The 55937-nt window shown below is 70.2% G+C and carries 57 protein-coding genes and 2 pseudogenes (1 of these 59 running past the window's edge); 41 read left to right on the top strand and 18 right to left on the bottom strand.

The features are described from left to right. Together ACIRL2_RS43395 and ACIRL2_RS43390 are read left to right on the top strand one after the other, a co-directional pair. On the top strand, positions 1–1292 hold the 3' portion of the coding sequence (locus tag ACIRL2_RS43395; protein WP_402240070.1) for an NACHT domain-containing protein. It extends 1201 nt beyond the left edge of the window; 1292 of the gene's 2493 nt are visible here — the last part of the coding sequence; its start codon lies off the left edge, out of view; it ends in the stop codon at positions 1290–1292. Continuing rightward, positions 1286–1753, top strand: a complete 468-nt coding sequence (locus ACIRL2_RS43390) for a hypothetical protein (protein ID WP_402240067.1) — start codon at positions 1286–1288, stop codon at positions 1751–1753. The genes ACIRL2_RS43395 and ACIRL2_RS43390 overlap by 7 nt, the downstream gene beginning before the upstream one ends. 13 nt (positions 1754–1766) lie before the next feature. Here ACIRL2_RS43390 and ACIRL2_RS43385 read toward each other — a convergent pair whose 3' ends face one another. Next, a complete protein-coding gene (locus tag ACIRL2_RS43385; RefSeq protein WP_395871194.1) occupies positions 1767–2570 on the bottom strand; it encodes a tetratricopeptide repeat protein in 804 nt (267 codons plus the stop codon). Between the two features lie 82 nt (positions 2571–2652). After that, positions 2653–3018: a hypothetical protein gene (locus ACIRL2_RS43380; protein ID WP_402240064.1), complete on the bottom strand. Its 366-nt coding sequence runs from the start codon at positions 3016–3018 to the stop codon at positions 2653–2655. A gap of 395 nt (positions 3019–3413) precedes the next feature. On the opposite strand from ACIRL2_RS43380, the gene ACIRL2_RS43375 reads away from it, so the two are divergent. From ACIRL2_RS43375 to ACIRL2_RS43365, 3 genes are all read left to right on the top strand, one after another. Then, on the top strand, positions 3414–3713 hold the full coding sequence (locus tag ACIRL2_RS43375; protein ID WP_402240061.1) for a hypothetical protein: 300 nt from the start codon (positions 3414–3416) through the stop codon (positions 3711–3713). Beyond that, complete coding sequence (locus ACIRL2_RS43370; protein ID WP_402240059.1) at positions 3710–4831, top strand: methyltransferase domain-containing protein; 1122 nt, start codon at positions 3710–3712, stop codon at positions 4829–4831. The genes ACIRL2_RS43375 and ACIRL2_RS43370 overlap by 4 nt, the downstream gene beginning before the upstream one ends. A gap of 409 nt (positions 4832–5240) precedes the next feature. Beyond that, positions 5241–5702 (top strand): DUF4238 domain-containing protein, encoded by a 462-nt coding sequence (locus ACIRL2_RS43365; protein ID WP_395871288.1) that lies wholly within the window; start codon positions 5241–5243, stop codon positions 5700–5702. On the opposite strand, the gene ACIRL2_RS43360 is transcribed toward ACIRL2_RS43365, so the two are convergent. The 3 genes from ACIRL2_RS43360 to ACIRL2_RS43350 form a co-directional block, all read right to left on the bottom strand. Continuing rightward, positions 5677–6555, bottom strand: coding sequence for a DUF6461 domain-containing protein (locus tag ACIRL2_RS43360; protein WP_395871202.1), 879 nt, complete (start codon positions 6553–6555; stop codon positions 5677–5679). The genes ACIRL2_RS43365 and ACIRL2_RS43360 overlap by 26 nt on opposite strands. A gap of 508 nt (positions 6556–7063) precedes the next feature. Next, on the bottom strand, positions 7064–7927 hold the full coding sequence (locus ACIRL2_RS43355; protein ID WP_402240056.1) for a helix-turn-helix domain-containing protein: 864 nt from the start codon (positions 7925–7927) through the stop codon (positions 7064–7066). Then, entirely contained in the window at positions 7924–8826 is a 903-nt protein-coding gene (locus ACIRL2_RS43350) for a peptidoglycan-binding protein (RefSeq protein WP_402240054.1), read from the bottom strand. Before ACIRL2_RS43350 ends, ACIRL2_RS43355 begins: the two co-directional genes overlap by 4 nt. Before the next feature lie 1375 nt (positions 8827–10201). On the opposite strand from ACIRL2_RS43350, the gene ACIRL2_RS43345 reads away from it, so the two are divergent. The 14 genes and pseudogenes from ACIRL2_RS43345 (at position 10202) to ACIRL2_RS43280 (ending at position 25360) form a co-directional block, all read left to right on the top strand. Next, on the top strand, positions 10202–10972 hold the full coding sequence (locus ACIRL2_RS43345; protein WP_402240051.1) for a helix-turn-helix domain-containing protein: 771 nt from the start codon (positions 10202–10204) through the stop codon (positions 10970–10972). Positions 10973–11072: 100 nt separating this feature from the next. Further along, complete coding sequence (locus ACIRL2_RS43340; protein ID WP_380028313.1) at positions 11073–11261, top strand: hypothetical protein; 189 nt, start codon at positions 11073–11075, stop codon at positions 11259–11261. Positions 11262–11403: 142 nt separating this feature from the next. Next, on the top strand, positions 11404–11964 hold the full coding sequence (locus ACIRL2_RS43335; RefSeq protein ID WP_402240049.1) for a MauE/DoxX family redox-associated membrane protein: 561 nt from the start codon (positions 11404–11406) through the stop codon (positions 11962–11964). Positions 11965–11982: 18 nt separating this feature from the next. Next, positions 11983–12528, top strand: a complete 546-nt coding sequence (locus ACIRL2_RS43330; protein WP_395871211.1) for a TlpA disulfide reductase family protein — start codon at positions 11983–11985, stop codon at positions 12526–12528. Beyond that, positions 12525–14432: an ABC transporter ATP-binding protein gene (locus ACIRL2_RS43325; protein WP_395871213.1), complete on the top strand. Its 1908-nt coding sequence runs from the start codon at positions 12525–12527 to the stop codon at positions 14430–14432. The genes ACIRL2_RS43330 and ACIRL2_RS43325 overlap by 4 nt, the downstream gene beginning before the upstream one ends. Beyond that, a complete protein-coding gene (locus ACIRL2_RS43320; RefSeq protein ID WP_355546266.1) occupies positions 14429–14968 on the top strand; it encodes a S26 family signal peptidase in 540 nt (179 codons plus the stop codon). The genes ACIRL2_RS43325 and ACIRL2_RS43320 overlap by 4 nt, the downstream gene beginning before the upstream one ends. A 159-nt stretch (positions 14969–15127) precedes the next feature. Further along, a pseudogene (locus ACIRL2_RS43315) lies at positions 15128–15388 on the top strand (hypothetical protein); the annotation flags it as partial. A 392-nt stretch (positions 15389–15780) separates the two neighbouring features. After that, positions 15781–16512: an ATP-binding protein gene (locus ACIRL2_RS43310; protein WP_402240045.1), complete on the top strand. Its 732-nt coding sequence runs from the start codon at positions 15781–15783 to the stop codon at positions 16510–16512. 151 nt (positions 16513–16663) lie between these two features. Beyond that, positions 16664–18235: a Mu transposase C-terminal domain-containing protein gene (locus tag ACIRL2_RS43305; protein ID WP_402240042.1), complete on the top strand. Its 1572-nt coding sequence runs from the start codon at positions 16664–16666 to the stop codon at positions 18233–18235. Continuing rightward, the gene (locus ACIRL2_RS43300; RefSeq protein ID WP_402240040.1) at positions 18232–19683 is read left to right on the top strand and encodes an AAA family ATPase; all 1452 of its coding nucleotides are present in this window, start codon (positions 18232–18234) and stop codon (positions 19681–19683) included. The genes ACIRL2_RS43305 and ACIRL2_RS43300 overlap by 4 nt, the downstream gene beginning before the upstream one ends. A 1202-nt stretch (positions 19684–20885) precedes the next feature. Next, positions 20886–22004 carry a DUF4037 domain-containing protein gene (locus ACIRL2_RS43295; RefSeq protein WP_395871217.1) on the top strand — a complete coding sequence of 373 codons (1119 nt, stop codon included), beginning with the start codon at positions 20886–20888 and terminating at the stop codon, positions 22002–22004. A gap of 1075 nt (positions 22005–23079) precedes the next feature. After that, the gene (locus ACIRL2_RS43290; RefSeq protein WP_402240037.1) at positions 23080–24054 is read left to right on the top strand and encodes a replication-relaxation family protein; all 975 of its coding nucleotides are present in this window, start codon (positions 23080–23082) and stop codon (positions 24052–24054) included. Positions 24055–24568: 514 nt separating this feature from the next. Continuing rightward, the gene (locus tag ACIRL2_RS43285) at positions 24569–24952 is read left to right on the top strand and encodes a replication-relaxation family protein (protein ID WP_402240146.1); all 384 of its coding nucleotides are present in this window, start codon (positions 24569–24571) and stop codon (positions 24950–24952) included. Positions 24953–25036: 84 nt separating this feature from the next. Next, positions 25037–25360, top strand: a complete 324-nt coding sequence (locus tag ACIRL2_RS43280; RefSeq protein WP_402240034.1) for a hypothetical protein — start codon at positions 25037–25039, stop codon at positions 25358–25360. Positions 25361–25601: 241 nt separating this feature from the next. On the opposite strand, the gene ACIRL2_RS43275 is transcribed toward ACIRL2_RS43280, so the two are convergent. Beyond that, complete coding sequence (locus tag ACIRL2_RS43275; RefSeq protein WP_402240031.1) at positions 25602–25748, bottom strand: hypothetical protein; 147 nt, start codon at positions 25746–25748, stop codon at positions 25602–25604. Between the two features lie 355 nt (positions 25749–26103). On the opposite strand from ACIRL2_RS43275, the gene ACIRL2_RS43270 reads away from it, so the two are divergent. Both ACIRL2_RS43270 and ACIRL2_RS43265 read left to right on the top strand, forming a co-directional pair. After that, complete coding sequence (locus tag ACIRL2_RS43270) at positions 26104–26859, top strand: MerR family transcriptional regulator (RefSeq protein ID WP_402240028.1); 756 nt, start codon at positions 26104–26106, stop codon at positions 26857–26859. Between the two features lie 724 nt (positions 26860–27583). Continuing rightward, positions 27584–27967 (top strand): annotated as a pseudogene (locus ACIRL2_RS43265) (hypothetical protein); the annotation flags it as partial. 95 nt (positions 27968–28062) lie between these two features. Here the strand turns inward: ACIRL2_RS43265 and ACIRL2_RS43260 are convergent. Further along, on the bottom strand, positions 28063–28686 hold the full coding sequence (locus ACIRL2_RS43260; RefSeq protein ID WP_395871231.1) for a class I SAM-dependent methyltransferase: 624 nt from the start codon (positions 28684–28686) through the stop codon (positions 28063–28065). Between the two features lie 63 nt (positions 28687–28749). Between ACIRL2_RS43260 and ACIRL2_RS43255 the strand changes: the two genes are divergently transcribed. Both ACIRL2_RS43255 and ACIRL2_RS43250 read left to right on the top strand, forming a co-directional pair. Further along, on the top strand, positions 28750–29412 hold the full coding sequence (locus ACIRL2_RS43255; RefSeq protein ID WP_395871233.1) for a TetR/AcrR family transcriptional regulator: 663 nt from the start codon (positions 28750–28752) through the stop codon (positions 29410–29412). Between the two features lie 466 nt (positions 29413–29878). Next, positions 29879–30247, top strand: coding sequence for a hypothetical protein (locus ACIRL2_RS43250; protein ID WP_402240026.1), 369 nt, complete (start codon positions 29879–29881; stop codon positions 30245–30247). Between the two features lie 379 nt (positions 30248–30626). Here ACIRL2_RS43250 and ACIRL2_RS43245 read toward each other — a convergent pair whose 3' ends face one another. The 3 genes from ACIRL2_RS43245 to ACIRL2_RS43235 form a co-directional block, all read right to left on the bottom strand. Beyond that, a complete protein-coding gene (locus tag ACIRL2_RS43245) occupies positions 30627–33407 on the bottom strand; it encodes a Helicase associated domain protein (RefSeq protein ID WP_402240023.1) in 2781 nt (926 codons plus the stop codon). A gap of 117 nt (positions 33408–33524) precedes the next feature. Then, positions 33525–33845: a type II toxin-antitoxin system PemK/MazF family toxin gene (locus ACIRL2_RS43240; protein ID WP_395871239.1), complete on the bottom strand. Its 321-nt coding sequence runs from the start codon at positions 33843–33845 to the stop codon at positions 33525–33527. After that, positions 33842–34054 (bottom strand): type II toxin-antitoxin system CcdA family antitoxin, encoded by a 213-nt coding sequence (locus ACIRL2_RS43235; protein ID WP_395871241.1) that lies wholly within the window; start codon positions 34052–34054, stop codon positions 33842–33844. The genes ACIRL2_RS43240 and ACIRL2_RS43235 overlap by 4 nt, the downstream gene beginning before the upstream one ends. Positions 34055–34174: 120 nt before the next feature. Here ACIRL2_RS43235 and ACIRL2_RS43230 point away from each other — a divergent pair, with 120 nt between their 5' ends. Continuing rightward, on the top strand, positions 34175–34603 hold the full coding sequence (locus ACIRL2_RS43230; protein ID WP_402240020.1) for a hypothetical protein: 429 nt from the start codon (positions 34175–34177) through the stop codon (positions 34601–34603). Positions 34604–34737: 134 nt separating this feature from the next. Here ACIRL2_RS43230 and ACIRL2_RS43225 read toward each other — a convergent pair whose 3' ends face one another. The 3 genes from ACIRL2_RS43225 to ACIRL2_RS43215 are packed head-to-tail and all read right to left on the bottom strand — an operon-like array spanning position 34738 to position 36018. Then, the gene (locus tag ACIRL2_RS43225) at positions 34738–34959 is read right to left on the bottom strand and encodes a hypothetical protein (protein ID WP_395871245.1); all 222 of its coding nucleotides are present in this window, start codon (positions 34957–34959) and stop codon (positions 34738–34740) included. 46 nt (positions 34960–35005) lie between these two features. After that, positions 35006–35572: an IS630 family transposase gene (locus ACIRL2_RS43220; protein WP_402240017.1), complete on the bottom strand. Its 567-nt coding sequence runs from the start codon at positions 35570–35572 to the stop codon at positions 35006–35008. Continuing rightward, on the bottom strand, positions 35530–36018 hold the full coding sequence (locus tag ACIRL2_RS43215; protein ID WP_402240016.1) for a winged helix-turn-helix domain-containing protein: 489 nt from the start codon (positions 36016–36018) through the stop codon (positions 35530–35532). The genes ACIRL2_RS43220 and ACIRL2_RS43215 overlap by 43 nt, the downstream gene beginning before the upstream one ends. A gap of 269 nt (positions 36019–36287) precedes the next feature. Between ACIRL2_RS43215 and ACIRL2_RS43210 the strand changes: the two genes are divergently transcribed. The 3 genes from ACIRL2_RS43210 to ACIRL2_RS43200 all read left to right on the top strand — a co-directional run bounded on the left by ACIRL2_RS43210 (position 36288) and on the right by ACIRL2_RS43200 (position 38152). Next, positions 36288–37151: a phosphotransferase family protein gene (locus tag ACIRL2_RS43210; protein WP_402240014.1), complete on the top strand. Its 864-nt coding sequence runs from the start codon at positions 36288–36290 to the stop codon at positions 37149–37151. A 309-nt stretch (positions 37152–37460) separates the two neighbouring features. Beyond that, a complete protein-coding gene (locus tag ACIRL2_RS43205) occupies positions 37461–37754 on the top strand; it encodes a hypothetical protein (RefSeq protein ID WP_402240011.1) in 294 nt (97 codons plus the stop codon). Further along, on the top strand, positions 37751–38152 hold the full coding sequence (locus ACIRL2_RS43200; RefSeq protein WP_402240010.1) for a hypothetical protein: 402 nt from the start codon (positions 37751–37753) through the stop codon (positions 38150–38152). Before ACIRL2_RS43205 ends, ACIRL2_RS43200 begins: the two co-directional genes overlap by 4 nt. 341 nt (positions 38153–38493) lie before the next feature. On the opposite strand, the gene ACIRL2_RS43195 is transcribed toward ACIRL2_RS43200, so the two are convergent. After that, a complete protein-coding gene (locus ACIRL2_RS43195; RefSeq protein WP_402240007.1) occupies positions 38494–39090 on the bottom strand; it encodes a hypothetical protein in 597 nt (198 codons plus the stop codon). Between the two features lie 248 nt (positions 39091–39338). Here ACIRL2_RS43195 and ACIRL2_RS43190 point away from each other — a divergent pair, with 248 nt between their 5' ends. The 4 genes from ACIRL2_RS43190 (at position 39339) to ACIRL2_RS43175 (ending at position 43887) form a co-directional block, all read left to right on the top strand. Beyond that, positions 39339–39785: a dihydrofolate reductase family protein gene (locus tag ACIRL2_RS43190; RefSeq protein ID WP_402240005.1), complete on the top strand. Its 447-nt coding sequence runs from the start codon at positions 39339–39341 to the stop codon at positions 39783–39785. Between the two features lie 591 nt (positions 39786–40376). Beyond that, positions 40377–41018, top strand: coding sequence for an ABC transporter ATP-binding protein (locus ACIRL2_RS43185; RefSeq protein ID WP_402240002.1), 642 nt, complete (start codon positions 40377–40379; stop codon positions 41016–41018). After that, positions 41015–42679 carry a hypothetical protein gene (locus ACIRL2_RS43180; protein ID WP_402239999.1) on the top strand — a complete coding sequence of 555 codons (1665 nt, stop codon included), beginning with the start codon at positions 41015–41017 and terminating at the stop codon, positions 42677–42679. The genes ACIRL2_RS43185 and ACIRL2_RS43180 overlap by 4 nt, the downstream gene beginning before the upstream one ends. A gap of 200 nt (positions 42680–42879) precedes the next feature. Continuing rightward, positions 42880–43887 carry a TerC family protein gene (locus ACIRL2_RS43175; protein ID WP_402239998.1) on the top strand — a complete coding sequence of 336 codons (1008 nt, stop codon included), beginning with the start codon at positions 42880–42882 and terminating at the stop codon, positions 43885–43887. 229 nt (positions 43888–44116) lie between these two features. On the opposite strand, the gene ACIRL2_RS43170 is transcribed toward ACIRL2_RS43175, so the two are convergent. Then, on the bottom strand, positions 44117–44296 hold the full coding sequence (locus ACIRL2_RS43170) for a hypothetical protein (protein WP_395871262.1): 180 nt from the start codon (positions 44294–44296) through the stop codon (positions 44117–44119). Between the two features lie 427 nt (positions 44297–44723). Between ACIRL2_RS43170 and ACIRL2_RS43165 the strand changes: the two genes are divergently transcribed. The 3 genes from ACIRL2_RS43165 to ACIRL2_RS43155 all read left to right on the top strand — a co-directional run bounded on the left by ACIRL2_RS43165 (position 44724) and on the right by ACIRL2_RS43155 (position 46714). Next, entirely contained in the window at positions 44724–45215 is a 492-nt protein-coding gene (locus ACIRL2_RS43165; RefSeq protein ID WP_402240143.1) for a hypothetical protein, read from the top strand. Between the two features lie 242 nt (positions 45216–45457). Continuing rightward, positions 45458–46492, top strand: a complete 1035-nt coding sequence (locus ACIRL2_RS43160) for a hypothetical protein (protein WP_402239995.1) — start codon at positions 45458–45460, stop codon at positions 46490–46492. A gap of 72 nt (positions 46493–46564) precedes the next feature. After that, complete coding sequence (locus ACIRL2_RS43155) at positions 46565–46714, top strand: hypothetical protein (RefSeq protein WP_402239992.1); 150 nt, start codon at positions 46565–46567, stop codon at positions 46712–46714. Between the two features lie 169 nt (positions 46715–46883). Here the strand turns inward: ACIRL2_RS43155 and ACIRL2_RS43150 are convergent, their stop codons facing one another. The 3 genes from ACIRL2_RS43150 to ACIRL2_RS43140 form a co-directional block, all read right to left on the bottom strand. Continuing rightward, entirely contained in the window at positions 46884–47447 is a 564-nt protein-coding gene (locus tag ACIRL2_RS43150; RefSeq protein ID WP_402239991.1) for a hypothetical protein, read from the bottom strand. Positions 47448–47780: 333 nt separating this feature from the next. Then, the gene (locus ACIRL2_RS43145; protein ID WP_402239988.1) at positions 47781–48272 is read right to left on the bottom strand and encodes a hypothetical protein; all 492 of its coding nucleotides are present in this window, start codon (positions 48270–48272) and stop codon (positions 47781–47783) included. A gap of 183 nt (positions 48273–48455) precedes the next feature. Continuing rightward, on the bottom strand, positions 48456–48770 hold the full coding sequence (locus ACIRL2_RS43140) for a hypothetical protein (RefSeq protein WP_402239985.1): 315 nt from the start codon (positions 48768–48770) through the stop codon (positions 48456–48458). Between the two features lie 1257 nt (positions 48771–50027). Between ACIRL2_RS43140 and ACIRL2_RS43135 the strand changes: the two genes are divergently transcribed. The 7 genes from ACIRL2_RS43135 to ACIRL2_RS43105 all read left to right on the top strand — a co-directional run bounded on the left by ACIRL2_RS43135 (position 50028) and on the right by ACIRL2_RS43105 (position 54953). Further along, the gene (locus tag ACIRL2_RS43135; protein WP_395871269.1) at positions 50028–50174 is read left to right on the top strand and encodes a hypothetical protein; all 147 of its coding nucleotides are present in this window, start codon (positions 50028–50030) and stop codon (positions 50172–50174) included. Positions 50175–50477: 303 nt separating this feature from the next. Further along, positions 50478–51617, top strand: coding sequence for a Fic family protein (locus ACIRL2_RS43130; protein WP_402239983.1), 1140 nt, complete (start codon positions 50478–50480; stop codon positions 51615–51617). Positions 51618–52079: 462 nt separating this feature from the next. Continuing rightward, positions 52080–52253, top strand: coding sequence for a type II toxin-antitoxin system HicA family toxin (locus tag ACIRL2_RS43125; RefSeq protein ID WP_395871272.1), 174 nt, complete (start codon positions 52080–52082; stop codon positions 52251–52253). Further along, positions 52250–52672 (top strand): hypothetical protein, encoded by a 423-nt coding sequence (locus tag ACIRL2_RS43120; protein ID WP_395871274.1) that lies wholly within the window; start codon positions 52250–52252, stop codon positions 52670–52672. Before ACIRL2_RS43125 ends, ACIRL2_RS43120 begins: the two co-directional genes overlap by 4 nt. Positions 52673–53179: 507 nt before the next feature. Next, positions 53180–53329, top strand: a complete 150-nt coding sequence (locus tag ACIRL2_RS43115; RefSeq protein WP_402239979.1) for a hypothetical protein — start codon at positions 53180–53182, stop codon at positions 53327–53329. A 578-nt stretch (positions 53330–53907) separates the two neighbouring features. Then, the gene (locus tag ACIRL2_RS43110) at positions 53908–54378 is read left to right on the top strand and encodes a nuclear transport factor 2 family protein (RefSeq protein WP_402239976.1); all 471 of its coding nucleotides are present in this window, start codon (positions 53908–53910) and stop codon (positions 54376–54378) included. Positions 54379–54404: 26 nt separating this feature from the next. Continuing rightward, positions 54405–54953: a TetR/AcrR family transcriptional regulator gene (locus ACIRL2_RS43105; RefSeq protein WP_391590010.1), complete on the top strand. Its 549-nt coding sequence runs from the start codon at positions 54405–54407 to the stop codon at positions 54951–54953. Positions 54954–55937 lie beyond the last annotated feature (984 nt).

Below are 55937 nucleotides of genomic sequence, written 5' to 3'. Positions count from 1 at the left end.
GCTACTCCGACGAGGACACGATCAAGTGGCTGACCTGGCTCTCCCGCCAGCTCGGCAGCCGCGGTGAGGATGTGCTGTACCTCGATCGGCTCGACGACTCCTGGATCCCGATAGAGCACCGCAAACTCCCGCGCGTTCTGTCCAGGTACGCGGTACAGGTGCTGGCCTGCGGCCTTGCTATGGCCTGGCTGGCCCTTGGTGTGCAGTCCGGCTTTATCAGCGTCGATCTTCGAGGGCCGGCGGCCCTGATGGCGGCACTGCTGGTCCTTTCCGCGTTCCAGGCCCCGTCATCCTCGCCGACCTCCACAGGCCTCGTCGTCACGGTCTCAGCCACCTCGGGTGCGGCAATGGGCGCCTGGGTCGCCGGTGTCTGGTCCCCAACAGGCTCCGCAGCGCGGTTGTCCTTGGGGTTCCTCGTAATGGGGGCCTGCTGGGGGATGATCCTGCGCGCCGCCTCCCAATCATCGTCACCACTCTCCACCGCTGCCACGGCATCGATCTCTGCCCTGGCGGGAGAGCTGGTGGGACCCTGGACATTCAGCACCGAGTTCTCCGCACCGGCGGTGGCCGTCGTGACGCTCGCCTACCTGTGGGCCATGGTCACTACCTCCGAGGGCCTACTGCACACCTCCCACAGGCCGATCGAGGAACTCCGCTGGAAATGGCTACCATCCATGAACACGCCCCCGACATCCACAAAAGGGGCCATAGGCCTTGGTCTCGGCCTCGGCATGCTTGCCGGGCTCCTCCAAGTCGGTCTGTTCGGCATCGCCCTAGGCCTGGTCATCCCGGACACAGGGTGGCTGCTACCCGCGGCCGTATGCCTCCTCACGGTTGCCTACCTGCTCGGGAATCAATTCGAGGCGACACTCCTCGACAAGCGGCCCAGACCAAACGAAGGGATCCGCCGATCCGCACGCTACGCCGTGTTCCACGGTTCACTGAACGCCCTGATCGTCGGGCTGCTGCTCAGCGCCCTGATCACACTTGCCGATGCGGACGCCTCCCTCACACGGACTCTGTTCACCGCGGCCCTCGCAAGTGCGATGTACGGGATCTCACGCGGCTTCCGATTCGGCGGGGCGGCCTTCACGTATCACTGGACTCTCCGCGCCAGCCTCACCTGGAGCGGGAACACACCCCGTCGCTATCAGCACTTCCTGCATGATGCCGAACAACGGATCCTTCTGCGGCGAGCCGGTAGTGGGTTCGCCTTCCCGCACCAGACTCTCCAGGAACACCTTCGCGACACCCGCGCCCAGTTCGGTACGCAGCGGCCCTACGAGTGCTAGTTTCCGCTGCGGGCAAGCCGGTCCTGGTACCGAGGAAGGTCGACGCCTACCGCTTCCTCACCTTCTATCCGGGTGAGAACAGCGCCAACTTCGACGACTTCTACCACAAGGTTGTCGACCCGCTGTGGCTCGCCAACAGCGACGCCCCGGACGCCACCGCCCTGCGCCAGGCCCGGCAGAGCACCGCGAAGCCGCCGTGCTGGCGGATCCTGCACCGAGTCACCTTCCTCAGCCGGGTGCTCCCGGCCGTCCCGCCGCCGCTGGAGAAGACGATGCGCGCCGAGAACATCGACAACAACTACGAACTGATCAAGCGCCTCGAACCCTACGTCCGCACCGCCACCACCACCAGCGCCTCCGACCTCGCAGCCGCCACCCGCGGCGCACTCGCCGCGCACCTGCCGGAACTCGTGCCGCACCGGGGCGAGATCATCGAATACCTCGGGAGTATCAGGATTTAGCGGACACACCCGCTCACGGCGCGGGTGGTCGTCCGTGGGTGTCGACGGCCCGGGGCAGGGCGTGTAGCCGTTGCCGGAGTTCGTCGCCGGCGCGTACGTCCCTGGGCATGCCCAATGCGAGGCGGTCGAGGCGTTCGCGGGTGGTGGCGCGCAGGTGTTGCGCGGGGACACGGTCGAGGAGGTCGTGGGCGCGGGCGGCCGCGTCGCCGGGCGCGGCGCAGGCTTCGGCCAAGGCCAGGACGGCGGTGGCCGCCGCCCACCCCGGGGACGCGTGTGGGGCGGCGGACATCGATGCGCGCGCGTGCCCACTCGCCGTCTCGCCCTGCCCGAGGGCGATATGGGTCTCGGCCGTGTGCAGAAGATGCTCGGCATGGTCGAAGCCGAACCGGCCCGGAGCCTGTGCCGGAGCGGCGTCCAGGGCGTCGTCGGCGTCGGCGACCACGCGCCGGGCGTCCTCGCCGCGGCCCAACGCGGCAAGGGACGGCGCGAGCGCCCAAGACGACAGTTGCGCGCGCCGCAACGCGGTGCCCGCGAGGGCGAGGCCGCGCTCGGCATGGGCGAGCGCGGCCTCGTGACGTCGGTCGGCACGGGCGACCATGGACGCGGCACCGAACGTCCACGCCCGCAGGTCGTCCTCCCCGCAGCGTTCGCCCAGAAGCGCGGCGGCGGTCAGGTGTGCCCGGGCGCCGGTGTGGTCGCCCAGATGGAACGCGACGTTGCCCAACAGCGCCGAGAGTCGGGCCGCGACCAGCCGCAGACCCGTCACCGCGGTGCCTGTCCCACCGCCGGTGGGGTGTTCGAGAACGGGGACCAACATGCCGCGTACGCGGTGAAGTTCACCGAACGGCACCTGCGCGACGGTACCCGAGCCGATCCGAGGGATCCCTCGTTTCGTCCCTTCAGCATGCGCACCGTGTCGTCAACCCCAGCCGATGTTCGGTGGTGCCGTACGCCCTTGCGAGGACCTGCGCGTACTCGGGCCCGGGCCGATCCGGCCCGTGTTCGAAGCGGCACAACTGCTCCGCCGAGAGTCCCGGCACGCGCAGCCCGTCGTCGGCGTAGACACGGGCGACGGTGGCCAGGGTCTGCGCGCGCGTCCAGCCCAGCGCCAGGCGCCACCCCTCCAACGCGGACAGTTCGGGGATGCGTTCCCCGATGGTGTCCGCGATCTCCTCGACCGGCCGGCCTTCGCACTCGCAGCGGGCCCGGATGGTCGCGGCCTCGCGTCGTATCTGTTCACGTCGCGCCCGGGTCGGCCTCGACATCACGCCCCCCGACGGTGCGTCACCGAACGATGACCGCACCGTAACCCGAACCGGCCGCCATCCGGGAGGCATTCATCCCGACCCCACCCCCTATTGACACCCGACCTCAATGCCGCGCTTGTTCACCCGCAATGACCGCCGGCACCGGGCCGACGCACGCTGACACCACGACGCCGCGCCGCCAGGCACGGCTCGCCGACGAAGGGGATCGCCATGAGGATCGTGTTCGAACCCGAGCCCGCGACGTCCGAGACAACCGAAGCCGCCCTGATCCCGTTGCTGTTGGACCGGGACCGCCTCGCCGGGACCGCGATCGAACGTCCCGGCGCGCTGCCACCGCACACCTCGTCCAAGCCGAAGTTCGTGAACGGGCGTTCGAGTACCGCGTCGCCGTCGTGGGGGAGCGCCTGTTCGTCACGGAGATCCACGTCGACGTCCCCTACCTCGACATCCGCACCGCACCCGACGAACACACCACCTACCGGCCCGGAACACTGCGCGCCGCACTCGCGCGCCGCGTAGTGTCCGTCACCCGGAACTTCGGGCTCGTCTTCGCCGCCTGGGACCTCATCGCCACCCGAGACCACCGCGTCCTTGCTCTCGAACTCAACCCGGGAGGCCAGTGGGGCTTCGTCCCCGGCCACCACCACATCACCACCGCCATCGTCGACCACTTGGAGCACAGCATCCGATGACCACCCACCCACCCGCGGGCACGACCCCCGCGGCGTCGCCTGCCGACACCGACGAGACCCGCCGACTGCGCCACGCCATGGTCGACACGATGACCACCGAAGGCATCCGCCCCGACGTGCTGGACGCGTTCCGCGCCGAACCGCGGCACGTGTACGTACCCCGCTTCGTCCGCCGGGTCGAGACCGCCCCGCATACGTGGGAGACCCGCGTCTTCACCTGCGACCACCCCGACTGGACACGCGAGGTCTACACCGACCAGCTCCTGGTCACGGCGACGATGTTCGGCGACGACGGCCCACCGCTGTCGTCCTCCACCGTCCCCTCCCTGATGGCCGCCATGCTCGACGCCCTCGCCGTCGAACCCGGCATGCACGTGGTCGAGATCGGCGCCGGCACCGGCTACAACGCCGGCCTCCTCGCCCGCCTCGCCGGCGACGACAACGTCACCACCGTCGACATCGAACCCGACGTCGCCACCACTGCCCGCCGCGCCCTGACCGCGGCGGGACACCCGAACGTGACCGTCGTCCACACTGACGGCAGCCACCCACCCGCCGCGCCCCGCAGTCTCGACCGCCTCATCGCCACCTGCGGCGTGGACCGCGTCCTACCCGGCTGGCTCGCCGCCGTCAGGCCCGGCGGCCGCCTCGTGCTGCCGCTCGGTACCGGCATCGCCTGCCTGACGGTCGACGAACACGGCCACGCCGAAGGCCCGTTCCTGGCAACACCGGCCTATTTCATGGGCCTACGCACCACTGCGGGCACCAACAACATTCCCTACCCGGGCGACCCGACCGGATCCCGGGAGCCGTGCGCGATGCCGCTCGACGCGTGGCACGACGACGATCTCCGCTTCCCCCTCGGTCTCGCCCTGCTCGCGTCCGACCGAGGCCAACGCGACCTTCCCGACGTGCTGACCCTGTGGGCCGGTGACGGCTCCGTCGCCACCATCCACGCCGACGGCACCAGCCGCCAGTCCGGCCCGCGCCGCCTCGCCGACGAACTCGCGAACGTCCGGCGCGACTTCGAGAGCGCCGGCAGACCCGGGCGTGAGCACCACCGGCTCCGGATCGACTCACAAGGACGCCACACGACCTCGTTCACGCCCTCGGCGTAGCCCGCCGATGCGCCGGCCCCGCAGGACAATCACCTCGGTCGGGCCGGTACTCCGTTGTGGTCGAACCGCCCGGGCCGCGTCCGGGAGCGGGCCGAGCGGTCCCTTGGCTGCGGTGCCGTGCCGTGGCGTCGGCCGGTGGCGATTCGCGCACTCGCCCCGCCCGTCTGGCCACTTGAAGGCTGCACGCCATCCGTCGGGAGCAGCGCTGAAGGCGGTGATCCGGGGTTCCGAAGTCATGTCGATCAGGGTCCCAGGCACGCGCCTCGGTGGTACAGGGATTCGCTTCCCTATCGGCCGCCTCCGCCTGCAGCCACGCCAGGACCAGACGCAATGCCCGCGGGGCAAAAGGCGGCGACGCAGAAAAGCCGGCGACGTAGTCGGTGGTGCCTGCGACAGTGATTCGGTGGACATGCGGAAGATCGACGAATGGGATCCGACAGTTGGCGTCGGCGCCCGCCACCACACCGTGCCGCGGTTCCTGATCGAGCCGTTCGCCGATACGCGCGGGCGTGTGTGGGTCCGAGACCGCCGCACGGGCCGGCCTGGGCTGCGCATGCCGGCGGACTTGGCTGTGAAGGACTTCTACACTTTCATCCACGTCGACGGTTACCCCGACGGGCGTATGGAGCAGCTCCTGGCCTCGGTGGAGGCGAGCGGCGCGGCAGCCCTACGGTTCCTGGCCGCCCCCGGGAGGGCCTCTTCCCCCACGGCCCGCCGCGCCGCGGAGGCGGACCTGGGCACACTGGTCGGATTCCCGGTGGTCCGCGGCCAGTACGATCGCCTTCGGCGGGTGGCCCGTCCCCGGCCGGTCTCCAACGTGCGGGGCGGTACGTATCCCAGACGGGTCAGCTCGATGGGGACATGTTCGTAACGTCCCTCCAACCGATACCCCCACCCCGGCCGCTCCCCCTGGGCACGGTCCGGATCCAAGACGGCTTGGTGGCGGGTGCGGCGATCGGGCGCTTCGCGGGCGGTCCGCGTCGGTGTGTCGGCATCGTGGGAGGCGGGAAGGAGCGGAATTCCTTACTGTCGTCTACTCGCCGGGTGGTTCGGCGACGGCCGTGGCCGTCAGGGTGATGGGTCCTGTGTCGGGGATCGGTTGTGGTGGCGAGGTGTCGACGGGCAGTGGTGCGGAGAGTCCTTCCCGCAGTCCGGCCGCGAGGAGTGCCGTGGACGACCGTGTCGTGGGGGAGGTCGAGGCCGAACACGGACTCCGCCATGCGCAGTTCGCAACCCCGCGTCGGGGCGTCGTCGTCGGGTGTCGTGCCGTGCGGGGTGAGGAGTCCGGCGGCGATCATGTGGGGGAGGAGCCGGTCGGGGTCCGTGCCGATGCGGTCCTCGGGAGCGTCTTCCTCGAAGCCGCACACGATCGCGCCGTTCTGGGCGTGGAGCAGGTACGCGACGGGGTTGCAGTCGCTGTACACCAGGACCGCCTCGGTGCCGGTGGAGACCGCGGCCAGGACACCCTCCTCGAATCCGCGGTTTCCGGTGGTTTCCACGGCGTACGCCCACCCGCGCGAGGTGCCGGCCCGGATGGTCTCCACCCCGGTGTCGAAGTACGTCTCGGTGGCGTCGACGAGCCCCATCGGCGCGGCCGTGCCGGGGTCGCAGCCCATCCGGGTCAGCAACTCCAGGGGCTCCAGCCCCCGGGCGAACGTCACGCAGTAGTCCGATCCGAACTCGCGGGCCTCACGCAACCACGCGATACCGTCCCAGGCACTCATGCACACACCGTAGAGCCGGTATCCGACACCCGCCGCGCCCCACACGTGGGGAACATGCCCCGACCCACCCGCGATCCGTGAGGCAGTGTCGGTGCGTTCGAGGTCGTACACGAGCAACGCCCGCAGTCGGGCGACCTTTGCGTAAGACGAGCCAGGGGGCACACGGACGGTGCGGTGGCGGCGGCTTCGAGCATGTGCCCTGTCAGGGGAGGGTTGGGCACGTCGGGGGGCGTTTTGATCCTGCGGGAGCGCCCGGGCGCGGCGCGGCTTGTTCCAGGACCTTGGCCAAGGCCGAGTAGTTAGCGTTTTCGCAGGTCACGCGAGGGGTTCTTCGTCCTCCGCGAGCGGCCCGTCCCGCTCCGGATCGTGCCCCGCGACCCACTCCTCGCTCCACCGCTCCAGAAATGGCCGCCACGCCGTGCGCTCACCCATCGTCCCGGTCCCTCCTCACCGACGGTCCGCCATCACCCACCACAGGGATACGACAACCGCCTTCGCGGGTGTGTCCTCAGATGTCGAAGCACTCCCTGCTCGTACCCCCCGCCGGAATGAAGCACAGTCGTAGTCCGGTCCGGGCCGGGGCGCCGATCATCGGGGTGAAGCGGTAGGCGTCGGTGTCGGTGGTGTGGGTGACGACGAATCGCTGCGGACGGGTGCCGAGGGCAGAGATCTCGATCGTGTCCCCGACCTTCGAGTGCCAGATCCGGCCCCACGCGGCGGCACATACCGAGCTGTAGCGGACCTCCACGCGCGTACCGGTCGCGGTGTGGTGCTGTGCTCCGAGCGAGTCGTCCCGGCCGGGCAGCCCGCAGGACATCTCGTCGGGGTCCCTCCCGTCACACGTATCCGCGCGGCATCCGGGAGCGGGGTCCAGTACGGGGGAGCGCAGAATCGGCGGCGGTCCCGCGTCGTGGCTCCGCAGGGCCGTCAGCACCGGGATCGAGGCGATGGTCGCCGCGGCCACGCCGGTGACGACGAGGACGAACAACCACCCGTGCCGAGGCCGTCGTTGCACGCCCGTGTTGCCAGTGGGGACGGTGGGGGCCGATGCGGGCGTGGGCAGGGACGGTGACGGGGGCGACGGCGCGGGTGCGGGTGGGCCGGCGGGGCGGGCCTGGCGGGCGCGTCCACTCCATTCGGCGTCCGCCAGTTCCCACAGCGCGAGCAGTCGTCCGGTGGGCTCGCCCGCGATCGCGCACAATGCCTCGACGGCGTGGCGGGGTACCGGCGTCTTGCCATTGAGACAGCGTTCCCACGACGACTTGCTGTACGCGGTGCGTTCGGCCAGCGCGGCCAGGCTCAGGCCCGTACGCGCCCTCAGCTCGCGGAGCCCTTCGGCCAGTGCCGCGCACTCCGGCGCGGGAGCGCTCATCCGCGCAGCACCTGCCAGGTGTGGGGGCCCACGATGCCGTCCGCCGGCAATCCGGCCTCCTTCTGCATGCGCATCACGGCCGCGATGGTCTGTTGCCCGTACACCCCGTCGACGATGCCCGGATCCATCCGGTGATGGTCCAGCAGGCACTGGGCCTCCACCACGTCCCAGCCCGGTCCGGCGAGCTCGACGGTCCGGGTGGCGCTGTATCCGGCGGACAGCCCCCCGTCCACCGCGTCGGCCCTACGAACCTCGCAGGGGTAGGACTTGCCCGGCTGGAAGCGGTAGCGGCCGGGCCCTCCGGCGGTGGTCGGAGGACCGTCGGTCGGGCGCGGGCCCAGGGTCCCCACCCCCGTTGTGTCCCTGCGGCGTCCGTCGTCGTCGCCCCGGGGCTGGCCGATCAGCATGCCGACGCCCACCCCCACGAGCGCGGCGATCACGACGGCGGCGAGGACGACGGGCCGGCGTACGCCCGACGGTCGGGCCGTGCCGGGCGAGTCCTCCGAGGCGGCGGGCTCCTCCGAGGCGCCGGCTCGCTCCGCCGCCGGCGCGCGATCCGGCGCCGGCGCGGAGCCCTCGACCGCACCGGAGTGCCCTGCCGTACCGAAATCCTCGGCCGGACCGGGCCCTTCGGCCGCGGCCCCGCCACGTGCTCCCGGCGCGGCTTCGTCCCGCACGACGGTCGCCGCGGTCGGCGCCGTCGACTGCCGCCAGGCCTCCTCGGCCACCTCGTGCAGCACCAGCAGCCGGACCGGATCCGCGCCCACGATCCGCGCCAGCTCCTCCACCACGTGCCGCGGCGGCAGCGCCCTGCCGTTGAGGCAGCGCTCCCACGACGAGCGGCTGTATCCGGTCCTGGCCGCGAGCGAGACCAGGCTCAGCCCGCTGCGGTCCTTCAAACTCCGTAACTGCACCACGAGTTGCCGAACCCTCCGGTCCAGCGAATCCGGTAATGCCTGCCAACGCGACATGCTCCACCCCGTACGGCGTCAAGGATCCCCAAGGTCTTCACCCTCTTGTTCTCCGGTGGCACACCGTCTGCACACGCTACGGGCCCGGCCGAGACGCCGCGCCGATTCCAGCGCACGACCCCGCATCGGTACGGACGTCCCGGCGCTGCCGCGTTCCGCCGGACGTCCCCGCAGGTCAGCGCCCCGAGCGTCCCACGGTGTTCCAACGGGACGGACTTCGCCGATCCGGCTCCGGAATGGCCGGCAAGCTCGGTGGTGCGAGCCGGACGGCGCGATCCACCACACATCGTCCTCGCATCCCCCGACCGCGTACCCCACGGGGGTGGGCGCGCGGACGCGGCGAGCAGGCGCGGCCCGGTCAACGCCCACCCACACGAAAACGGAGAGACCGATGCGTGTCATCACAAAGACCGTTCTTGGCGCGGATGGCGCTGGCAGGCCTGACGGGCAACGCTCTGCCGGCCGGCTCGACCGCCACCGCCGAGGAGTCCGTCTCCTCGGCCGCGGCGTGCAAGAAGTCCGTCAAGTTCGGGACACGTCCCGAACATGTTTCGAACAGGCCCGGAACTGTTCCCGGCCGGCCCGCTTGCCAGTCTGAGCGACGCCAACGGGTCGGCCCGACCACGGGACCGGACCCATTCGCGCCGAACGGATGGAGAGAACATGGAAGCCTGTCGAAGGATTCTCGCCGGCACGCTCGCCGGAGTCGCGGCCACGGTCGCGCTTGCCTTCGTGGCTCCACCGGCGCAAGCCGAGTCGCAAAGCACTGCGGCGACGACTCGGGTGCAACAGACCGACGGTCGCGTCGGGACCCTTGGCTTTGGCGAATGCGCAGACGTCCTCAGCGCAGCCGGCTACACCGTGTACTACGCGAGGGCGGCTGCCTGTTCCGTGGGAACGGTGGGCACCGTAAGCGCGATCGCGGCACGTGGTGTCGCACTCACATCCACGTTCGTGATGCCGTTCGTCGCCGGAGCGGCCTGCGCCGCAGCAGCCCTTCCGTAGCCCCCGGCTGACCGCCTCGAGACATCTTCCTCGTGGCAACCCTGGAACTCCTGCTCTGCACCCACGACTCCGGATTGGCGCCGGCCGCCGGCGCCCGGCAGCGACACCCTCCTGGCGCGTTCGCGCCATCCATCTCCGGCCGAGAGGACCGATCGTGCGCAATTCGGCATGCACTGACGGGACATGGCAAGTGGCATCCGCCTCACCTCATCCCAGGCTGCGCCCAGGTGTGAGCTGCTATCGGGGGTTCCGGCTCGGCCCGGACCGACTGCACAGGGCCAAGGAAGTGCCCGTAGGTATGGCGGTGGCCCTGGTGATCCCCTTCGACGAGAAACTGCAACTCACCCCGTCGCAGTTACCTTCGGGGCCGGTGGACGCGAACGCCTCGACCTCCCCGATCGGCGGCCCGAAGACCAGCAGGACGGGCGAGGAGGACAATGGCTGCTGGTCCGAAGTGGAGGTGACCTTCGCCCCCTGGGCCGCTCTCACGATCTTCGGTACAACCCTGCAGCAGTTGGCGAACGTGGCCATCGAGCCTCGCGCATTGCTCGGCCCCCGCGCCGACGACCTCACTGAGGCGCTCGCGACCGCGGTGGGCTGGAAGGAACGCTTCGCTCTGCTCGACGTCGTGCTCACCGAATGGGCCCGGAGTGGCCCTGCGTCCTCGACGCGCGTGGCCTGGGCCTGGCAGGAACTCGCCCATAGGGCCGGCGCCGTTCCCATCCCGGCACTCGCCCGAAGGGTGGGATGGTCGCAGCGACAGCTGGAGAAACGATTTCGGGAACAGATCGGCCTCACTCCCAAAGCCATCGCTCGCGTCTTTCGGCTTCAACGCGCACTCCAACTTCTCGACAGCGGGCTTCCCTCGGCCGAAGTGGCGACGCTGGCGGGCTACCACGATCAGGCCCACTTCGGCCATGACTGCAAGGCGATGACCGGTCATGCTCCAGGTCGCTTTATTGCCTGCCGGGTATCCGGCAGTCCGGGCCCCTGGTCCGCGGACCGCGGCGAGGGGCAGGCCCCAGGCGTGCCGATGCCTGCCTCTGTCCGGACCGCAACCTCCGTCTGACGAGAGTGCGGTTAATTACAAGACGTCACCGGCCAGCTCGCGCGAGTCTCGTGCTGCGGGCGCTTCCGGCCCGGAACGAATCAAGCGAAGGAGTACGGACGTGTTCAAGAAGCTTGAATCGATGGGGGACAGCCTCCTCGAACGATTCGCCCCCAAGGTCGACGCGGCGGCAGCAGTACGCCGGTGCTGGAGCTGGCCGGCCTGCTACCAGTGCCAGAACCAGTGCGGCTACCACGCCTCCTGCACACGCTGCGACAGCGCTCCCAACCTCTACATCTGCGACTGCTGAGCATTCGCCCTCGACGGGGGCGGCGGCGCACGTCAACGCAGGCGTAGGACCAGGGGCACCGGGTTGGGTCTCGGAGCCCCTGGTCCCCCTCTCCCAAGCCGTGGGACGACGACGACACGGAAGACGACACGGAAGGTGTGCGGTGCACTATCTGGAGCTCGGGATCCGCTCCCTGATCGCAGTGGTGTTCCTTGCCTCGTCCGTCGGCAAGACGGCGGGGAGAGGCGCGTTCGGCGCGTTCGTAGCTACGCTGCGTGGTCTGGAACTGCTGCCGGCGAAGGCATGCCGACCGGTGGCACTGCTCGTGGTTGTCGCCGAATACGCCGTGTGGTTGCTGCTGTTGCTGGGTTCGACGACGGTCGCTGCGACCGGATTTCTGGTTGCGGCAGGGTTGCTGGTGATGTTCGCGACGGCGATCGCCCTCACGGCCCGTCGGGGCATCCGTCCACCGTGCCGGTGCTTCGGCGCCTCAACGACCCCACTCGGTGCCCGGCACATCGTGCGTAACGTCGTCCTCGCGGCCGTCGCGTGCCTCGGTGCGGTCACCGTACCGGCGACGAATACGTCTTCGGACCCCGGCGCACTTGTGGTGGCCATACTCGCCGGCCTGCTGTTGGGCGCGGTGGTTGCGCTGTTCGACGACATCCTCGAACTGTTCGAGCCCCTCGGCGACGGCCCGGGCGCTGCCCGGAGACGTCCATGACCCAGAAGGAGATTCACGATGCCCTTGTTGATCGCGGCCCTGACGCTCGTGGGTTCGCTGTGCCTGCTCAACCTGATCCTGACGGTAGGAGTGATCAAGCGGCTGCGTGAGCACACGGAGATGCTGGCCAACGTGGGCGGTGCGGGCAACGGCCGGGCCTCGATCACGGTGGGGGAGGAGGTCGGTGATTTCACGGCCTCCACGGTGGACGGTGAACAACTCGCCCGTGACCTCCTGGTCGGTGAGACACTGGTGGCCTTCTTCTCGCCCACCTGTAAGCCCTGCAAGGAGAAGCTGCCGAAGTTCCTGGACTTCGCGGCGACGCTGCCCGGTGGGCGCGACCGGGTGCTGGCAACGGTGGTCGGCGACACTGAAGCGTCCGCCGCGCTCGTCGCCGAGCTCACTCCGGTGGCGCGCGTGATCGTCGAGGAGTACGACGGGGCGCTGAGTGCCGCGTTCCAGGCCAAGGCGTACCCGACCTTGCTCATGGTCGCCCGGGACGGCGCCGGGCGGCTGGTCGTCACAGAGGACGAGGTCCGGCTGGGCCATCTCGCCATCGCATGACCGCCCTCGTGACCGAACAGCAGCCGCAGAAGCGGTCCGGCGCGGGGCGGCAGGCGGTCGCCGCGTTTTCGCTCGCCGTCCGGGCAGCTCCCGGCACACTCGCGCTGTACGCGGCGCTGGCACTGATCGTGGGTCTGCTTCCGGTGGTGGTCGCCTGGCTGACCAAGCTGGTGCTGGACCGCCTTGCCGCAGGTGCCGACGTCGGGGCCCTGACCGGGCTGGGAGTGGGACTCGCCCTGGCCGGACTGGTCACCGCGGTAGCTCCACAGGTGACCCGGTATCTGCGGGCGGGGATCGACCGGGAGGTGGGGATGGTCGCCCAGGACCGGTTGTTCACCGCTGTGGAGGGTTTCGTCGGACTGAGCCGGTTCGAGGACCCGCGTTTCCTCGACCGGCTGCGGTTGGCCCAGCAATCCGGCGGGACGGCCCCCACTCTGGTGGTGGACGGGGTCCTCGGCATGACCCGGGCGGCCCTCACCGTCACCGGTTTCCTCGGCTCGTTGATTCTGCTCAGCCCGATGATGACCGTGCTGGTGCTCGCCTCGGGAGTGCCGACTCTGCTTGCGGAAATTGCGCTGTCGCGGAGGCGGGCACGGATGTTCTGGGATGTCGGTCCCGTCGAGCGGCGGGAACTCTTCTACGGCCAGTTGCTGTCCAGTGTGGAAGCGGCCAAGGAGGTACGGCTGTTCGGCGCCGGTGCCTTTCTGCGGCACCGCATGCTGACCGAGCGCCGTACGGCCAACGCCGCGAAGCGGGCCATGGACAGGCGCGAGGTCGTCGTCCAGGCCGGGTTGGGAGTACTCGCCGCCCTGGTGTCCGGCGGTGGGCTGCTGTGGGCAGTTGGCGCGGCGCGGACCGGGGCGTTATCCGTGGGAGGCATCACCATGTTCGTGGCAGCGGTCGGCGGAGTGCAGGGCGCGCTCGCCGCACTCGCCGGCGAGGTGGCCCGCTCTCACCAGGCGGTGCTGATGTTCCGACACTACGCGACGGTCACCACGGCCGGTCCGGAGCTGCCGGTGCCCGCCGCACCTCGCGCGCTGCCTGAGCTGCGCGACGCGATCGAGCTGCGTGACGTGTGGTTCCGCTACTCGGAGGAGCATCCCTGGGTGTTGCGCGGCGTCAGCCTGCGCATACCCCACGACCAAGCGGTGGCACTGGTCGGGCTGAATGGCGCCGGTAAGTCCACACTGGTCAAGCTCCTGTGCCGGTTCTATGACCCCACCCGGGGGGCGATTCTGTGGGACGGCGTGGACTTGCGCGACACCGATCCGGTCGAACTGCGGCGGAGGATCGGCGCGGTGTTCCAGGACTACATGGAATACGACCTGACGGCGGCGGACAACATAGCCCTGGGCGGTCTGGGTTCCTCCGACAATCCGGACTCCCTCCCCGACGACCGTGTGCCGATTCAGGCCGCAGCGAAACGGGCGGGCATCCACCACAAGCTCGCAGGCCTGCCCCACGGCTACGACACGCTGCTGTCTCGCATGTTCTTCATGGAATCCGACAAGGACAATCCGGCCACCGGCGTGATGCTGTCGGGCGGCCAATGGCAACGGCTCGCCCTGGCTCGGGCTTTCCTGCGGGACGAGCAGGGCAAACGAGACCTGATGATCCTCGACGAACCCTCCGCCGGACTCGACGCCGAGGCCGAGCACGAGATCCACGCCGAGCTGCGGCGGCACCGCACGGGGCGGACCAGCCTGCTGATCTCGCACCGACTCGGCGCCGTGCGCGAGGCCGACCTTATCGTCGTGCTCTCCGAGGGATGTGTAGCCGAGCGGGGCGACCACGCCGCTCTCATGGCAACCGGTGGGGAGTATGCCCGATTGTTCACGCTTCAGGCAACCGGCTACCAGGACGACTCGGAAGCCGAATCAGTCTTCACTGGAGGAAACCGATGATCCCCGCGCGACCGCGCGACGGGACGCTGCGAGTCGCCGGAGTCACCAGGGTCGCGCTGCTTTGCGGAGCACCGGCAGCGCTTCTGGGGCTGGCGGGCCTGGTCGTCTCGGTACTGCAGGCGCGCAGGCTGGTCGTGGTAACCGTGCGTGGGGCGAGCATGGAACCGGCGTACCGCGATGGTGACCGGGTCCTCGTACGTCGTGACCTGGCCCCATCGCCGGGGCAGGTGATCGTGATGGAACACCCCGGTACCGGGATGGTTCCCGGCTCCGCCTGGTACGGCCCGCCCGTGGGGCGCACTGCACGGGCGCCCGCCATCACAGGGCGGCAGTGGTTGATCAAGCGTGTGGCGGCCGCACCGGGCGACCCCGTACCGCGCGACCGGTTCCCCGCCCTGGCTGGAGTGCTCGAAACCCGGGTCCCCGCCAGCAGTTTGGTCCTGCTGGGCGACAACGAGGAGATCAGCTTCGACTCCCGGCAAGCCGGCTACTTTCCGGCGGAGCGCGTGCTGGGGACGGTGCTTCGCCACCTGTGAGTGTGCGTTGTGGTGGCGGTGGTTGGTCGTCAGTCGAGTGGGGGTGTGGTGTGGGTGTTTGTGTGCTGGTCGGGGTGTGGATGACCGTGATCGTTTCGACTGTCACGGGGGTGACCATCGACTGACGTCGGGTGCTCAACACAAGCGGGTTGTTCTGTCATGGAGTTGCCCATTCCTGTGTCCGGGATCCGGGGGCACCGGTGTGCTTCTCTCATGGCGAGGGATCGGTCTTCGATATCGGTACATCCTGCTGCCGGTTTTTCGGATGCGGCCGTGGTGATGCGGCCGTTGGTGGTGCGGCGTCTGCTGGCCGTGAGCGAGGCCGGTGGTGTCACCCGCGCGCACGTGGCGGTAGCCGCCGAGGCGGTGGGGGTGTCGGAGCGCACGGTGTGGCGCTGGTTGGCGGCAGCGCGCGCCTCGGGCCACGCGGACCCGCCGGGACGTGACCGGTTCACGTTGGACGATGCCCTCTGGGCGTGTCTGGCGGACCTGGGCGGGAACGTGAAGGCCTTGCACCGCTGGATGTGCGCCCGAGCCGACAGGAACACCGAAGGCGAAACCCCCTCGCAGCCGCCCCGGGTCGTGTCGTTGACGACGCTTCATCACGCGGTACGTCGTGATCTCCGCTCGGGACGTGTGCTTCGGATCGCGCGTCCGATCCACGGGTCGGCCGCGGACGGCTACGACCGCGCGTTGACCTGGCCCTGCCGGGAACGGTGGACGAACGGGGCCGGGCCACGCCGCCGATTCCGGCTGTGGAAGCCGTTCGGGGGACCGATCCGAACGCGGGGCCGGCACCCATCGATGATGGTGTGCGGCTGTACGCGCCCGGCGCGCACCTGGTGTCGACACGCCAACTCGGCCAGGTCGCCGAAGCACTCACCCATACCGTCGCCGCCCGCGGGATCGCCTGCGTCTACGGCGACCCCGGCCACGGCAAGATGGTCGTCGTTCACCAAGCGTTGCGTCTGCTGCCCAGGCGGGTCCCGGTTCATCGCGCGCAGGTGGGGGTCAAACCCGCGCTGCCCCAGTTGCGCGCCGCGTTGCTCACGGCGTTCGGCTTGCCGGCCGCCCACTTGACGAACCGCACCGACGCGGCCGACCGCGTGCTCATCGAGGCGCTGAAGGAGCCGGGCGTCCTGGTCGTCGACGACGTCCAGCGTATCGCCGCTCCCGAGCTGGACTATCTGCGCCTGCTGGTCGACGCGTCCACCACCCGGACGTCGTTGGTGTTGTGTGGAGCCGGCGCCGAGCGCACCCTCGCCCGGGCTCCCGCGCTGGCTTCCCGCGTCTTGACCCGGCAACAGGTGCCGCGTCTGGACGCGTCTCAAGTCCCGGGCGTGCTGCGCCTGTTCCACCCGCTGTGGGATGCCGTGGCCGACGAGGATGTGGCCCATGCGGACCAGACGTGCGCGCGGGGGAACTTCCGTGCCTGGGCGAAGATCACGTCCCACCTGTATCCCGTTCGTCACCGCGACTCGGGCAAGAACGTGGACCGCGCCCTCCTGGCCTGGGCCTGCTCCCGCCCGGGCCCGCCCTTGTGACGACATACCGCCCCCCGTACGGCCAACCGCGATCGAAGGACGAACCGTGGGCCCGGACGACACGCACCGGCAGGCCGACGAGACCCGTCTCGTCCCTGTCGCCTCACCGGAACTCGACGCCATTTCGCGGACGGCATTGCGGGCGCCGGCCGTGAGAAGCCTCCTGGACTTGCGTTCCCGGCGTGAACTCACCACCGGTCACGTCCGTACGACGGCGCAATGTCTGGGAGTGTCGGAGCGCACGGTGTGGCGATGGCTGGCCGATGCCACCACCACGCCCGCGCACCCGGGTGCCCGCGGCGACGACCGGTTCGAGATCACCCCGGACATCCGGGTGTTGCTGGCGTACTGGCGCGGCAACGCCTCCGCGGTCCACCGTGAGCTCGTCACCCGCGCCCGTACGGGCGCCAGGCCGGGCGGCGCGCCGCAGGCCGCCGCGCCGTTGCTGGATCCGGTGCCGTCGTTGTCGACGTTCCTGCGCGCACTGCGCCGGGATCTGACGGCGGGGGAGCGGGTCGGCTACCGCAAGGGTCCCGAAGCCGCCCGCGCGTTGGACGTGTTCGCCAAGCGTCCCCGGACCTGGCGCAACCACACCTGGGAAGCCGACCACGTCCAGGCCCCGCTGCGTGTGGACGCCGACGGCGACCTCGTCCACCCGTATGTCACGTGGTTCATCGATTGCGCGACCAAGGCGATCACCGGCGTCACCGTCACCCCCGGCTACCCGACGCGGGCCTCGGTCCTGGCCGCGTTGCGCTCCGCGATCGTGCGCACCGACCCCTACGGCCCGTTCGGCGGGCTGCCCGAGCACGTGCGGTTCGACCGCGGCAGGGACTTCCTCTCCCGCACCGTGACCACCGCGCTCACCGCCCTGGACGCCGACATCACCGTCCTGCCGCCCTACAGCCCCCACCTGAAGGGCGGCATCGAGAACCTCACCCACTGCGTGGAGACGATGCTGTTCGCCGCACTGCCCGGCCACACCCCCAAACAACCCCGCCGACGACCCGACCGCACACCCACAGGCCCCGCGCAGTCCTTCCGCGACTTCACCGCCGAACTCCCGGCCTGGGCGACGTGGTGGAACACCGAGCACCGCCCCGCCGCCCTGAACGGCGCCACCCCACTACAGGCATGGCAGGCCGACCCGACCCCGCTCAACGACATCCCCGCGGCGGACGTATGGTCCTTCACCCTCGAAGACGACGGCCGCACTCGAACGATCACCAGCCACGGTGTGTGCTTCCGCAACCGCGACTACATCGCCGACTGGATGACCGGGCAGGCCGGCCGCGAGGTCAGGGTGCGGTTCACGCCCCACCACACCCACGAGATCGAGGTCTGCACCCTCCACGGCCGCCGCCTGGGCACCGCACACCTCGCCGACCAGGCCACCGACGAACAACGCACCGCACTGCGCCGCGCCCGCGCGGCCCGCGCCCGTCGCCTGCGCGCCGAGGCCAAAGCCGCCGAGCAACTGCGCCGGGACCGATTCGCCCCGGTCACCCAGCCCACCCCGGCACACCGCCTGGACGCCATCACCGTGCCCGAGGCCGCCCGGGAACTCGCCCACCACCACGAAGACGACCTCGCCCGACTGGCGCTGCCCGACCTGATCCCGCCCGCCCCGCCCCCGGCCGACTGGGCCACCCCCGACACGCTCAAAGCCCGCACCCGGCCCACCGACTCGGCACCCACCCCCGCCCAAGAGGACCCCAGATGACCCCTCGCCTGCCGCCCGCGCCCACCGACCAATACGTCCGCCTGCCCGATGCGCGTCTGGTGACCACCCGCGCGCTGCTCACCGTGCGGGAAAACCTGGCCGACACGATCGCCGCCCGCGCGATGACGTGCATCCACGGCGGCGCCGGCTTCGGCAAGACCGTGGCGGTCACCAGCTGTCTGCGCGAACTCGAACCCGACCAGGACATCCACCGCATCACCTTCCACGCCCGTCCCACCACCCGCGCGGTGCGCCACGAGCTGTTCACCAGCCTCGGGCTGCCGGGCCGGCCCCCGCGCTACGCCGGCGAGTTCGACCACCTCCTCAAGACCGAACTCGCCGCCCGCCCCCGCACCCTCGTCCTCGACGAGGCACAGTGGCTCTCCAGCGACCAACTGGAATACGTCCGCTACATCTGGGATGACCCGTACACCCAGGTCGCGATCGTCTTCGTGGGAAGAGAAGGCTGCCACCAGACCCTGCGCAAGGAGCCGATGCTGTCCTCCCGGATCTTCATCTGGCAGCGCATCAGCCGTCTCACCCCCGAGGAGGTCCTGGACGTCATCCCGCTCTACCACCCCATCTGGGCCGACGCCGACCGGAACGACATCGCCTACGCCGACCAGCACGCCGCCCACGGCAACTTCCGCAACTGGGCCCGCCTGACCGCCCACGCCCACACAGCCCTCGAACCCACCGGCCGTACCCGCGTCGACCGGGAGGTGCTCCGCTGGGCCTTCAGCCGTCTCGGCTCCACCGGCTCGAAGGCTTCGACTTTCCATGCTCTCGTCGTCATGTACATGTCGTCGGCCTGGCACAGCATGGGGTCGCTGCGTACCCCGGTCGACGTGGTCGAGGCCCTGCACCGCGCGGGCCGAACCGAGGACACGGTCAAGGTGTTGCGCCATCCCGGCATCTCGATGCGGCAGGAACGCCGCAGTCTGCGCAGACAACTGCGCAACCAGGGCCTGGCGCACCTTGCCCACCACCTCTACCGCCGTCCGAAGCGCCGCCCCGTGCTCCCCGCGGTGTGGTGCCCACCGCCCGGATACCGCAGGCACATGGAAAGCCCCATGACCGTGGATCAATACGTCGACGAGGGCGGCGGGTTCGCCATGGTCGCCTCCCTCGGCCTCGCCGCGCCCTGGCTCGCCGTCATGGTGTTCGGCCTGCCCCGCTGTGGGCTCTCGCCGCGACCGCGGCGATCGCCGCGCCGCCGCTCCTCCTGTGGGCGTGGTCCAGGCCGACACCGGGAACCGATCGCACCTGGTGGTACGGCTTCCCCAGCCGGGCCCGCGCGCGCCACCACCACGGGGACTACGACTTGTTCACTCTCCCCGGTCCGCCGGCGGGTTCCTCCGGCAGGGAGATCGTGCCGTGGACACCCCCACCGGGCAACGTCGGCCCCCACCCCACAGGCCGACACGAGGACTCCGTGGCGTACCTGATCCGAACCACCGGCAGATTCCGCCTCGTCCCCACCCCCACCGCCCGCCCACGACACACCGATCCCGCACCGCAACGCCCTCCACATCCACGTCGCAGTAAGCCCCACAACCCGGCCCCGAGCTTCCCCGTCGGAAGGTCGCCAAAGGGCATTGGCGGCCCCGCAACACCCCGATTGCCACGGCCGGCTCCGGAACTCGAAGCCCCCCATCGAGCACGCGAGCCACCACCGTGCGGTCCTCGCGAGCACCGGACGGGCCGGCGATGACCCGAACGCCGCAACGTACGTCCGCATCCCACACCGCCTCGATCACGTCGGGACGTTCGCCGGCGCCGGGTCAGGACAGGTGGCGCGTAAGGGGCACGGCGTCGGGTCGTCCTTTCCCGGGGTTCCGCCGCTGCGCCCGCCGTGTTCCCGCCCGAGTTCCGGCGCCGGACGGTGTGTCGCCCCTGGACGAGTGGGTCGATCGATCGGCCGCCTGGTCTCGCCCGGGCTATGCCGGGCCTGTCGTGAGCATGTCCAGGAATCGGCGCAGGGTGCGCAGGGCGGGGTCGCCGTCGTGGACGTATGCGGGGAGTCGGGGCAGGGGGTTGGACGACGTGGAGCAGGCGGCCGGCGCTCACGTGGGGTCCGGCGTCGCGCAGGGCGTGTTCGACGGCGCTTTGCGTCCGGGTGGTCGCGTGCAGGTGTTGTGCGCAGTGGAGTTCGTCGCGGTGGGGCAGCCATCGGCCGGCTCTGTGGTCCCTGCCCGAGGTGGTGATCTCGCGTTCGAGGAAGGCCCGGGTCCAGTCGTGGGCGACGAGTTCGCCGCTCGCGCGGCCGGGCCGGATGTTCCGGCAACGCGCGCACAGTCGTACCGGCCGGGGTGAACCGTGCACGGGTCGCAGGGTCACGGCCGGTTCGTCGTCGCCGGGGCCTGGTCCTCGCACAGGTGGCAGACCGCAACGACGACGGTCAGGCGCGAGCGGGGCGAATCGGTGGTCACCACGGACCCAACGACACCGCCTGTCGGCGTACACGGGAACGTTTTCAGCCGCGTACGGATGAGCGCGGACAGGTTCTGGTGTGCTGACGGATGTCGCCCGGCCGCGGCTGCAGCTGCAGTGGGCGGTTCGGACCGGACGTACGCGCAGGCGACGGCGGCTCTGCCGGACGTGGAAAAGCCTTCGACCGTCCGCACGCCGATCAGGCACCCTCCCTGGCATGACCACGCCGTCCTTCGTTCCCGGACTGGAACTCTCCCTCCGCTTCTACCTCGAAGCCGTACGGCCCCTCCTGGACGAGGCCGCCCCCGGGATCGCGCACTCCGCCGCCCGCCTCGGCAGTGGTTCGGAAGTCCTCGGGTTCGACACCGACCGCTCCGCCGACCACGAGTGGGGACCCCGCCTGCAGATCCACCTGCACCCGCGGGACGTCGCCCGCCACGGCGCGAGGATCACGGCACTGCTTTCCGAACGCCTGCCGAAGACCTTCCTCGGCTACCCGACGCACTTCGCCGCCACCGGCGACGCGGGCATCCGCGTCATGCAGGCAACCGACGGACCGGTCCACCACCGCGTCGAAGTCACCGACCCGGGCGCCTGGTTCACCGCACAACTGGGCTTCGACCCGCGTACGGACGTCACCCCGGCGGACTGGCTCGCCACCCCCACCCAGCTCCTCGCCGAGGTCACCGCCGGCGCCGTCTTCCACGACGGACTCGGTCAACTGGCACCGGCACGCGCCAACCTCGCCTGGTACCCCCACGACCTCTGGCTCCACCTGCTCGCCTGCCAGTGGCAGCGCATCTCCCAGGAGGAGGCCTTTGTCGGCCGCTGCGGCGAAGTCGGCGACGAACTCGGCTCAGCCGTCGTCGCGGCCCGGCTGGTGCGCGATCTGATGCGGCTCTGCCTGCTCATGGAGCGCCGCTACCCGCCCTACGGCAAGTGGCTCGGCAGCGCCTTCGCCCGCACTCCCCGGGCACCCGCCCTCACCCCGGTCCTCACCGCGGTCCTCGCCGCCACCGACTGGCACACCCGTGAGCACCACTTGGCCCGCGCCTACGAGACCGTCGCGGCCGTACACAACGAGCTCGGCCTCACCGACCCTGTCGACCCCGCCCCACGGCCCTACCACAGCAGGCCGTTTCGGGTTCTGCACGCCGAGCGTTTCACCGCGGCGCTGCGGACCCGCATCACCGACCCGGGGATCGGTTCCCTGCCCACGATCGGCACCGTCGACCAGTTCGTCGACAGCACCGACGTGCTCAGCCGTCCGGAACTGACGCGCGCCGCCACGTGCGCAACGATCCCGCCGCCCGGGAACTCCGTCTCAAGCGGCTAAAGGGAGAAGACGAAGCGGCCCGAGAATCGGGAACGTTGGTCTGTAGGCAGCTGGGGAATCCGAGGCCGTACGCCGACACCGCTGGTCACAGGTCGCGAGCCGGACCCGCACCGCCACGGCGAGAAGCCGGACGCGCCCACTACCACCCGGCCATGCAACCTCCCGCGCACCTCCCGCGCACCTTCGACGCACCTGCCCGCGTGGTGCCGTTCACCGCTGCTGCGCCGGGCCGTCGTCGGTCGCGCCCTACCAGTTGGCCGTGCCACTTCCGTGCCACCTTCGCGCCAGGTGCGTGCACTCTCGATGCATCCTCGGCTGCGAGGCCGCGCGGCATGGCCGGACACCAACCCCGCGCGAGCATCCGGCGGCGCGGCGAGCGCGGGGAGGACACCGCACACCGCCCGATGAAGGTCTTGCGCCGGCGGGGGCAGGTGGTGCCTACTGGAAGTCGTCCGCGTTCGGGGTGTGTTGCCGATCGCGGGTGCGATCCCCGGTGTTCGCCGCATGCGGGTCGCTCCTGGCTCCCTGTGGGGCCGCCGTCGGGTCTTGCCCGAGTCTGCGCCGCGCCCCCGGATTCCCGCCTCCGGCGATGGCTCGCCCACGTCCGGCCGTTGCGTCCGACTTGTAGCTGTTTCGTCCTCGGACGTGCCCCCGGCAACTCGGGCGGCAAGTCGGGTGGCAACTTCGGCGGACGCTCTCATCGTCCGGGGGTCTCTTTTCGTTCGCGCAGGTCGCGGGGCCTGAATGCGGGCAAATGATGCCCCGGACTGTTTGTAGAGAAGTGTTCTCTCTCCAATCCCTGCGGCAGCCGCGCGAATTGCTGTCCACACCCTCGTTGCCACGGTCGGCCGTCATCTTTCACGACCTGCTCCTTCCGGCTGTCCCGGCCTCTACCGTTCCGGCCCCGCCCGACCCTCGGGCCTTCCTGGCCCGGCCATGCCTGGCCCGTTCGTCTCGCCCGGCTCGCCTTGCCCGGGGTCGGCGTTCCGTCCTGTGCCGCCCTCCTGCGCCGGCCGGCCGCCGCGCCCCGGCCGGCGCCGCCTGGTTCCCCCACCGAGTAGAAGAGGAGTTCGCGATGTCCGCCGACGAAGTCGCGTTGTCTCGTATCCAAAAGCTCAACGTCACGCTGACCGATCGGGATCGTCTGATCCTGAGCACGTTGGCCACCCGCCGGATGTTGACCACCCCTCAGATCGCCGAGTTGGCGTTCGACAGCCCGGTCACCGCCCGCCACCGCATGCAGCAACTCGAAGCCATGCAGGCCGTCCACCGGTTCCGCCCCAGGGCGGACCGCGGCTCGTATCCCTCGCACTTCGTCCTGGCCCCCGCAGGCGCCGCGGCGGTGGCCATCGACGCGGAAGAGGAGACGAAGCCGGCGATCCGCCGGGCCCGCCGCGACCGCGAACTCGGCCTCAAATCCCCCAGCCGCCTCCGCCACCTCTTGGGCGTCAACGGTTTCCACACCGCCCTGGAAGCCCACGCCCGCACCCACCCCGACACCGAGGTCGAACGCCGGCTCAGCGAACGGGAGATGCCCGATCCCGGCATCCATTCGCACCAGGCACGCCCCGATGCCGTCCTGACCTGGCGGGAGGGCGACGCCCGATCCACCGTCGCCCTCGAGTACGACACCGGCACGGAACGCCTGGCCCGCCTCGTCGACAAGATCGACCGCTACGCCGCCCTGCTGTCCCTCGATCCCCGCGCCGCGGACGGTTGGGAGGCCGACGAGCTGTTCGGCCACGAACGCCCCCTCGTGCTGTTCGTCTTCACCACCACCCGCCGTGCGACCGAGGCCCGCGCCGCACTCGAACGCACCTCCACCGCTGTGCCGATCGCCACCGGCGTGTGGACACCGGGAACCTCCCCGGCCGAAACCCTGTGGCTCCCACTGAACGCACGACCTCCCCGCCTGCGCCTGGCACAGCTCACACCGGGCGCACCTTCGCCCTTCGAGACCGGGACGACCCGTGCGCCCGGCCGGGCTCGGTTCGATGCGCCGTCGGCGGCCGACGCCTGGTTCGACGTCGACGAATCCGACCCCTGGTAGTACCCGCACCGGCACCGCACCGGCACCGCACCGGCACCGGCACCGGCACCGCACGGCACCGCACCGGCACCGCGCACCGCAGTGCACCGCGCGGTCCGCACCGCACCGCACCGTTCTTGGTGCGCACTCACGCGCCTTGCCACCACGCCGGGCCGTCCGGTGCGGTGGCGGTGGCGGTGGTTCCGGCGAATCAGGACAACAGGGGGTGGTCAAGGGGGCAACCGTCTTGAACCGCCCTGGCCAAGGCGAAAAACGGATGTATCGGACCCCTTGTCCGATGTCTGTCGGTGTTTCGACCGCACGCGCGTTCGTGCTGGTCACAGCGTCGTACAGACGGGGGACAAGGGGTGGGTGCACTCTCCGACGCACCGGGTGGTGCCCAGTGGGGGCGCCCCGGCAGCGAGGAGCCCGCCATGCCCAAACGACTTCGACCGGAACCGCGGCACGAACCCCGCCCGAAGTCCCCGTCCGTGTCCGGTGACGGCGTCGGCGAGGTGGTGTTGCGCGCCCGGTCCTGGCAGCCCTCGGCTGCGTCCGCGTCGCCACGCTCGCCCAGCTGCGCGAACTGCTCACCCCCGGCCACGCGAGCACCGCCTACGTGCGCCGCGTCACCCTCACCCAAGAGGAACGCGGCCTGGTCGCACGAGTGCGCCACGGCCGCACCGACGTCTGGCATCTCACCCGCGCCGGCCAGGCCACGATCACCGCGTCCGGCGCCCCGCACCGACCGCGCGCCGCGACCGGCGAGGCCGCCCTGCGCGGCGGCCTGGCCGCCCACGCCCTCGCCCTCGCCCTCGCCGTCACCGTCACCGTCACCGCCGCCGCGTGCGTACGCCACCGAGCCGGCCCCATCACCGGCTGGGACGTCGAAGTCGAACACCGCCTCGAGCGCCGCTGACTCACCGCCGACGCCGTCGCCCGCCTTGACACCACCGACCACCGCGACACCGGAGTACGCCTGATCGAACTCGACCGCGCCACCATGCCCCTGCACCGCCTCGCCACCAAGATCGACACCTGGACCCGCTGGGCCGAACACCGCATCCACGAAGGACCCCACCAACTCAACGGCTCCACCTGCGCCGCATGGCGCGAGCAATACCCCGGCCACGCATGCCCGCCGCTGTGGATCGTGACCACCGGCGCCGACCCGAGCGTGCTGCGCCGCCGGATCGACCGGGTGCGCCCGGCCCTGCACGCGATGCGCGCCTTGGACCGCCGGGTGATGCGCGTGTACGCGACCACCCTCGAGCAGCTCGCCGAGCACGGCCCCACCCACCGCCGGATCTGCACCACCATCGTGTGACCGACCCCCCGACCCCCCGACCCCCCGGCCCCGCGCGGACAAGGGGTAAACCGGGGCGTGTCCCCAGGGGTGCATCGAGCCGACCGCGCCCCCGGGGACGAACAGGCTGGTCAACCCCCTTGTCCGCGCAGCCGCGATCACGCCGACACCTCTACTCGCATCCTTCGGTGCGGGGAGACGTCCTTCTTTCTCGCCCTGCCCGAGGCCCTGCCGAGGCATCGACGAACAACGGCTCGTCTCCTCATCCGTTTCCTCCGGCGGCGCAGGCCTCGGCGGCGCAGGCCTCGGCGGCGCAGGCCTCGGCGGCGCAGGCCTCGGCGGCGCAGGCCTCGGCGGGGCAGGGCGGGGCGCGCAGCAGGCAGGGCTGCGCCTCAAGTTGAGGTCGCATATGTGAAGCCTGGGTTCCAGGGGGCCCACGCCTTCGGGCGGCATCTGACGACGTTGTCGCAAATCGCGGGCGAAGGGGCGAGGGAGGGTGGATGTGCGGGGACTGGCTCTGTTCACGAGAGACGACAGCGTTTCCACGGCGGTTCGGGAGGCACCGTGGCTCTGGGCCCGGGTCGGATGTTCACGAGAGAGTTTTCGGCAGCAATCGGAGGCTGTTCCGGCTGGGTTGTGGACCGTGCGCGTTCGATTGCGAGGATCTCGGGTCTCGGGGTTGAAGTTGCCGTTGCGGCAGCTCCTACCGTCGTGACCAGGGCCGGAGAAACCGGCCTGGCGACAACACATGTGCGGGAGTCGTGATGGACTGGCCGATCTCGGAGGTGGCCCGGATGTCGGGCGTGACCGCCCGGACACTGCGTCACTACGACGAGACGGGTTTGCTGCCGCCGGCCCGGATCGGGGCCAACGGGCACCGCTACTACGAGGAGCGTCAGCTGCTGCGGCTGCAACAGATCCTCGTGTTGCGGGCGCTGGGCGTCGGGCTGCCGGAGATCGGCCGGATCCTGTCGGACAAGGTCGACGAGGTGAACGCCCTGCGGGGCCACCACCGGCGCCTCCTCGCGGAACGGGACCGCCTCGACACACTGGCCGGCACCGTCTCCCGCACGATCGCCGAACTGGAACAGTCCAGGAAGGACGGCAACCCCGTGACCATCAACCGACCGGAGAACCTCTTCGAAGGCGTGGCGCCCTCCCATTACGAGGAGAACATGCGCGACTTCCCCGAACTCGCCGAAGAGGTCGCACGACGCGCCGACGCGATGAGCCAGGCCGACGCCGACGCCGCGCACCGTGAGCGCACCGCGCAGATGATCCGGCTGGCCGAACTCATGACCGCAGGCCACCGGGCCGACGCCGACCCGGTCCTGGCCGAAATCGACACCCAGTACCGGGCACTGAGCGCACTGCGCGCAGCCACCGCCGAGGACTACCGGGCCATCGGACGCTCCGTCGTCGACAACGAGACGTGGCGCGCCGCGTACGAGGCCATCGCTTCCGGCCTGGCCGCGTACCAGCGCGACGCCATCGAGGCCTACACCACCCGACTGAACTGAGACACGACGCGACCGCCATCGGGGGAAGAACCGCGATGGCGGTCGCGTGACGTCACGGGCGGTCCGACGATGTTCGATCCCGATGACCGGCTGGGGGCGCCTCGACACGGTGCCGCCCATTCCCGTGAACAACGACTTCCCTCACGAAAGACCGCCTCCCGACGCGCTGAACAATCGCTGTCGGAAGTCGTGAACAAAGCCACGGGGACGCCCGACCAGGGAGTGCCGTGATCGTCTTCGACACCAACGCCGTCGGAACGACGTCGCGAGCGAGTCGGCGGCGACAATCCGGGATTGTCGCCGCCGACTCACGGCGGTGCCATCGCACGACGCGCGCGAGGGCGGGGACGGCGCCGGTCATCAGGTGGTGACCGGCCTCCTCACCGATGCCCATGAGCACCGCCACGAGCATCGTCCCCGGCACGCTGTACGCCCAGCGGCGCCACCGGGGCCGGGCGCTGACCGGCGGCCGCCCCCGTGCGTCGCCGGGCCGCCCACCCCTGCGTGACCGAGGACGGAAGCGGGGCCGGACGGGTGAATCCCGTGATCGCCGGCTTCTTCTTTCAAGATGCCCGAATCCCGCGCCTCTCCGCGCCTGTGGCCTCAGGGTGATCGTTGCGGGGCTTCGTTCGGGCGGCGTGCGAGTGCTTCTCCCGCGACCGGACCAGCGCGGGCGTCGCGTGCTTCGGCCCACCCGCCCCGACTGTGACGGTCTCGACCCGACGTGAGCGCAACGGCGCCGCGAGTGCCGGATCCGGCGGTGCCCGTCCCGTGTGCCTCGGGGGGTGCCCCCCGAGACGCGACGGCGGGCCCGGTGCCCGCTTGCCCGGCGGGCGTGCGTCGGCCGATCGGTTCGATCCGGCTTTCGGCAGGGCTCCTCCCGCCGAGCCGTGCGGTGGTGTGGCCCCGCGGCCCCTCGCCGAGGGGAAGTCGAGGGCCCCGGGCCTGCCCCGAGTACGCCGACAAGGTGACCGCCGGCCACTACGATCCCGACGCCGGCCGCCTTGACCTGCACGCCGCCTCGTCCACCTACGCCACCCGACTACGCCTCCTGGAGCGCGTGTTGATCGGGCGTTTCAACGCCGCCGTCGGCACCGGCGCCGTGCGCTCGCTGCGTGTGGTTCCGGGAGGGCGCGCGGAATCAGGCGACGCCCGAGGCCCCGCCGCCGACGGGCTCCGGGAAGTTGCCCGGTGCGACCGGGCTCATGCGGCGGTGGCACGGCGCAGCGTGAACCAGAACGTGGGGACCGGGTTCGTACCCGGCGTCACGTCGGTCAGCTCCCACCCGGCGAACCTGGCGGTGAGTTCGTCGGCGGTGGCGCCGGACCACGTGTCGTCGAACGCCCCGGGCCCGTATCCGAACATCAGCAGTCGTGCGCCGGGGGCGGCACGCTCGGTGAGGCCGGCGGCGTAGGCGTCGCGGCGGTGCGGTGGTATTCCGCAGTAGCAGCTCAGGTCGAAGAACAGGTCGTACGGGCCGGGTACGCCCACCTCGTCGAGTCGGGTGGCGTCCCCGCACAGCACCGTGACGTCCGCTCCGGCCGCGTCGGCCTTCTCCCTCGCCTGCCGGACCGCGCGGTCGACCAGGTCGACGGCCGTCACCCGCCACCCGTGCCGGGCCAGGTACACGGCGTTGGTCCCGGTGCCGCAGCCGAGTTCGAGGACCCGGCCCGGCATCAGCGCACCGGGCCCCTCTACCAGGGCCACCAGCTCGGGCGGCGTGATGCCGCTGTCCCACGGCGGCTTGCCGTCCCGGTAGAAGTCCTCCAACACGCGGCGCACCAATGCCTCTTGGTCGAGTTCCGCAGGCGTTCGAGTCTCACTCATCACTACCCCTACAAGAATCTAGAGTCCAGCTCTAATGACGAACTCTAGAGATATACTCCCGGCATGGACACGGTCAAGGGATCCGACGAACAAGACGTCAAGCGTCCCGACAAGCGGGCCGAGCGCTCGCGGCTCACCCGCGAGAGGATCGTCGCGGCGGCGCGGGACCTGTTCGTCGCGCAGGGATACGGCGCGACCAGCCTTCAGGAGGTCGCGGATCGCGCGGGTGTGGCCGTCCAGACCGTGTACTTCGTGTTCCGCAACAAGCGCGCGCTGTTCAAGGACGTCGTCGACACGTCCATCGCGGGCGACGCCGAGCCGGTCGCCACGATGGACCGGGACTGGTTCCACAGCGCGTGCGCGGAGCCCACTGCGGCCGGGCAACTGCGCGCCCACATACGGGGCGTGCGCGACATCCTCGGCCGGGTCGCCCCGATCGTGCCGCTGATCGCGGCTGCCGCCGCCACGGACCCGGAGATCGCCGCGCAGTGGCCCGCCGGCCCCGACCCGCGCTACACCGTCCAGCACGCCGCGGCGAAGGCCCTGACCTCCAAGCCCGACGCCCGCCCCGACATCGACGCCGCGCGGGCCGCCGACCTGCTGTACGGGCTTCTCAGCCCGGAGCTGTACCTGATCTTCGTCCGCGACCGGGGCTGGTCCCCCGACGCCTGGGAGGAGTGGGTTGGTGCGACCCTGACCGCCCACCTCTGTACCGACCACAAGTAGGTCGGCGACCCGGCTGCGGCTACCGGAACGCTCGCCCCGCTGCACCGAACACAACCCGCCGGGAGCGAAGGGCCCCTGCTTCATCGATGCGGACCGCGAACATCCACGAGCGCGACCTCGGGTACCGCGCGGGTTTCTCGTTCCACGACGACCTCGGCGTGCCCATCGAGGAGTTGGCCTCGATCACCGTGCACGACCTCCGCACGCGCCTCGAAGAGTGGATCAAAGCCGGCCCTCGCAGCACGCCGTCGCCCGATCCGCACCACGTGTCTTCGGCAAGCTGCGCCGGCCCACTTCAGCAAAGTGCCGTCACGAGTATCGCCATCGCTCGTCATCCTCACTGCATCCCCCGCCCCCACGGGCCTGGACCGCGGGCACCGACGGCCCCGGCAACCCGCGACGCGACCCTTCTTCTTCTTGTCGGATCGGGGGAGTACCGTTCCCGGTCCCGATCCTGGGAGGTCACGTGTGGGTCATCCGTGAATGGACCGACGACGAAGGCCACACCCGCAAAGCCGTCGTGAGCGAAGAGGCCGCAGCCCGCTCCGACGAGGAACTCCGCGCGATGCACCGCCGCCTCGAACTCCTCGCCCGACAGCCCCCCGACCCCGCGCTCGGACCCCTCAACGCGGTGCTCGACAGCAACCTCGACGCGTTCGTCCCGGAGCGCCTCGAAGGCATGAACACCCCCGGCCGCCACATCGGCCTCGACGACCTGGTCCCCGGCCTGCTCCACCCGGACCCGGACCCGCAACTCATGGAGACCATCAACCGCATGTTCGACCAACACATCGAGACCGTCGCGGACCGAATCAGACGCGGCGAGACACCCTGACCCGTCCACGGGCACCGACCGGTCGTCCCCTCCACCGAAGTGCCCGCGCGACGAACAGGAATGGCTCCGGCCACGCGTTGCCGCGGCCGGAGCCATTCCCTCGTCTCCGTCGCGGGGCACAGCCCGCACCACACGCCACGAGGCGAAAAGTGTGGACCCCACGAAGGGCACCCACCCACCCTCGCCCCAAACCGGCCCCCGGTGCGGGCGGTTCATCCGAACGAGACGAACACGCCCTTCCGGCGGACAAACCGGCCACCCGGCCCGGACCCGGAGCCGGGCGCACCGACCCAAGCGCGCGAACCTCTCCCGAACGCAACCACCACACCCTCGGACGGCCGAGGCGACCTCGAATCCCATCCGGCCCGACGCCCGAAACTCACGCCCACCGCATACCGAGCGCGGAAAGCGCCTGGAGTCGCTCGGGCGGGTATGTGGCGCGTCGTTGTCGCGCGTTCGCGAGGGCGACCCCCAACTTGACCTGGTGCGCCTCGCCGCCGTGTTCGACGAATTCGACGTGCTTGCGGGGGACGGTGAGGTGCCCCTCGCGCTCCCGAAACGCCGCCGCCGCGGCGAGGGTGAGCGCCCACCGATCCGCCCGCACCACCCCTGCCGCCGACACCGCGGGCCGCTCCTCCCGCGCGGTGACGTCGACACCGACACCCGCCAACGCCGCCCGCTGCGCCGGCGTCAGGTCCGCCCCGCTGCGCCGTTGCCGCCGGAGCCATGCTCCGATGTCCTCGCCGCCCACGGTGTGTCCGGGCACCAGGTCGTCGACGCGGCCGCCGGCCTCGGTGTGCAGGCGTACGGCGGCGAGCATGCGTTGCCAATCCAGCGACCACCGCTGCGCCGGATCCGGCCGTCCGGTGGGGTTCCAGTCGGGGTCGATCTCGGCCAGGCGTTGCCAGCGTTCGCGCCAGCGTTCGGGGTTCTTGCGTGTCTCCAGCGGCCGTCGGCAGTTGGCGAGGAATTGCCCGACGGGATACCCGTTGATCGCGGCGGGTTTGGGCGCGGCCAGGTGCCCGTGGACGGCGAAGTACGCGCGGCTTATGGCGAGTCCGTCCTCGAAGGCGGTGTCGTCGGTGTTCCACACCATTCCCAACCGCTCCAGCAGCTCGACGCGGTGCGGGGTGATCGACCCCGCCGCCCGGGCCCGCCGCTGGTCCCCGATCCATTGCCCGATCGGGTACGAGGTCCCGGTCTCGGCGTCGTAGTCGATGCTCTCCAGCGGCACCCGCAGGTGGCCGTGGGCCGTGTGCCAGCGTTTGGCGGCGTGGTATCCCCGGCGCCAGTCGCGGCGTTCGGGGTTGATGACGCGCAGGTTGATGAAGTCGCGGAGCAGGGTGGGGTCGCGGTCGGTCATGAACCGCACCAGGAACCGCTCCTCCTGACCGCCGGCGTCGCTTTCGTCGCCGTCACCGGGCTCGACGTCGCCCCGTTCCCCGATGTCCTCGGTATCGGTCACCGCTCTCGCCCAGGTCTTGGGTCCGCTCGGGGCGGGCGTGGCGAGCATGTCCAGGACGCGGGCGTCGTGCGCGGCGAGGGCGTGCAGGGTGCGCACCAGCGGGTGGTAGCTGTCGGAGACGAGCATGTCATCGGGTCGTTCGCCGGGGGCGAGGAACACGGGGACGATGATCGTGGCGGTGCGTCCCTCGCCCGGGTGTTGGCGCAGGGCGCGGCCGATGGCCTGGACGATCTCCACGATGCTGAACTTGGGGTCCATGAAGGCCACCGCGCGGGCCCGCAGGTCGACGCCTTCGGCCAACACACGCACGTTGCTGAGGATCGCGCGGGGTGCGATGGTGCCGTGGGGGTCTGCGCGTTCGACGAACCGGGTCAGGACGTCGCGCCGGTGGTCGGTGGGGTGTTCGCCACTCAACCAGTCGGCCCACACGTGAGCGGGGTGGCGCCCCGGCTCGCCCTGATGCAGGCGCGCGGCCACGTCCGGCAGGCTCGCCGCACAGGCCTGGGCCTCCAGGGTGCGGGAGTGGTAGGCGATGACCGTGTCCAGGTCGTCGTCGGCGGCGGCGCGCAGGAGCGCGGTCTGCAACGCGACCAGGCGCGCGGCGCGGTACTGCTCGACCTCGTCGATGCCGCGCCGGCCGAGGCCCCGGTTGAGGTTGCTGCCGGTGGCCGCCGCGAGTTCCTGGACCTGCGGGTCGGTGATCTCCACGACGACCACCCTGGGCCGTGCGATCAGGCCCATGCGGGCCGCCGCGGCGAGTTCGAGGCGGTGGACGACGGGGCCGAAGATCGCCTCGTCGTCCATCGACGCGACCGCGCGGGCCTCCAGCGCCGAGTGCACGGGCCGCCCGCCCCGCACGCGGACCGGCCGATCGTCCTCGCCCTCGTCGTCCCACTCCCGGTCCGGGGCGCCGCCGCCGGCATCGTCTGGGCCGGCGACGGGGTCGGGGTCCTCCCACGCTTCGTCCTGGGCCAGGGCGGGGGGCAGTTCGGGGTCGGCGTCCGACAGTGTGGCTTCGCTGTAGGCGCTGTTGGCGGGTGGTTCCCACACGCGGGGCGTGGCGGTGAGGTACAGCCGTCGCGTGGCGGGAAGTCGGGTGTTGTCGTGGACCGCGGCCCATTCCTTCCCGACGGATCCGCTGGTGCGGTGGGCCTCGTCGACGACCACGAGGTCGAAACCGGCCAGGGCGAGGCCGTAGGCGCCCTGGTGGGCGGTCAGGACGGCGCCCAGCGACTGGTAGGTGGCGTACACGGTCACAGGCCCCGAGACGCCTGCCCACAAGGCGATTCGGGGTGCGCTGGTGGTGCATCGCACGCCGGCTTCGTCCAGTGTGCGGTCGCCGCCCAGCGAGCACACGGCGATCTGCGTTCCCGCGGTGCGCCCGGCGTTTCGCCAGGCGGTGACGGTCTGGGTGAGGAGGTCGAGGGTGGGGACCAGGACGAGCACCCGCCCGCGTGGGGCGAGGGCGGCGGCCACGGCCGCGGCGATCCGCGTCTTGCCGGTGCCGCAGGCCATCACCGCGGTGGCCCGCGCCCCGCCGTGCGGCCCGCCCGGGACCATGTCCGCGTCGGGGTTCTCCAGGGCGCGGACGATGGCGTCGACGGCTTCGCGCTGGTGCGGACGCAGGGGCGACGCGATCCGGCGCGTGGGATGCGGTGCGGGCTCGGGTGGGAAAAGCGGCAAGGAATGCTGCACGGTTTCTCTCTTCGTGTCGCCGGCTCCCGCGGGCGCTCCCGCGCTATGGCGTTCGCCCGGCCGGTGCTCACCTGCGTACCTGCACGCCGGGTCGATGGGCCGGCCGCGACCCCAGGTTCAGTCGGTGAGTTCGAGGACGACGCGCAGTGCGGCGGACACGCGGGTCATCACGGCGGGGTCGGCGGTTCCCAGGAAGGTACCCGAGCGGATGCGTTTGTCGGTGAGGGCGACCAGGTCGACCGCGACGGCTGCCCCCGCCACGGGTTCGCCGATGGGTACCGTGACGACGGTGTCCGGGGCGCCTCCGGTCCGGTCGATCATCATGCACACCAGTGTTCCGGGCAGGGCGCGGATGGCTGCGTCGGACTCGACGATCAGAACGGCCCTGACCTTGGTGGCCAGGGGGACTTCCCAGATCTGGCCGCGTGCGAGCCTCACGCGATGTCCTCGCCGAACACGTCCGCGAGTTCCTCGACGTCCTCGCCGTGTCGGCCGCGCCAGGCCTCGATCGCCTCGCCAGCCTCGCGCAGGGCCTCGGCGCGCAGCGCGCGCTCGACGTAGGCGGACAGGTTCCCCGCCGCGGCGGCCTTTGCGGTGGCCAGCAGGTCTGCGGGAAGCGTCACCGTGACCCGTTCCTTGATCGTCATACCTCGGATCATACGCGAAGTATGATCCGGGAGTCGTTACCTGGTGTCGGCCGCGACCCGGGTTCCACTCGTTCGGGTGGGTCTCGCGTATCCCACCGCGGCTGTGGAGAGGATTGGGCCATGGCTGGCATCGGTCCCGGTTTCGACGTTCCCGAGTTCGACGACCACGACGCGGCCCAAAGCGCTGGGGACTCGCCGTTTCGGCGGTGGCTGGTCGGCGATCTCGACGGTCCCGAAACCGAGTTCGACGATTGCGACCCGGCTTGGCGTACCCGGGACACGCCGTTCCGGCGGTGGCTGGTCGACAGGCTTGCCGCGGCCGGCTCCACTCTCCCTGCCGAGGCCGTCTCCTGCTATGCCCCCGCGAACCGCTACCGCGGCCTGAGCGACACCGATGTGGAACTGCTCGCGATCGTCACCGACACCACCGGCGACATGGCGGCGCACAAGGCCGACCTCGAGGACTGGGCGCGCGAACTGCAACTGCGGGAACATCCCGACCTCGTCGTCCTGGACCCGGACCTCGACCGCATTCGACACCGCTCCTGACCCGTGCCTCGCGCGGCTGTGCCGGCTCCTGCGGGAGCAGGTTCAGGAGCCGGCACCTGCGGGAGCAGGTTCAGGAGCCGGCGCGGCGGGTGTCGTGGTCCGGGGCATTCGCTCGGGGTCGGGTTGGTGGGGTGTCAATTCCATGGGTCGGTGTTGGGGTCTTCTCCGAGCATTTGGGCTGCGGTGATGCACAGGTCCGTGCCGTAGATCTGGTTGCTGCCCCATGTGGAGCCCCACAGGTCGGTCGCGGCTTGGGCGACGGCGCGGTAGGTGTATTCCTCGTCGACTCGCCAGGTGCGGATTTGCGCGGCCATTTCGGGTGTCATCGTGGCCGGGTCGTCGGGGTCGTGTGTCATGCCGCCGACCTTACTGAGCTTTGCGGATTCGGTTGTTGTTGGTTCGTCATGTCAGGTCGGTTGCTGCGAGGAAGCCGTTGAGGAGCGCGGGATGGTTTTGGATGTGCCGCAGGCCTTGGCGGGCGACGGCGACGAGTTCGTCGAGGGTGCGGGCGCCGAGGTTGGCCAGGGCCCCGCTCTTCAGATGCGCCCAACTGCCCTCGACCGGGTTCAGGTCGGGTGCGTAGGGTGGCAGGAAGACCAGCGTCAGCCAGTCGACGCGGTCGGCGAAGGCGCGCATCCGGCGGCTGCGATGGCTGCCGAGGTTGTCCCACACCAGTACGATCGGGCGATCGAAAGTCCTGTGTATGTCGGGCAGTTGGCGAATCAGCTCCCGATCGGTGACCGAGCCCGGCACCATGCGATACAGGAACTTCGGTAATCCGCCCGGTGGGTAACAGCACCAGCCGACCAACGAGGTCTTCGGCCGTTTCCCCATCCGCACCCGCAGCGTCGGGGTGCAACCCCGCGGGGCCCACGTGGCGCGGACCGGCGGCAACAGGGACAGCGCCGTCTCGTCCGCGAACACGATCACCGCACCCGTTCGCCTCGCGGTGGTTTTACCTGGGGCCACACCGTGCTCCTCCAGGTCGTCACCGCCTCCTCGTCCCGTTCCAACGCGCGCCGGGCGGGCCGCTGCCGCGACCAGCCGTGCGCCTTCAAAAGCCGCCACACACTCGACGGCGACGCGTAGACCACCCCTGTGACCTGCGTGATCACCCGCCCGACCCGCGCGAGCGTCCAGATCCGCCCGGTGAAACCGGCCGCCTCCGGACCGGCCTCGAGCACCGCCGCCACCTCGGCGAACCCCTCGTCCGACACCCGCCGGCGGGCACCCGGCGGGCCGGCGGAGCGCAACGCGTCCGCCCCGCCGTCCACCCACGCGCGATGCCACACCGACACCGCCTGCGGCGACACACCCGACCGACGCGCCACCTCCGCCTGCGACACACCCTCCGCGAACCAACCAGCCGCCCGCAACCGCAACTTCTCCCGGCGCTCCCGCTCCACCGGGGTCATCCCCGAGCTCCCCATACAACGGGTATGCCCTCATTTGACGCACCGTCAATCGGACTCGGAAACCTCAGTAGGTACAGCGCGTGGAGGGTGGCCATCGCATTACGTCGGTTGTCGACCGTAGTGGCCCAGGATTTCCTGTCCGATTTTCTTACGACTTTCGGGCGTGATTTCCGGTTGGGGCGGGCCGGGGTGTTGTGTCGGGACACGACAGTTGGCATCTGGCCACGCTGGTTGACATCGCCCTCGCTCATCCGTGCCAAGATTCGCCGGTGGAGATATCCGACCTCACGCGTGCGATCGCGGCTGCGACATCGGTTGCCGCATCGCTGGACCTGCCGGCCGACGACGCAGTCGTTCTCCACAACTCGAACAGGCTCGCGCTGCGGCTGACGCCGTGCGACGTCCTTGCCCGGGTCGCTCCAGCGGGGCAGGCCGCACAACTGGAAGTCGACCTCGCTCGACGGCTCGCGGAGGCCGGATGCCCTGTGGGCGCCTTGGAGCCTCGGGTGGACCCGCGTGTGTATACGCGCGATGGCTTCGCAGTGACGTTGTGGACCTACTACGAACCCGTGACACCTCACGTCTCGGCAGTCGACTACGCCAAGGCGCTGGAGCGGCTGCACGCCGGCATGCGCGAGGTCGATGTGCCGAGCCCACGGTTCACGGATCGGATCGCGGAGGCGGAGGAAGTCGTCGCCGACCCGGATCGCTCGCCGGAACTCGCCGACGCGGACCGTGTGTTCCTCGGCAGCAGACTGGAAAGCCTGCGCCGGGCGATCGAGGACCGCGGCGTCGTGGAGCAGCCGCTCCACGGCGAGCCGCATCCGGGCAATGTGCTGGGCACGAAGAACGGCCCGTTGTTCATCGACCTCGAGACGTACTGCCGTGGACCGGTCGAGTTCGATCTCGCCCATGTTGCGGAGGCGGTCTGCGAGCATTATCCGAGCATTGACCAAGGACTGCTGGACGAGTGCCGACAGCTCGTCCTCGCGATGGTCGCAGCGTGGCGTTGGGAGCGTGGCGACCAGTTTCCGAACGGGAGGCGATTCGGGGAAGAATTCCTGCGCCTGCTGCGAGAGGGCCCTCCTTGGCCGACACTCGACGCAGCGACCAGGCAACTGGACGGTCGGTAGAAATCGCCGAGGGTACATGCCTGATGTCCGGGCTTCGCGAGATTCGCCAATGCCGACAGCCCTGACGATTCATTGCTGCCGAGAATCTTGGCCGGACGGAGCAGGTCCGCCTGCGCCATGGCCGCACGGGCTGTGCACAGACACGGAGAACTGACGGAGGATCGACATCGCACGGTCCTTGCCCCGTTGACTGCCGCCGGCGTCGCCGAGCCCGTGGAGTGTTCCTACCTCGGGGTACGCCGGGATGATCCGCGACGGCGCACTGTGCCCGCTGGGTCCTGAGCTGCCGACTGCCCGTAGCCTTCGCCCATGCAGGCAACTTTGATGATCCACGACGGCACAGCCGCGCCCGATGCGGACGTGCCACGTACCGGGGGTGTGCCGCTGGCTCCCGAGGGGTTCACCGGGCCGGTGTGCGGCGACTACTGCGGAGGGCCGATGCAGTTCTTCGCGCATCTGCCGGTGGAGTACGGCGTCCTGTCGGTGTTCGTGTGCCAGAACGATCCGGGCGCCTGCGAGCTGTGGGACGCGACCTCCGGGGCGAATCGGGTCCTTCTTTTCCCGTCCGCGGGACTGGTACCGGTGGCCGTGAGGAGGGCGTGACGCTGCTGCCCGCAGTGTCGGCGATCACGACCCGGGTCGTGACGCTCGAACCGGAGGACGACGACAGCGAGGATATCCCGCGCGACACGTACGACCTCGCCCGTTCAGGGTGGAAGAGGGAGCCCGGAGAGCGGTTCGGGAAGCAACGCGCGGTGCTCGGATCGCTCGGCGGCAGCCCCTCCTGCCTGGACGACGACCGCCGGCCCGGGTGCCCCTCCTACTCCGGCACGACGGAATTCGCCGCCGCGGCGCTGCCCGCGACCGAGGGCAGCGCCACCGTGCCCGCGCCACACCTGGAAGAGGGGATCGACCGGCAGGCCGCGATGAACCTCGGCGGCCGGTGGGGCTACGTATTCGTCTGCCGTCCCTGCTCCGAGGGCGCCTTCCTCACGGGCTGAGCGCGCCTGTGGCGGCAGGTCCCGCCGCCTGCGCCGACGGGCCGCCCCCGCTCTCCTCCTCCGCCACAGTCTCCTCCGGGTGGCCGTGAGTGTTCGGTGCGATCCCCGAAGATTTATCGGTGTCCGGTGAGCACGTGACGGAGGCGGAGACCGCCGAGAGTCGGTGGTGCGGGCTACAGGCCGTAGAACCTTCGGCTGACCGAAGAGGGGGCTCCTTCAGTGGCTGACGAAGTGGCTGCCCCTGTCCGAGCGGTGGTCGGGATCGCGACGACCTCGGCTCCGACGGAGCACTGTCCGTGTTCTGCGTCAAAGGGGGCGGAGCGCGGGCAAGGGCAGCGGCGTCACCCTGGTGTGCCACCGCCGTTGATGTCGAATTTCTCGAGCGGCGTGCGGGCGCCGTCGCGGAACGCGTCGAGGCCCGTCTCGAAGTCGACCGCTGACCCCGCGAACAGCGCCGATTCGTCGGGTGCGACGTAAATCTTGCCTCCGCCGCGTACGGCGTGCACCAGGCAGACGCCGAGCCCGTCGGGCAGCTCGACGACGTTCAACACCGGGTCGGTCCTGAGCTGAGCGAAGTGCGCTCTGCCCACCACTATGAGCCGGTCGACGCCCTCGGATGCCGCGTCGCTGCCGCCCGCGGCAGGCGCCAACGGTGCCTTGCGGTCCTCGACCGCCTCGACTGCGTAGCCGCAACGCCGGGCAGCGTCGAGGAACGCGTGGAGATCGGATGCCGCGTGCAGGAGCGCCCCGAGCTCGCCCTCGCATTCGGCCACGTGGAACGTTCCGGCGGCGAACGGATGCGTGACCGGTGCGGCCCCTGGCACCGGCGGCGGGGTTGACGTGCTTACGAGCACCCCTGGTTCGCCCCTGATTCCCATCGCGAGCCGCCTGCCGTAAAAGAGGCGGTATGTGCGCGCCGACCCGGTCGGATCACTCACGACGTCTGCTCCTTTACCTGATCATCGCCCGTAGGGCTCCGCGTACGCACCGCCGGGCAGGACAACTCTCCCGCAGCCGCGCTGCCCGCAACCGCAGACGTTCTCGACTTCCGAAACGCCGGTTGCCGGCCGGTACCTCGCAGTGAGCCCGGCGCGGCCGCCTACTCGGATCCGACGAGGACCGCGATGGCGGGTTCGACCGGGGCGGCTGGATATTGCCCTACGTCGACACGGTGGTGGAGAAGTTCATGAGCGACTCCATCGCCGGGGCGGCCGGACTGCTCCTCGGCCGCAGAACGTACGAGATTTTCACGGCAACCTGGCCGTACGCCGACGACACCGACCCCGTGGTGGCGGCCATGAACACCATGCCCAAGTACGTGGCCTCCCGTACGCTCACCCATCTCGAATGGGCGAACTCCACCCTGCTCGGGGCCGACGTCGCGGCGGAGGTCATCGGCATCAAGGACCGAGCCGACGGCGAGGTCCTGGTGCTGGGCAGCGGGGAGTTCCTCCGGACTCTCATCGAACACGATCTCGTCGACGAGTACCGCCTGCTGGTCTTCCCGCTCCTCTTGGGAGGCGGCAAGAAGCTGTTCGACGACGGCACGACGCGACGCCCGCTCGCACTCGTGGACACGACGGCCTCGACGAGCGGGGTGCTGATCAACACCTACCGCCGCGCCGACGGGTAGCCGACCGGAGGGCGGGTCACGGGTGCCGCCGTCCTCGTTGCCCCACGCGTCGTCGAGCGCGTGTGCCGACTCGCGCCGAGACGGCCACCGCGCCCGGCGCGATCCGGCTTGCCGGCGGGGCGGTCACGAACAGCCCCTGCCGTGCCGGCGTCTTCGTCGTCATCGACCCGACCGGGCTACGGGTCCCGGGGACTACAAGTCCGGGGGGCCAAGCGGAGGCAGACCCATGGAACACAAATCCCCTCAATCGCGGCCACCCCCGGCACCCACCGTCGCCGCGCGGCCGGCCGCCGCGGCTGTCCCGCCGGCCACTCGGGCGAGGCCCGGCCCGGTGTTCGCGCCGGTCGGGCGACGATGCGCACCCGGCGTGCGGCCCGGTCGAGTGACACGGCCGAAACGCCGGGCGGGGCGCGGGGAGGGCGTCGCCTTGGCCCGACCACTCCGTGGGTTGGGCCAGGGCTGGGCCAATAGAGTGGCGAGGAAGACGGCTTCGGACACGGTTTTCACGAGCACGGTTTCGATCAGGACGTGTCGGCAGGCCGAGGGAACGCGCGCAAGGGGTGAAGAAAGAGTTTGCTGACGCTAGCGGGTGTGAGTCGTCGGTTCGGTGAGCGGGAGGCGTTGAAACCCCTGGATCTTCATGTGGTCGCGGGTGAGCGCGTAGCCCTGATGGGGTCGAATGGGTCCGGGAAGTCCACGCTGCTGCGTCTCGCGTGCGGACATGATCGGCCGACGACCGGCACGGTCCGATTCGACGGGCTGCTCATGACCGAGGACGACCCGCGTGTGCGGTCCCGGGTCGCGGTGGTGGGGGAGGCGCTCACCTGCTATCCCGATCTGACGGTGCGACAGCACCTGGAATTGGTCGCGGTGGGACACGCCGTGGCCGACCACGAGGCCGTGATCGAACGCTGTCTGGACGACCAACGTCTGCTGCGCCATGCCGACGCGCTGCCCGGCGCCCTGTCCTCCGGGCAGACGCAGGCCATGCTGTTGGCGGCGGCATGGGTGCGCCCGCGCGATCTGCTGGTGCTTGACGAGCCGGAACAGCGCTTGGATCCCGCCGCACGCGAGCGCCTCGCGAACCGGTTGCGCGCCGAGGGGGACCGGGGCACGACCGTGCTCTTCGCAACCCACCATCGGGAACTCGCGTGCTCGGTGGCGGATCGCGTGCTCGTGCTCGACGACGGCCGCGTGGTCGCGGACGGCCCGCCGGCGACGACGCATCCGTGACAGGCCCCGCACCGGACGTCCGCGTCGGCGCCTCGACGCCGGTACTCGCGCAGGATCCCACGCATGCGACGACCGTCTGGTTGCGGCTGCGGCGCGGCAGGGGCAGGGCCCGCCGATTCGGCTACGCCGTGTACATCGTCGTGCTTCTGCTCGGCAGCACCTATGGCGTGTATGTGGCGGGCGCGATCCACGAGGTGCGCCGGCAGCCGCTCGCCGCCTACGCGGACGAACTGGCGGCCGTGCTGCCCTCCGGCTTGGTCCTCGCCGCCATCACCGTCCTGGCCCTTGCCGCCTGGGACGGGCTCTGGCGCGGCCCGGTGACGCCGCCACGCCCGGACGTGGACTGGCTCCTCACGCTTTCGGTGCGTCGCGGCCGGGTGCTCCTGCCGTGGTTCGCGCTGTCCGCCGGTGTCTGGATTGTGGCGGCGCTCCTCCTGGGCCTGGTCGGGGCCCTGGTGATCGCCGCCGCCGGCCTGGGGGGCGTCGGGGCCGGGCTCCTCGCGTTCGCGGCTCTCGGAGTGGGCGTCGCCACGCTCGCCGTGACCGGCGCGGCAGTGGTGGAGCGTTCACGACGGGTGGCCGATCGGCTGCGTCGGCTCGTGCCGGTCCTGGTGCTGGGGATAGTCCTCGGTATCGTCCAGGTCGTCGCGGCCGCGCGCGGTCACCGTTCGCGAGGCGTGGAGACGGCGCAGCTGTGGTCCGGCCCATGGGGCTGGGCGGCACAGCCCGTGCTCGCCGCCGCCGGCGGGTCCGTGCCGCTGTGGCCGCTCGCCCTCGCGCTGCTGATCCTGTCGACATCGGCCGCCGTGTGGGCCGTGCCCCGACTGGTCGCGGGCATCCCCACCGCCGAACTCCGCGTGCGCACGCGGGCGTCCACGGGAGTCCTGGCAGGACTCTGGGCACTGGACCTGCGCGCCGCCAGGCTCGGTGCGACAGGCGCCGCCGACACGCGCCGCGCGGGACGGGCCCAGCGGTGGGCCGCCCGACTGCGCGCCCCGCGCCGGGCAGCGTTGCTCGTCGTCTGGCGGGACGCCGTGGCCCTGCTCGCGGCACCGCGACGAACGGGCCTGATGCTGCTGCTCCTGGCGTTCTCGACCGCGACCGCGACCGTCGCGGCACACACCGAGGGAACGGCGGCGACCCCGCTCACGGTCGCCGCCGCGCTGATGGGGTACTTCGCCGCCGCGGCGCTCCTGGAGTCCGCACGCCTGGACGGGGACGACACGCGCCGCGCCGCGTGGTTGCCACGACCGTTCGCGCGTGTGGCCCTGGAGCACGCGCCGGTCCCGATCCTGCTCCTTGTGGTCGCCGGCTGCCTGTTCGCGCTGCCCGTGACGGTGCTCGCCCATCCGGGCGCGCTCCTGGTCGTGCCGGCGGCGGCGCCGGTCCTGGTCGCGGCGGGACTGGTCGGCGCCTACCGCCCCCCGACCCCCGCGTGGATGCTGTCCCATCCGGCGTTCGCGCAGGTCGGCCCGGTGATGGCGGTGGTGTGGTACGGAGCCGGCCCCATCGTCGGGGTCACGGGACTCACCGTCCTGCTCGCCCCGTCGTCGATGTCCGGCGCGGGCACGGCCACCGTGTCGGCCCGTCTCGCGGCCTGTTGGGCGCTGGCCGCACTGATGCTGTGGTGGACCCATGCCCGTGCCCGCGCACGGCGCTGAACGAGCCTCGACGCTCCTCCCAAGCACCTGATGCATCCCGCCCCGCGACGACGGAGCTTCGAAAGGTCCTACCAGAGATTCCCACGCGCCACTGATTGGCACTTCTTTGCCCTTTCAGGGGAAACTCTTGGTGTTCTGTCATGGGGCGGATGGAGCTGGTCATCCGTCACGCGTGTTCGGTGGGCGACGGAAGGCTCGACATGGATGTACCTCTGTGGCTGTGGTTCGTCTTCGCTGGGATCGTGGTGGTCTCGCTCGCGGTGGACCTGTTCGCGCATCGCGAGGACCACGTCATCGGATTCCGCGAGGCCGCGTCATGGAGCGCCCTGTGGGTCGGTCTCGCCCTGGGCTTCGGCGGGCTGGTGTTCTGGCAGGTCGGAACGACGGCGGGAGTGGAGTACACGACCGCGTGGCTCCTCGAGAAGAGCCTGTCCGTCGACAACCTGTTCGTGTTCGCGTTGATCTTCGGGTACTTCCGGGTGCCACGCGAGTACCAGCATCGGGTGCTGTTCTTCGGCGTCCTGGGCGCACTGGTCTTTCGCGGCCTGTTCCTCGCGGCCGGTGTGGCCATCGTCAGCAAATTCACGGCCGTGCTGTTCGTGTTCGCGGCCGTGCTGCTCTACAGCGCGTGGAAGCTTCTCAAGGACGAGGAGGACAGTTTCGACCCGGGCCAGAGCCTGGCCGTTCGCCTGGTGCGCAAGGTCGTCCCCGTGCGCGACGAGTACTCCGGCAGCCGCTTCTTCGTCCGCGAGGCGGGTCGGCGGGTGGTGACCCCGCTGTTCGTGGTCCTCGTCGCGATCGAGGCCGCCGACCTGGTGTTCGCCGTCGACAGCGTACCGGCGGTGCTCGCGGTGAGTGACGACGCGTTCATCGTCTACTCGTCCAACGCGTTCGCGATCCTGGGTCTGCGCGCCCTGTACTTCCTGCTGTCGGGTCTTCTCTCGCGATTCCATCTGCTCAGCAAGGGCCTGTCGATCATCCTCGCGTTCATCGGCGTCAAGCTCGTCCTGCAGGCCTCCCACAAGGTGATCAGCGAGTCGGTACCGGAGATTCCCTCCCTGGTCAGCCTGTGCGTGATCATCCTGGTGCTGGCAGCCTCGATCGTGCTGAGCATCCTGCGTCCCCTGCCTCCCGACGAGGACGCAGCGGACGCTTCCGCGCCGACCGACCGCACGAACAACACCACCCGCGACGACGCGGCGGACTGACATGTGATCCCGGGGATGGTGGTCGGTGGTGTGGCGGTTCGTTGAGGACGCTCGGGTGTGTTGCCCCCAGCCCCTGTGCGTCCACCGTCGTGGATTCGTGGCGAGTCCCCATGTCCACCTCTGCCGCCGCAGCATCGCCCGCTTCCTCACCCACCGCCTGGACAACGCCGACCGCGGCGACAGGGCCCGTGAGCCGAGGCACTCGGTTGTCACCAAGGCAGACCTGCCGTCACGTCGCCTCGGAGTCTCGACCTGTCGGGGAGGCGGACCTGGCAACGCCGGTGCAGGCGAGCACTTCGGTGGCGGTGGCGTTGAGGAAGAGCGTGAATGTCCATGACGAATCCTTCGCGTCGATCTGGCCGATGCGAAACCTGCGGATGGGCGGGTTCTGGCCCATCACGGCGATCACCTCGATGCCTCCCGGGGCGGCAATTGGGTCAGCGCCACGTAGAGCGAGACCAGGACAACGGACTGCGCGAGCACCGCACGCACGATGACGGCGCGAGACATGGAGCCTTCAGCAGGCACGCCACACGGACCCGGCCGCGCAGCGCCAGGTGGACCCGCACGACCGCTCCGGGCCGGCCGGCCGCGACGAACCCACCGGCGACAAGTGCGCGTCGGCGACGCGCTACGACGCCGACGCCCGTGGTGACCGGTGTTCGCGGGTGCGGCCCCCGGGGCGTGGGCACCGGCGTCGTGTGTCGGGGCTTGCGCTCGACTACATGCCACCGCTCGAGTACGAGCAGCAACACCGGGCCGACCAGGAGCAAACCACGCAGTCCGCGTAAACAACCGCAAACGGACTCTATAAAACTCGGGTCACCTCATTCCGCCTGGGCCGCCTCCAGTGGGTCATGGAGACGTCAATGCTGAAGACGCTGGCCGGGAAACACCGGTCGACGGTTACGAAGATGTCCCGGAAGTACAAAAGCACCATTGAGACACCCGACGGACCGCGCCGTTGCATCCAGGTCACCGTCCCACGCGATAAGGGGAGGAAGCCGCTGGTCACCCGCTTCGGCGGGATACCGCTCAAACGGCAGCGCACGGCCGTCCTCACTGACATCCGGCCGGTCATGGCCAGCATGAAACGCAACGAGCTGATCCACGGGCTCCTCGCCGAATGCTGCGAGATGTGCGAGGCGCGGACGAGCCTTGAGGTTCACCATGTCCGCAAGCTCGCTGATCTCAACCGGCCCGGACGCCGAGAAGGGCCCGCATGGGTCCATCTGATGGCGATGCGGCGGCGCAAGGCCCTGGTGATCTGCCGCCGTTGCCATGAAGGCATCCACGCAAGGCGTCCCACCGCAGTACTGCGGAAGTAATCACTGGAGAGCCGGATGCCTGGAAATCGGGTCCGTCCGGTTCGGGAAGAGGCCGTCGGAAAAGGACCTCAGCCGGAGGCACCTCGTCGGCGGCTTACTTCACTCGGCGAGAGGTCCGGAGAAACGGACCGGGAGCAATACCGGCAGCGCGCTCCGGGCCTACTCAGCCATGGTCATGATGGCTGAGCAAGGGTGGTCGGTGGGCTGCGACTGACTGTGTCTCGGACACTACGCTGCACCTCATGACGAACGACCTTGCGCTGCCTTGCGCCCACGCGGAGTTGATCGCGGAATTGCCCCGTGAGGTGATGGGCCGGATCGAGAAGACGTACGGTGGGCGCTGGATCGTTCGCGATGCCGATGGCGGGCTGTTGCTCCTGTCACCCGACCTGACCATCGACGAACGGTTCGTCATACCCCGGTACTTCGTGGAGTCGGGCTGGTTCAATCACGACATCAGTCCGGACGGCCGGTTCGCCGCGTTCGCCGGCGAGCGCCGTTCGGCGTGTGTGCGCGTCGACGGCAGCACGGTGTGGGAGGCGAGCCACCCCGCGCTGGGGAACGTCGACGGGGAGGATGTCCCCGCGTGCGCGGTGTTCGCCCCGGGGGGAACCGAGCTGTGGGCCTTCGTGCCCGTACCCGACGATGAGTGGGACGAGGACAGCGACGTCACGTACACGGCACAGCGTCAGGTGATCTCGCTTCCGGGCGGGGCCGTGATCGGTACATCGCCGTCGTTTTACGAAGGTCCGCACAAGGTGCTGATCCACCCCGACGGACGGCACGCCAGTTCCGACGCGTTCGACGGCGCGGGCAACGACGGCCGGTGGACACGCTGGGACGCGGACGGCCGACCCACGACCACGTCCCGGGGCTTCGGCGTACCGCTCGACGTGCATCCGGATGCGGGCACCTGGCTGGGCAACGCATTCGGCACGGTGCAACTCCACGACTTCGGACCGGCCGACGACGACGCCGGTCGCGACCCCCGCGTCGAATCGTCGACCGCGACGTTCCTGTGGGCCTGGTTCCTGGACCGTGTACACGTCATCGCGCTCAGCGAATACGCACCGAAGCACATGCTGCTGGACACGCACACCCTGCAGCCACGGGCCCGCATCCACTACCCGGCGCCCCACCACGACGCCGACGCCATCAACCTCTGCAGCGCCGGCGACGGCACCTGGGTGACAGTGACAGCAGCCCTCGACGGCGCCGCACCATGCATACGTCGCTGGCGGCTCGGAGACGGCATACGGGGTGGGGAGCCCGAGTGAGCATCCGTGGCCCACACCCGGAGCGCCGGGCGGCCCTTCGTTCCCCACTCGCGTCCGACGTGGAGCAGCGCGGTGGTCTTGCCGGCGGCGGCGGGGCCGGTGACGATCAACGCCGGTCGGGCGGTGATGCGTTGGTGGCGGCCCAGGATCATCAACGTGCGCATGTTCGTGGCGAGGGTGTCGATGGCCGGGATGCGGACGGTCACGAACACGGAGTGGTAGGCCGGGCGTTCCTCCCGGCTCCGTAGCGGTGCGCCGGGCTCGGGCGGCGCCGGGGGCGGTGCGGTTGCGAAGTCCTGCCGGCCCTGCCAGGTGGTCACCGGCCGGGACCGTGCCGTCGTGTCCGCATGGATGTGTGCCCACGTGTCGTCGCTCGATCGCGCACCGGGGCTCACCATTTCAGGGCCTCCTCGTGTGCGTCGTAGAGCCCGTACCTCGTGTACGGCGGTGCGGGGGAGTCGGGGTCGGTTTCGTCGGCGCACCACCCCCGCGGTGGTGACTCGTCGAGGCCGTCGTCGAGTTCGTCGAGGCTGTCCCCGCCCTCCCCCGGGACGGTGCCGCCGAGGTCCTGCCCCCGCCCTTCGTGCACGGGGCGTCCCGGTGGGGGAATCCGGATGGGTGTGCCGCCGGCGAGGAGGCGTTGTTCGGCGCGGGTGGCCCTTCCGGCGCGGGCACGGCGCATGAGCCGGTCGAAGGCTTCCGCGAGGTTCGCCTCGTGGATGTCGGCGTCGGTGTGGGGGCCGGCGGTGGCACGCACGTATTGCCGGGTGCGTTCGTCGAACGGGTGGTGGGCGTGGTCACGGTGGATCCACGGGATCTCGGTCGACTCGCCGTCGGGCAGGCGGATCCATACCTGGCGGCCGTCGTGGGGGTTGTGGTGGACCTCCCATTTCCCGCCTCGGGCGGCGATCGGGGAGGACTGCCCATCGTGATGCGGCACCCGATGCGTGTCCATCCCGGCGGCCGTGGGCCGCACGCGTAGGGCTGTGACCCGCGACAGCCCCGCGCGGGTCGGATGACCTGACACCAACACCGGTTCCCCGGGGGGCTCCTGGGCTCCATGCCAACCACCGGCCGACGCGGGCCTCTGGCCAATCGGGGGTACGAACGACAGCAGGCCCCGGAACCGGAGTGATGGTGGCGACGATTCCCGCATCCGCCACCGCGTCGCCGGCGATGACGATCGCCACCTCGACCGATTGCCTCGAAACCGGTCGCGACCCGGTTGTGCAACGACTTCGGCGACGACTACCCGATGAGTCGGGCGCGGCGTCTGTGTGAATCGCTGTCACTCGGCTGCGTGTCGGTCGTGCATGCCGTGGTCGGCGACTCGGCGTTGGAGGTATTCGATGTGATGGAGCAGGGCTGCGACTTCTTGCACCTCGTCGGCATCGACCATGCCGGTGCCGAAGTTGGACGGCGCGTTGTACTGCTTGAGGAGCGCATCCCGGTGGTCGGTGTGGTGCTCGTGCAGGAACTCCAGCAGCGAGTCGCCGACGTGCTCGATGGGGCTGTCGGGGCGGGCGTTGCGAGGGAGGGCGAAGACCGTGGTGCGGCCGTCGGCGAGTCGGCTCAGACGGTAGCCGACCGTTTTGCCACCGTGACGCTGGCGGAGTCCGAGCGGCTTCACCAAGGGGAGCAGGTCGCGAGCGAGCAGGACCCGTTCCTCTTCCTCCTCTGTACGGAGCCATGACACGGCCGGCGGGATCACCAATTGCCACGGCCGAGCAAAGAACTCGACCAACAACTCCTCGGTCATCTCGTGCGGCTCGCCCAACACAAAGAACTCCGGTGGAAAGGGAACGCCATAGCATCGGCGCAGGATTTCGGCCGACGTCAACCCGTTCACGGGGGCCCTTCGCGCAAGTGGCGTCCCGCTCGCCCCGGTGCGGCGAGAGCCCACACCACCACTGCACCGCAACGCCCGGCACGACGTCAAACAGACCGACTCGCGACGTGGGTCCTATGCCGGCTTCTCCAACTCATCAAAACAACTCCCGCACCCGGTGACAACGCCACCGGGCGGCCCACCGCGCCGCACCGCACGCCCCCACGACAGCTTCGCGGACGGCGCGGGCTGCACGCTCACCCCCAACGTCTCGCACGCCGCCACAAACGCCTCGGACACGAACACCTTGCCCCGGTCGACCACGACCGTCTCCGGCACGATCACCGGCCGCGCCGCCGCGCCCTCCAACCGCCCGTCCACCGCCGCCAGCCGCTCGTAGGGCACGCTCGCCCGCGACAACTCCAACGCCTCGGGCCAGTGCGGCCGCATCGGATGCGGCACCACCATCCCCGAACAAAGCGGCGTCGACCGCCTTGGTCCCCTCCGGCCGCAGCACCGCCGCCACGATGCTCCGCGTCGCCACGTCCACCGCGATCGTCAACTCCGGCCGCCCCAACCGGCCATCGTCCAAAACGGCCATCACGTCCAGGCGGGTGCTGTCGACCCGGACCTGCTCACCCGGCCGCGACGCACCCACCGGAGCGAACGGCGGCGGCGTCGTCGCGCTCGCGGTCCGCGCCGGCAACTCCGCAGGATCGGCCAGAGCGTTCACCAACCGATAGAACGTCGCCCGCGACGGCAAGGCCACCACACCCGGCCCATGCGCCCGGTCCAGGATCTCCCCGGCCAACCGCCGCAACCCCTCCACCGTCCCCTTCGACCGCCCCCGCTGCCGCCGCAACGCCTCCAACACGGCCACCACCACCCGCTCGTCGCTGCGCCCGGTCGCACTCGCGCCGCGCGTGGCGCGCTTGTCGACCAGACCCCACAGGCCTTGCCTTCGGTACCGGCCGCGCATGCGCTGCACCGTCGTCCGCGAAACCCGCCCGAAACCCAAAGCAGTCAAGTCCTCGGCCGTGGCCCGTTCCCGCTCGGCCGACGTGAATCGCGCCGGGTCGTACTCCGGCCGCACCACCCCACCGCCGTCGGGCCCGCCCGCACGACCACATTCCACCTCCCGGATGTACCGCTGCCACGCCAACGCCCTCTCCCGCGCCGCGGCCGGGGCGGTCTCGAACAACCCCCACCGCGGCACCCCCTGCGGCTGCCCGACCCCCGCACCCCGGACCGCGAAGTCCGGATCGGCGAACAGGTGCCCGGCCGGCACCACCTCGTCGTCCCCGCTCTCGCCGACCAGGTGGAAGCATTGTCCGGACAGCGCAACGATCTGCCATCCCGCTCCGCGGAACCGCACATGCGCCCCCACCGCGACCACCGGCCGCCCACCCCGCCGCGCCCCGCTCAAAGCCGCCGTCACCACCGCCGCGGCCTGCAGCGCCCGTTCACCGCCCGCCTCGGCACGGCCGGGGCAGTCGGCCGGCAGCGCGGTGCCGTCCGTGTACCGAGCGAACACCCGCAGTACCCACGAACGTGTCCGCCCGTCCGCCGCGCCGCGCCACAACAGCCGCACCGGCCGCCCCGCCATGCCCACACCTGCGGATCACGGCTGGCACCATCACCTGCGCGCGCACTGCATCCGACCCGGCCCCCACCCACCACACACAAGGCCGAACCCGAGGAACAACCGTGACCGCGAACCCGCCCACCCCACCGATGGACACCGACACCGACCGGTACGTGCCCCCGCCCGACGCCCGGATCGTTGCCACCCGCGTCCTGATCACCGCCCGCGAGAACCTCCGGGACACCATCGCAACCGAAGCGAAGACCTGAATCCACCGCTGCACGGGCGCCGGCGAGACCCTCGCCGTCAACGCCTGCCCACACGAGTCCGAACTCGACGAGGACGTCCGCCGCATCACCTTCCGGGCCCGCCCCACCGCCCGCGTCTCGGCCTCGCGACACCCTGCCCGGCGCCACCCGCCGCCGTGCCTTCGACCCCGCCGTCTCGCATCGCCGCCGTGTGACGCCCCACGCCCACCCACCGCTGCGCCGTACACCCGGTGGCGCCCACGCCCGGTTGACGTGGCCGAAGGCCGCAAGCATGAAATGATAGGAGTTTGGTGTCATTGCCTCATGCTGTATGTGATTCCCCACCTCGAGCCGGTTGACCTGCGGGTCCTGGAACAGGTCGACGCGATGCGTGACCGGCTACGCCACGCCGTCCGGCAGGCCCCCGTGAAATGGACGCTCGATCTGCGCAAGGCCCTGACGGCCAGCGCCATCGCGGCGTCGAACACGATCGAGGGCTACCGGGTCGACGTCAAGGACGTCGCGGACCTGATGGACGGGGAACGCGAGGTCGACGCGAGCGACGAGAACAAGGCGGAGACGCTGGCCTGCCGGCAGGCCATGACGTACATCCAGTCGCTGCACGATGTCGCCGACTTCCGGTACGGCAAGGAACTGCTGAACGCGCTCCACTGGATGCTGCAGGGGCATCATCATCCGCTGAAGACGGCGGGGCAGTGGCGAAAGACCGCCATCCGGATCACGGCCCCCGGCGACGAGTTGGAGACGGATTACGAGGGGCCGGATCAGGAACTGGTCCCCGGCCTGATGGGCGAGCTCGTCGACTGGTTGAACGAGGGCGACCTCGACGACCACGTGCTGATCCGGGCCGCGATGGCGCACCTGAACCTGGTGAAGATCCATCCGTGGTCGGACGGCAACGGGCGGATGTCCCGCTCGCTGCAGACCCTGCTGATCGCCCGCGGCGGCGTCCTGGCCCCCGAGTTCTCCTCGATCGAGGAGTGGCTGGGAATGCCGGGCAACACCTGGGACTACTACAAGGTGCTCCGCGAGGTCGGCGGCCCCCTCTGGTCACCCGAGCGCGACACACTGCCGTGGATCAAGTTCAACCTCCTCGCCTACCACCAGCAGGCCCAGCGAGTGCGGCACCGTGTCGACCGCTCCAACGAATGCTGGGTGCAACTCATGGAGGCCGCCGAAGCCGACGGCATCACCGAACGGCAGGTCACAGCCCTCCACGAAGTCGCCATGGTCGGCAGGGTGCGGCGCTCCCGCTACGAACGGGCCGAAGCGATCAACACCCAACAGGCGACACGCGACCTCCAAGCGCTGACGAAGGCAGGGGTACTGACCGCCGTGGGACAGACCAAGGGCCGCCACTACGTCGCCGGCCCCCGCTTCCCGCAAAACGTGCTGGAGATCGCCAAGCGACCCCACCGCATCGCCAACCCGTACACCGAGTGACACGCCGGGGAGTCATACAGCCAGGGGTGGCACCGGCCAGCCGACACCGGCTGCCGGAGCCGGTGGGTCGGACGGGCCGTGAGAATACCCGCCCCACCCGGGTTTCCTCGTCCGTACCGCCCGGCCGCGTCCGCGGTGCTCCCGGTCTGTGCCCCGAGCAACTGGAGCAGCTGCTCCTCCGCTTCCCCCACGAGCTCGCCGGACGGATGCCTGCGCCGGTCCGGCGACATGCCCTGACACCCCGCCCGCCGGCGCCGAAGGGCCGGCCCGGGCCTTCGGCCGGCGCGTCGGCCGGCGCCGGCGCCACGGCGACGACCGGGCCCTCGTGCCCTCGGCCGGATGGGCCCCGATCCCGGCCGACACCCGCCACGCCGAACCGGTGGGCGCTTCGAGCGAGCCGTCCTTGCAGCGGGCTTCTAGTCGAATTAGAATCGATCTGTCTATCGTGGATAGAATCCACGAGTGAAACGAACCGACCTCGTCCGAGAGTTGGAAGCCCTCGGAGCCGTCCTGACCCGGCACGGCGGCAACCACGACATCTACGAACTCAAAGGCCAAATCCTCGTGGTCGCGCGTCACCGCGAGATCAACGAGATCACCGCTCAAAAGACCCTGAGGAAGGCGAGAAACGCATGACCCCCACCGTCTACCAGGCCACCGCCGAACGGTCCGGCGTGTGGTGGGCCGTCAGTGTCGAGGACGCCGCCGGTGGCGTGTACACCCAGGGACGTACCCTCGCCGAAGCCGCCGACATGGCCCGGGACGCCGTCGCGGCCGCGTTGGACGTGAGCCCGGACGAGGTGAGCGTCGAACTGTCCGTGGCAGGCACCACCGAGGCCCTGCACGCCCTGGATCAGGCGCGGCGGGCAGCCGAGGAAGCCGACAGGACGGCGAGCCGAGCGTTGGCCGACGCCGTCGCGACCTTGCTGGACACCGGAATGAGCCAACGCGACGCGGGCCGGGTCCTGGGACTCTCCCACCAGCGTGTCAGCCAACTTGCTCCGCGACGGACCACCACGCAACGCCCCAAACGCGGAAAACTCCAAGACGCCTGAGCCGAACCGGCGCCGCAGTTCCTGCGGCGCCTCTTGGTTTCCTGTCGAGTTTTCCTGTCCGGTTTTCCTCACGACTTTCGGGTGCTCCGTCCCGGCTGTTTTGAAAGATCTTGTCGATTGATCATGTGTTGACCGTTGGGTTTGCAGGATCTGGGACTTTGGATCTTGGCTGTGTGGCCTGGGTGTTGCTGTCTTGTTCGGCTTTGTCTGGCCTGTGGGCTGTGGTTTTGCAGGATCTGGGACGGATGGTCCTCCGTTGGGAAAACCGTGGGTGGAGGTTGGGGTCGCCTTGAGGGTGCTGATCTCGATGTGATGCGGTGATCACCTGCTGCGCGTCGCGATTGAGGATTCCCTTCCGGGACCGTCCCAGGGTCGTCGCGGCGTTCGCGGATCGTACGGCGAGGGATTCCGACGAGGGCTGGGGGACCGATGGCGGGCGGGTACTCGCGGGGCGCGGTGGTGGAGGCGGTCGTGGTCCGTCACCGCCCCTTCGGAATGATGGTCGAGATGCCGAACGGCGAGGTCGGCCTGCTGGAACCGGAGTACGCGGAGCCGACGTGGCGGGACACGGACGGCCGGTATCCGGCCGGGACTCGTCTTCGGGTCGTGGTTCTGGGCCACACCACACCCGGCCCCGCCGAGTTCCGACCCGCGTAACTGCGCCTGGCCTCCGATCCGAACATCGTCGACGCCGTCGAGAACCCGTGAACGCACGCGGGGGAGGTCGACGCGCTCGCGACCGACCCTGGTCGGCGGGCCATGGCGTGGTTGAGGCGAACCGGGGTCGCGGGCGTGGCGGTTCCTGTGGTGCCTTTCGGTTTCCTGTCGGGTTTTCCTTACGACTTTCGGGTCGGGTTGTTGATCGGGCGTCGGGCTTGTCGATGGCGCTGTGGGGCGTTGTGGCGGCTGGTGGGTTGGTGGCGGCGGATCCGGAAGTGAGGGCCGCAGGAGGGCGTCCGGGTGGCCTGTCGGGGGGTTCCTGGTGGTTGTCGTGGCGTGTGAATGGCCCGTGTCATGGCGGTGGTTGGTCGTCGGCGACGGGAGTCGACGGAGTGCCTGTACCGGTGGTTCGGATCCCTGTATCGCCGGCTGACGTGAGGTGACCGATCGGCTGCCGCAGGGTGATGAACGAGGCGTGAGACCGGTGTCGGCAGGCTGACCATGCACACCAACAACTACCCACACCGATCGCGGCCGTAGTAGGTTATCGGTCGACCACTAACGTAGGAGCGAGCATGACACGTACGGAAGACGACGCCCGCCGCGCCGCTGCCCAGCACGCCTTGGCCGAGCACCTGCGCCTCACCGCCGCGGGAGACACCGAGGAGTGGGTGAAGCTGTTCGCCCCGGACGCGGTACTCGAGTTTCCGTACGCCCCGGACGGCGTGCCGAAGCAGGTCATCGGGCGAGACGCCCTGCTCGCCCACATGCGCGGCTTCCCCGAGACCTTCGACGTCAGGTTCGTCGACCTCGTGTTCCACGACACGGTCGATCCGAGTCTCGTAGTCGCGGAATTCCGCTCGACGGGCACGGCGCTGCCCACCGGCAAGCCGTACGAGCAGACCTGCATCTCGGTCGTCCGCACCGACGACGACGCACGCATCACCCACTACCTGGACTACTGGAACCCCCTGGTCGCGATCGACGCCCTCACACCCTCCGAGGTGCCGGCCGCCTCCGACCGCAGCGTCACGTTTGGCGCCTGACCCCAAGCCATGTTGGACTGACGCCCATGCCTGCCGCCGGTACCAGCACCAAGAGCGACGAACGACGCCGGGCCATCATGGCCGCCGCGGTCGACTGCTTCGCACAAAAGGGGTTCTACGGGACGACGACGCACGAGATCGCCGAGTGGGCCGGCGTCTCCCAGCCGTACCTGTATCGCCTGTACCCCAACAAGGAAGCGCTGTTCGCGGCGGTGGTCGACCACGTGTCGGTCGTCATGACCGACACGCTGGTCGCCCACGCCCCGGCATCCGGTGGGGCCGGGCCGGAGCCGGAGGAGGCGCTGGGCGCCGCGCGTGACGCCTACGCCGCGCTCGTCGCGGACCGGAGCATCCTGCGTTTCCTCATGCACGCGAACTGCGCCGCCGGCGAGCCGCTCGTGGGGCAGGCCGTACGCCGGTGCTACGCCAAACAGGTCGCCACCGTTCGGCAGCTCCTGGGCGACGACGACGCCGTGCGGCACTGGTTCGGCGCCGGAATGCTCGACAACGTGGTCGCCGTGCTGGGCCTGGCGGACATCGACGAGCCGTGGGCGCACGTCCTCACCGCACGATGACCCGACACCGGCAGGTCGGCGACGACGGCCCCGGGTTCCGCGTGCCGGACGCCGGCCGCAGTCACGGCGCGTACTGGTTGCTCCGTCCCGGCAGTTTTGAAAGTTCTTGTCGTTTGATCGTGTGTTGACCGTTGGGCTTGCAGGATCTGGGATTTGGATCTTGGCTGCGTGGCCTGGGTTTTTGCTGTCTTGCTCGGCTTTGTCTGGTCTGTGGGCTGTGGTTTTGCAGGATCTGGGACGGATGGTCGGTTCCGTTGGGAAAACCCGTGGACGGTGGACGAGGTCGCCTCTCGGTGGCCGTTCGTGTCGTTCCTGATCGGCGGCGCCTCTCGGTTTCCTGTCGAGTTTTCCTGTCTGGTTTTCCTACGACTTTCGGGTCGGGTTGTCGGTCGGGCGCCCGGGCCTGTCGATGGCGCTGTGTGGCCTTGCCGAGCCCCTGGTGGCATGTGGCGGATCGGGGCGTGAGGGCAACAGGAGGGCGTCCAGGCCGCTTGTGGAGTGGTTGCTGGTGGTTGCCGGGCCGGGCTTGTGGTAGCTGTGGAGGGCTGGTCGATGTGCCTGCGGGTCGGTGCCGTTCGCCCCGTTGGGTGCGGTGGCGGGGCCGCGGAGCGGGCCGGGTCCGGTACCGGGTGGGGTTCGTGGATTTCCCCGGATCGTACCCGGAACAGGTTTTGATGCAGACCTTGTTCGTGGTGTGGCGCGCACCTATATTGGAAGTGGCCTGCCCGGTGGTGAAGTCGCCTGTTTCCAATGATGGTTGGCGATGACGGTTCCAAGTCGCGTGATGTTGTGGGGTGTTGGTTTGCCCCACGAGTCGGTGCTTTGGCTTGTCGACCCCGGGATGATCGCGGCTTCGGACGCCAACCCCTGTTGTTGCCGACGCAGTTCCCGAGCGATGCGGTCGGTAGTGGGAGATGTTCAGTGCCGTGGGCAATCGCGTAGCGATTGGTGTTGGTTGGAAGTGACGGAGTCACTTCCAACCAA

Origin of the sequence: Embleya sp. NPDC127516, from assembly GCF_044765325.1 — a bacterium.
Taxonomy (GTDB): Bacteria; Actinomycetota; Actinomycetes; order Streptomycetales; family Streptomycetaceae; genus Embleya.
This window is presented reverse-complemented; position numbering and strand designations above follow the sequence as displayed.

Excerpts from the sequence above, each read along its gene's own strand:
- ACIRL2_RS43295 (WP_395871217.1), top strand. The coding sequence starts at position 20,886 with ATGACCACGCCGTCCTTCGTTCCCGGACTGGAACTCTCCCTCCGCTTC.
- ACIRL2_RS43160 (WP_402239995.1), top strand. The coding sequence starts at position 45,458 with ATGACGAACGACCTTGCGCTGCCTTGCGCCCACGCGGAGTTGATCGCG.
- ACIRL2_RS43120 (WP_395871274.1), top strand. The coding sequence starts at position 52,250 with ATGACCCCCACCGTCTACCAGGCCACCGCCGAACGGTCCGGCGTGTGG.
- ACIRL2_RS43115 (WP_402239979.1), top strand. The coding sequence starts at position 53,180 with ATGCCGAACGGCGAGGTCGGCCTGCTGGAACCGGAGTACGCGGAGCCG.
- ACIRL2_RS43230 (WP_402240020.1), top strand. The coding sequence starts at position 34,175 with ATGGCTGGCATCGGTCCCGGTTTCGACGTTCCCGAGTTCGACGACCAC.
- ACIRL2_RS43130 (WP_402239983.1), top strand. The coding sequence starts at position 50,478 with ATGCTGTATGTGATTCCCCACCTCGAGCCGGTTGACCTGCGGGTCCTG.
- ACIRL2_RS43260 (WP_395871231.1), bottom strand. The coding sequence starts at position 28,686 with ATGAGTGAGACTCGAACGCCTGCGGAACTCGACCAAGAGGCATTGGTG.
- ACIRL2_RS43320 (WP_355546266.1), top strand. The coding sequence starts at position 14,429 with ATGATCCCCGCGCGACCGCGCGACGGGACGCTGCGAGTCGCCGGAGTC.
- ACIRL2_RS43110 (WP_402239976.1), top strand. The coding sequence starts at position 53,908 with ATGACACGTACGGAAGACGACGCCCGCCGCGCCGCTGCCCAGCACGCC.
- ACIRL2_RS43360 (WP_395871202.1), bottom strand. The coding sequence starts at position 6,555 with ATGAGTGCCTGGGACGGTATCGCGTGGTTGCGTGAGGCCCGCGAGTTC.
- ACIRL2_RS43105 (WP_391590010.1), top strand. The coding sequence starts at position 54,405 with ATGCCTGCCGCCGGTACCAGCACCAAGAGCGACGAACGACGCCGGGCC.
- ACIRL2_RS43175 (WP_402239998.1), top strand. The coding sequence starts at position 42,880 with ATGGATGTACCTCTGTGGCTGTGGTTCGTCTTCGCTGGGATCGTGGTG.
- ACIRL2_RS43275 (WP_402240031.1), bottom strand. The coding sequence starts at position 25,748 with ATGCGACCTCAACTTGAGGCGCAGCCCTGCCTGCTGCGCGCCCCGCCC.
- ACIRL2_RS43150 (WP_402239991.1), bottom strand. The coding sequence starts at position 47,447 with ATGGACACGCATCGGGTGCCGCATCACGATGGGCAGTCCTCCCCGATC.
- ACIRL2_RS43370 (WP_402240059.1), top strand. The coding sequence starts at position 3,710 with ATGACCACCCACCCACCCGCGGGCACGACCCCCGCGGCGTCGCCTGCC.
- ACIRL2_RS43235 (WP_395871241.1), bottom strand. The coding sequence starts at position 34,054 with ATGACGATCAAGGAACGGGTCACGGTGACGCTTCCCGCAGACCTGCTG.
- ACIRL2_RS43255 (WP_395871233.1), top strand. The coding sequence starts at position 28,750 with ATGGACACGGTCAAGGGATCCGACGAACAAGACGTCAAGCGTCCCGAC.
- ACIRL2_RS43140 (WP_402239985.1), bottom strand. The coding sequence starts at position 48,770 with ATGCGGCCGCACTGGCCCGAGGCGTTGGAGTTGTCGCGGGCGAGCGTG.
- ACIRL2_RS43270 (WP_402240028.1), top strand. The coding sequence starts at position 26,104 with ATGGACTGGCCGATCTCGGAGGTGGCCCGGATGTCGGGCGTGACCGCC.
- ACIRL2_RS43325 (WP_395871213.1), top strand. The coding sequence starts at position 12,525 with ATGACCGCCCTCGTGACCGAACAGCAGCCGCAGAAGCGGTCCGGCGCG.
- ACIRL2_RS43290 (WP_402240037.1), top strand. The coding sequence starts at position 23,080 with ATGTCCGCCGACGAAGTCGCGTTGTCTCGTATCCAAAAGCTCAACGTC.
- ACIRL2_RS43365 (WP_395871288.1), top strand. The coding sequence starts at position 5,241 with ATGCGGAAGATCGACGAATGGGATCCGACAGTTGGCGTCGGCGCCCGC.
- ACIRL2_RS43225 (WP_395871245.1), bottom strand. The coding sequence starts at position 34,959 with ATGACACACGACCCCGACGACCCGGCCACGATGACACCCGAAATGGCC.
- ACIRL2_RS43345 (WP_402240051.1), top strand. The coding sequence starts at position 10,202 with ATGGCGGTGGCCCTGGTGATCCCCTTCGACGAGAAACTGCAACTCACC.
- ACIRL2_RS43190 (WP_402240005.1), top strand. The coding sequence starts at position 39,339 with ATGAGCGACTCCATCGCCGGGGCGGCCGGACTGCTCCTCGGCCGCAGA.
- ACIRL2_RS43300 (WP_402240040.1), top strand. The coding sequence starts at position 18,232 with ATGACCCCTCGCCTGCCGCCCGCGCCCACCGACCAATACGTCCGCCTG.
- ACIRL2_RS43215 (WP_402240016.1), bottom strand. The coding sequence starts at position 36,018 with ATGACCCCGGTGGAGCGGGAGCGCCGGGAGAAGTTGCGGTTGCGGGCG.
- ACIRL2_RS43330 (WP_395871211.1), top strand. The coding sequence starts at position 11,983 with ATGCCCTTGTTGATCGCGGCCCTGACGCTCGTGGGTTCGCTGTGCCTG.
- ACIRL2_RS43205 (WP_402240011.1), top strand. The coding sequence starts at position 37,461 with ATGCAGGCAACTTTGATGATCCACGACGGCACAGCCGCGCCCGATGCG.
- ACIRL2_RS43380 (WP_402240064.1), bottom strand. The coding sequence starts at position 3,018 with ATGTCGAGGCCGACCCGGGCGCGACGTGAACAGATACGACGCGAGGCC.
- ACIRL2_RS43280 (WP_402240034.1), top strand. The coding sequence starts at position 25,037 with ATGCCCCTGCACCGCCTCGCCACCAAGATCGACACCTGGACCCGCTGG.
- ACIRL2_RS43385 (WP_395871194.1), bottom strand. The coding sequence starts at position 2,570 with ATGTTGGTCCCCGTTCTCGAACACCCCACCGGCGGTGGGACAGGCACC.
- ACIRL2_RS43355 (WP_402240056.1), bottom strand. The coding sequence starts at position 7,927 with ATGAGCGCTCCCGCGCCGGAGTGCGCGGCACTGGCCGAAGGGCTCCGC.